Origin of the sequence: Sphingomonas sp. H160509 (assembly GCF_024124765.2) — a bacterium.
Lineage (GTDB): Bacteria > Pseudomonadota > Alphaproteobacteria > Sphingomonadales > Sphingomonadaceae > Sphingomonas.
The window spans coordinates 1,177,455-1,232,221 of the sequence record NZ_JAMXSR020000002.1; the positions used below are offsets into that span (position 1 = coordinate 1,177,455).

63 protein-coding genes and 8 pseudogenes (1 of these 71 only partly in view) are annotated in these 54,767 nt (G+C 63.6%); 23 read left to right on the forward strand and 48 right to left on the reverse strand.

Translation table 11 applies throughout. The features are described from left to right. From NHF48_RS07340 to NHF48_RS07445, 23 genes and pseudogenes are all read right to left on the reverse strand, one after another. Window positions 1–2,187, reverse strand: partial view of a hypothetical protein gene (locus NHF48_RS07340; RefSeq protein WP_253070704.1) — the 5' portion only. The gene continues 1,449 nt to the left of window position 1, outside the view; 2,187 of the gene's 3,636 nt are visible here — the first part of the coding sequence; its start codon is at window positions 2,185–2,187; the stop codon falls past the left edge of the window. 1 nt (window position 2,188) lies between these two features. Next, complete coding sequence (locus NHF48_RS07345) at window positions 2,189–2,878, reverse strand: DUF6441 family protein (protein ID WP_253070705.1); 690 nt, start codon at window positions 2,876–2,878, stop codon at window positions 2,189–2,191. Window positions 2,879–2,971: 93 nt separating this feature from the next. Beyond that, complete coding sequence (locus tag NHF48_RS07350; RefSeq protein ID WP_253070706.1) at window positions 2,972–3,730, reverse strand: hypothetical protein; 759 nt, start codon at window positions 3,728–3,730, stop codon at window positions 2,972–2,974. Window positions 3,731–3,740: 10 nt separating this feature from the next. Continuing rightward, window positions 3,741–4,319 (reverse strand): hypothetical protein, encoded by a 579-nt coding sequence (locus NHF48_RS07355; RefSeq protein WP_253070707.1) that lies wholly within the window; start codon window positions 4,317–4,319, stop codon window positions 3,741–3,743. 47 nt (window positions 4,320–4,366) lie between these two features. After that, window positions 4,367–4,555, reverse strand: coding sequence for a hypothetical protein (locus NHF48_RS07360; RefSeq protein WP_253070708.1), 189 nt, complete (start codon window positions 4,553–4,555; stop codon window positions 4,367–4,369). 44 nt (window positions 4,556–4,599) lie between these two features. Further along, window positions 4,600–4,977 carry a hypothetical protein gene (locus NHF48_RS07365; protein WP_253070709.1) on the reverse strand — a complete coding sequence of 126 codons (378 nt, stop codon included), beginning with the start codon at window positions 4,975–4,977 and terminating at the stop codon, window positions 4,600–4,602. Window positions 4,978–4,989: 12 nt separating this feature from the next. Beyond that, the gene (locus NHF48_RS07370) at window positions 4,990–5,412 is read right to left on the reverse strand and encodes a hypothetical protein (protein WP_253070710.1); all 423 of its coding nucleotides are present in this window, start codon (window positions 5,410–5,412) and stop codon (window positions 4,990–4,992) included. After that, window positions 5,409–5,735, reverse strand: a complete 327-nt coding sequence (locus NHF48_RS07375) for a head-tail joining protein (protein ID WP_253070711.1) — start codon at window positions 5,733–5,735, stop codon at window positions 5,409–5,411. The genes NHF48_RS07370 and NHF48_RS07375 overlap by 4 nt, the downstream gene beginning before the upstream one ends. Continuing rightward, window positions 5,735–6,052 (reverse strand): hypothetical protein, encoded by a 318-nt coding sequence (locus tag NHF48_RS07380; RefSeq protein ID WP_253070712.1) that lies wholly within the window; start codon window positions 6,050–6,052, stop codon window positions 5,735–5,737. The genes NHF48_RS07375 and NHF48_RS07380 overlap by 1 nt, the downstream gene beginning before the upstream one ends. Before the next feature lie 53 nt (window positions 6,053–6,105). Further along, window positions 6,106–6,432, reverse strand: coding sequence for a DUF2190 family protein (locus NHF48_RS07385; RefSeq protein WP_253070713.1), 327 nt, complete (start codon window positions 6,430–6,432; stop codon window positions 6,106–6,108). Between the two features lie 86 nt (window positions 6,433–6,518). Beyond that, entirely contained in the window at window positions 6,519–7,112 is a 594-nt protein-coding gene (locus NHF48_RS07390) for a phage major capsid protein (protein ID WP_446741205.1), read from the reverse strand. Then, window positions 6,994–8,514 carry a head maturation protease, ClpP-related gene (locus NHF48_RS07395; protein ID WP_253070715.1) on the reverse strand — a complete coding sequence of 507 codons (1,521 nt, stop codon included), beginning with the start codon at window positions 8,512–8,514 and terminating at the stop codon, window positions 6,994–6,996. The genes NHF48_RS07390 and NHF48_RS07395 overlap by 119 nt, the downstream gene beginning before the upstream one ends. Further along, window positions 8,480–10,033 carry a phage portal protein gene (locus NHF48_RS07400; RefSeq protein WP_253070716.1) on the reverse strand — a complete coding sequence of 518 codons (1,554 nt, stop codon included), beginning with the start codon at window positions 10,031–10,033 and terminating at the stop codon, window positions 8,480–8,482. The genes NHF48_RS07395 and NHF48_RS07400 overlap by 35 nt, the downstream gene beginning before the upstream one ends. After that, complete coding sequence (locus NHF48_RS07405; protein ID WP_253070717.1) at window positions 10,033–10,239, reverse strand: phage head-tail joining protein; 207 nt, start codon at window positions 10,237–10,239, stop codon at window positions 10,033–10,035. The genes NHF48_RS07400 and NHF48_RS07405 overlap by 1 nt, the downstream gene beginning before the upstream one ends. After that, window positions 10,239–10,562 carry a Gp49 family protein gene (locus NHF48_RS07410; protein WP_253070718.1) on the reverse strand — a complete coding sequence of 108 codons (324 nt, stop codon included), beginning with the start codon at window positions 10,560–10,562 and terminating at the stop codon, window positions 10,239–10,241. Before NHF48_RS07410 ends, NHF48_RS07405 begins: the two co-directional genes overlap by 1 nt. Next, window positions 10,562–11,686 carry a terminase gpA endonuclease subunit gene (locus tag NHF48_RS24820; protein ID WP_342454728.1) on the reverse strand — a complete coding sequence of 375 codons (1,125 nt, stop codon included), beginning with the start codon at window positions 11,684–11,686 and terminating at the stop codon, window positions 10,562–10,564. The genes NHF48_RS07410 and NHF48_RS24820 overlap by 1 nt, the downstream gene beginning before the upstream one ends. A 42-nt stretch (window positions 11,687–11,728) precedes the next feature. Continuing rightward, window positions 11,729–12,364, reverse strand: a pseudogene (locus tag NHF48_RS24825) (phage terminase large subunit family protein); the annotation flags it as partial. A 16-nt stretch (window positions 12,365–12,380) separates the two neighbouring features. Further along, window positions 12,381–12,965, reverse strand: a complete 585-nt coding sequence (locus tag NHF48_RS07420) for a hypothetical protein (RefSeq protein ID WP_263816812.1) — start codon at window positions 12,963–12,965, stop codon at window positions 12,381–12,383. 249 nt (window positions 12,966–13,214) lie between these two features. Further along, window positions 13,215–13,424, reverse strand: a complete 210-nt coding sequence (locus NHF48_RS07425; RefSeq protein ID WP_253070720.1) for a hypothetical protein — start codon at window positions 13,422–13,424, stop codon at window positions 13,215–13,217. A 308-nt stretch (window positions 13,425–13,732) separates the two neighbouring features. Continuing rightward, window positions 13,733–14,452 (reverse strand): hypothetical protein, encoded by a 720-nt coding sequence (locus tag NHF48_RS07430; RefSeq protein WP_253070721.1) that lies wholly within the window; start codon window positions 14,450–14,452, stop codon window positions 13,733–13,735. Then, the gene (locus NHF48_RS07435) at window positions 14,449–15,087 is read right to left on the reverse strand and encodes a DUF3164 family protein (RefSeq protein ID WP_253070722.1); all 639 of its coding nucleotides are present in this window, start codon (window positions 15,085–15,087) and stop codon (window positions 14,449–14,451) included. Before NHF48_RS07435 ends, NHF48_RS07430 begins: the two co-directional genes overlap by 4 nt. Continuing rightward, the gene (locus NHF48_RS07440; protein WP_253070723.1) at window positions 15,084–15,269 is read right to left on the reverse strand and encodes a hypothetical protein; all 186 of its coding nucleotides are present in this window, start codon (window positions 15,267–15,269) and stop codon (window positions 15,084–15,086) included. Before NHF48_RS07440 ends, NHF48_RS07435 begins: the two co-directional genes overlap by 4 nt. An 11-nt stretch (window positions 15,270–15,280) precedes the next feature. Continuing rightward, a complete protein-coding gene (locus NHF48_RS07445) occupies window positions 15,281–15,670 on the reverse strand; it encodes a LexA family protein (protein WP_253070724.1) in 390 nt (129 codons plus the stop codon). A gap of 84 nt (window positions 15,671–15,754) precedes the next feature. Here NHF48_RS07445 and NHF48_RS07450 point away from each other — a divergent pair, with 84 nt between their 5' ends. Next, window positions 15,755–16,027, forward strand: coding sequence for a hypothetical protein (locus tag NHF48_RS07450; RefSeq protein ID WP_253070725.1), 273 nt, complete (start codon window positions 15,755–15,757; stop codon window positions 16,025–16,027). Between the two features lie 33 nt (window positions 16,028–16,060). Here NHF48_RS07450 and NHF48_RS07455 read toward each other — a convergent pair whose 3' ends face one another. The 7 genes from NHF48_RS07455 to NHF48_RS07485 form a co-directional block, all read right to left on the reverse strand. Then, window positions 16,061–16,879, reverse strand: coding sequence for a class I SAM-dependent methyltransferase (locus NHF48_RS07455; RefSeq protein WP_253070726.1), 819 nt, complete (start codon window positions 16,877–16,879; stop codon window positions 16,061–16,063). A 265-nt stretch (window positions 16,880–17,144) separates the two neighbouring features. Then, window positions 17,145–17,330 carry a hypothetical protein gene (locus tag NHF48_RS07460; protein ID WP_253070727.1) on the reverse strand — a complete coding sequence of 62 codons (186 nt, stop codon included), beginning with the start codon at window positions 17,328–17,330 and terminating at the stop codon, window positions 17,145–17,147. 41 nt (window positions 17,331–17,371) lie between these two features. Beyond that, window positions 17,372–17,668 (reverse strand): hypothetical protein, encoded by a 297-nt coding sequence (locus NHF48_RS07465; protein WP_263816813.1) that lies wholly within the window; start codon window positions 17,666–17,668, stop codon window positions 17,372–17,374. Window positions 17,669–17,727: 59 nt separating this feature from the next. Then, window positions 17,728–18,009, reverse strand: coding sequence for an HU family DNA-binding protein (locus NHF48_RS07470; protein ID WP_253070729.1), 282 nt, complete (start codon window positions 18,007–18,009; stop codon window positions 17,728–17,730). A 486-nt stretch (window positions 18,010–18,495) separates the two neighbouring features. Continuing rightward, window positions 18,496–19,230, reverse strand: a complete 735-nt coding sequence (locus NHF48_RS07475) for a hypothetical protein (RefSeq protein WP_253070730.1) — start codon at window positions 19,228–19,230, stop codon at window positions 18,496–18,498. An 830-nt stretch (window positions 19,231–20,060) separates the two neighbouring features. Further along, complete coding sequence (locus tag NHF48_RS07480; RefSeq protein WP_263816814.1) at window positions 20,061–20,261, reverse strand: hypothetical protein; 201 nt, start codon at window positions 20,259–20,261, stop codon at window positions 20,061–20,063. Between the two features lie 60 nt (window positions 20,262–20,321). After that, window positions 20,322–20,696, reverse strand: a complete 375-nt coding sequence (locus tag NHF48_RS07485; protein ID WP_253070732.1) for a helix-turn-helix domain-containing protein — start codon at window positions 20,694–20,696, stop codon at window positions 20,322–20,324. Between the two features lie 67 nt (window positions 20,697–20,763). Between NHF48_RS07485 and NHF48_RS25830 the strand changes: the two genes are divergently transcribed. The 10 genes and pseudogenes from NHF48_RS25830 to NHF48_RS07530 form a co-directional block, all read left to right on the forward strand. After that, window positions 20,764–21,060 carry a hypothetical protein gene (locus NHF48_RS25830; RefSeq protein WP_446741119.1) on the forward strand — a complete coding sequence of 99 codons (297 nt, stop codon included), beginning with the start codon at window positions 20,764–20,766 and terminating at the stop codon, window positions 21,058–21,060. A gap of 250 nt (window positions 21,061–21,310) precedes the next feature. Continuing rightward, window positions 21,311–21,814, forward strand: coding sequence for a hypothetical protein (locus tag NHF48_RS07490; protein WP_253070733.1), 504 nt, complete (start codon window positions 21,311–21,313; stop codon window positions 21,812–21,814). Between the two features lie 74 nt (window positions 21,815–21,888). After that, entirely contained in the window at window positions 21,889–22,074 is a 186-nt protein-coding gene (locus tag NHF48_RS07495; protein WP_253070734.1) for a hypothetical protein, read from the forward strand. 138 nt (window positions 22,075–22,212) lie between these two features. Further along, window positions 22,213–22,491, forward strand: a complete 279-nt coding sequence (locus tag NHF48_RS07500) for a hypothetical protein (protein ID WP_253070735.1) — start codon at window positions 22,213–22,215, stop codon at window positions 22,489–22,491. After that, window positions 22,488–22,670: a hypothetical protein gene (locus NHF48_RS07505; protein ID WP_253070736.1), complete on the forward strand. Its 183-nt coding sequence runs from the start codon at window positions 22,488–22,490 to the stop codon at window positions 22,668–22,670. Before NHF48_RS07500 ends, NHF48_RS07505 begins: the two co-directional genes overlap by 4 nt. Beyond that, window positions 22,667–22,921: a hypothetical protein gene (locus NHF48_RS07510; protein ID WP_253070737.1), complete on the forward strand. Its 255-nt coding sequence runs from the start codon at window positions 22,667–22,669 to the stop codon at window positions 22,919–22,921. The genes NHF48_RS07505 and NHF48_RS07510 overlap by 4 nt, the downstream gene beginning before the upstream one ends. Continuing rightward, the gene (locus NHF48_RS07515) at window positions 22,918–23,157 is read left to right on the forward strand and encodes an acyl carrier protein (protein WP_253070738.1); all 240 of its coding nucleotides are present in this window, start codon (window positions 22,918–22,920) and stop codon (window positions 23,155–23,157) included. The genes NHF48_RS07510 and NHF48_RS07515 overlap by 4 nt, the downstream gene beginning before the upstream one ends. 456 nt (window positions 23,158–23,613) lie before the next feature. Further along, on the forward strand, window positions 23,614–24,720 hold the full coding sequence (locus NHF48_RS07520) for a tyrosine-type recombinase/integrase (RefSeq protein WP_263816815.1): 1,107 nt from the start codon (window positions 23,614–23,616) through the stop codon (window positions 24,718–24,720). Between the two features lie 1,085 nt (window positions 24,721–25,805). Further along, a protein-coding gene (locus NHF48_RS07525; protein WP_253070741.1) for an IS3 family transposase occupies window positions 25,806–26,926 on the forward strand; the annotation gives its coding sequence in 2 pieces (ribosomal slippage) (window positions 25,806–26,055 and window positions 26,055–26,926; 1,122 coding nt in all). Window positions 26,927–27,000: 74 nt separating this feature from the next. After that, window positions 27,001–27,207 (forward strand): annotated as a pseudogene (locus NHF48_RS07530) (transposase); the annotation flags it as partial. A gap of 24 nt (window positions 27,208–27,231) precedes the next feature. On the opposite strand, the gene NHF48_RS07535 reads toward NHF48_RS07530, so the two are convergent. Then, a protein-coding gene (locus tag NHF48_RS07535; RefSeq protein WP_253070742.1) for an IS3 family transposase occupies window positions 27,232–28,472 on the reverse strand; the annotation gives its coding sequence in 2 pieces (ribosomal slippage) (window positions 27,232–28,125 and window positions 28,128–28,472; 1,239 coding nt in all). Between the two features lie 177 nt (window positions 28,473–28,649). Here NHF48_RS07535 and NHF48_RS07540 point away from each other — a divergent pair. The 3 genes from NHF48_RS07540 (at window position 28,650) to NHF48_RS07550 (ending at window position 31,163) form a co-directional block, all read left to right on the forward strand. Continuing rightward, window positions 28,650–29,759: a hypothetical protein gene (locus NHF48_RS07540; protein WP_253070743.1), complete on the forward strand. Its 1,110-nt coding sequence runs from the start codon at window positions 28,650–28,652 to the stop codon at window positions 29,757–29,759. Between the two features lie 131 nt (window positions 29,760–29,890). Further along, entirely contained in the window at window positions 29,891–30,232 is a 342-nt protein-coding gene (locus tag NHF48_RS07545; protein ID WP_253070744.1) for a hypothetical protein, read from the forward strand. A gap of 223 nt (window positions 30,233–30,455) precedes the next feature. After that, window positions 30,456–31,163, forward strand: coding sequence for a hypothetical protein (locus tag NHF48_RS07550; protein WP_253070745.1), 708 nt, complete (start codon window positions 30,456–30,458; stop codon window positions 31,161–31,163). 150 nt (window positions 31,164–31,313) lie between these two features. Here the strand turns inward: NHF48_RS07550 and tnpC are convergent, their stop codons facing one another. The 4 genes from tnpC to NHF48_RS25835 all read right to left on the reverse strand — a co-directional run bounded on the left by tnpC (window position 31,314) and on the right by NHF48_RS25835 (window position 34,818). Further along, a complete protein-coding gene (tnpC, locus tag NHF48_RS07555; RefSeq protein WP_253070056.1) occupies window positions 31,314–32,867 on the reverse strand; it encodes an IS66 family transposase in 1,554 nt (517 codons plus the stop codon). A gap of 61 nt (window positions 32,868–32,928) precedes the next feature. Beyond that, window positions 32,929–33,276 carry an IS66 family insertion sequence element accessory protein TnpB gene (tnpB, locus tag NHF48_RS07560; protein ID WP_253070055.1) on the reverse strand — a complete coding sequence of 116 codons (348 nt, stop codon included), beginning with the start codon at window positions 33,274–33,276 and terminating at the stop codon, window positions 32,929–32,931. Further along, the gene (gene tnpA, locus NHF48_RS07565; RefSeq protein ID WP_253070054.1) at window positions 33,273–33,671 is read right to left on the reverse strand and encodes an IS66-like element accessory protein TnpA; all 399 of its coding nucleotides are present in this window, start codon (window positions 33,669–33,671) and stop codon (window positions 33,273–33,275) included. The genes tnpB and tnpA overlap by 4 nt, the downstream gene beginning before the upstream one ends. A gap of 466 nt (window positions 33,672–34,137) precedes the next feature. Continuing rightward, a complete protein-coding gene (locus tag NHF48_RS25835) occupies window positions 34,138–34,818 on the reverse strand; it encodes a UPF0149 family protein (RefSeq protein ID WP_446741120.1) in 681 nt (226 codons plus the stop codon). A gap of 249 nt (window positions 34,819–35,067) precedes the next feature. On the opposite strand from NHF48_RS25835, the gene treF reads away from it, so the two are divergent. From treF to NHF48_RS07600, 5 genes and pseudogenes are all read left to right on the forward strand, one after another. Continuing rightward, complete coding sequence (gene treF, locus NHF48_RS07580; RefSeq protein WP_446741121.1) at window positions 35,068–36,645, forward strand: alpha,alpha-trehalase TreF; 1,578 nt, start codon at window positions 35,068–35,070, stop codon at window positions 36,643–36,645. 69 nt (window positions 36,646–36,714) lie between these two features. Further along, window positions 36,715–37,068: an exonuclease domain-containing protein gene (locus tag NHF48_RS07585; RefSeq protein WP_253070746.1), complete on the forward strand. Its 354-nt coding sequence runs from the start codon at window positions 36,715–36,717 to the stop codon at window positions 37,066–37,068. 40 nt (window positions 37,069–37,108) lie between these two features. Further along, entirely contained in the window at window positions 37,109–37,600 is a 492-nt protein-coding gene (locus tag NHF48_RS07590; protein WP_253070747.1) for a hypothetical protein, read from the forward strand. 123 nt (window positions 37,601–37,723) lie between these two features. Further along, window positions 37,724–38,242, forward strand: a pseudogene (locus NHF48_RS25840) (carboxylesterase family protein); the annotation flags it as partial. Between the two features lie 109 nt (window positions 38,243–38,351). Next, the gene (locus NHF48_RS07600) at window positions 38,352–39,275 is read left to right on the forward strand and encodes a carboxylesterase family protein (RefSeq protein WP_253070749.1); all 924 of its coding nucleotides are present in this window, start codon (window positions 38,352–38,354) and stop codon (window positions 39,273–39,275) included. A 15-nt stretch (window positions 39,276–39,290) separates the two neighbouring features. Here NHF48_RS07600 and NHF48_RS07605 read toward each other — a convergent pair whose 3' ends face one another. The 3 genes and pseudogenes from NHF48_RS07605 to NHF48_RS07615 form a co-directional block, all read right to left on the reverse strand. Continuing rightward, window positions 39,291–39,530, reverse strand: coding sequence for a beta-propeller fold lactonase family protein (locus NHF48_RS07605; RefSeq protein ID WP_253070750.1), 240 nt, complete (start codon window positions 39,528–39,530; stop codon window positions 39,291–39,293). Beyond that, a pseudogene (locus NHF48_RS07610) lies at window positions 39,523–40,438 on the reverse strand (lactonase family protein); the annotation flags it as partial. The gene NHF48_RS07605 and the pseudogene NHF48_RS07610, both read right to left, overlap by 8 nt. Window positions 40,439–40,472: 34 nt before the next feature. After that, a pseudogene (locus NHF48_RS07615) lies at window positions 40,473–43,461 on the reverse strand (glycosyl hydrolase family 28-related protein). 219 nt (window positions 43,462–43,680) lie between these two features. Between NHF48_RS07615 and NHF48_RS07620 the strand changes: the two are divergent. From NHF48_RS07620 to NHF48_RS07635, 4 genes and pseudogenes are all read left to right on the forward strand, one after another. Further along, a complete protein-coding gene (locus NHF48_RS07620) occupies window positions 43,681–44,268 on the forward strand; it encodes a gluconokinase (RefSeq protein WP_446741122.1) in 588 nt (195 codons plus the stop codon). Window positions 44,269–44,365: 97 nt separating this feature from the next. After that, a pseudogene (locus tag NHF48_RS24835) lies at window positions 44,366–44,863 on the forward strand (alpha/beta hydrolase); the annotation flags it as partial. A gap of 360 nt (window positions 44,864–45,223) precedes the next feature. After that, window positions 45,224–46,321: a Gfo/Idh/MocA family protein gene (locus NHF48_RS07630; RefSeq protein WP_253072362.1), complete on the forward strand. Its 1,098-nt coding sequence runs from the start codon at window positions 45,224–45,226 to the stop codon at window positions 46,319–46,321. Then, the gene (locus tag NHF48_RS07635) at window positions 46,321–46,812 is read left to right on the forward strand and encodes a cupin domain-containing protein (RefSeq protein ID WP_253070752.1); all 492 of its coding nucleotides are present in this window, start codon (window positions 46,321–46,323) and stop codon (window positions 46,810–46,812) included. Before NHF48_RS07630 ends, NHF48_RS07635 begins: the two co-directional genes overlap by 1 nt. Here NHF48_RS07635 and NHF48_RS07640 read toward each other — a convergent pair. From NHF48_RS07640 to NHF48_RS07685, 10 genes and pseudogenes are all read right to left on the reverse strand, one after another. Further along, window positions 46,791–47,732, reverse strand: coding sequence for a DUF979 domain-containing protein (locus NHF48_RS07640; RefSeq protein WP_253072363.1), 942 nt, complete (start codon window positions 47,730–47,732; stop codon window positions 46,791–46,793). The two genes, NHF48_RS07635 and NHF48_RS07640, sit on opposite strands and share 22 nt — an antisense overlap. Before the next feature lie 5 nt (window positions 47,733–47,737). Further along, window positions 47,738–48,391: a DUF969 domain-containing protein gene (locus NHF48_RS07645; RefSeq protein ID WP_253070753.1), complete on the reverse strand. Its 654-nt coding sequence runs from the start codon at window positions 48,389–48,391 to the stop codon at window positions 47,738–47,740. Window positions 48,392–48,396: 5 nt separating this feature from the next. Next, window positions 48,397–49,323 (reverse strand): subclass B3 metallo-beta-lactamase, encoded by a 927-nt coding sequence (gene bla, locus NHF48_RS07650; protein WP_253070754.1) that lies wholly within the window; start codon window positions 49,321–49,323, stop codon window positions 48,397–48,399. 68 nt (window positions 49,324–49,391) lie between these two features. Beyond that, window positions 49,392–50,950: pseudogene (gene guaA, locus NHF48_RS07655) on the reverse strand (glutamine-hydrolyzing GMP synthase). A gap of 94 nt (window positions 50,951–51,044) precedes the next feature. Then, window positions 51,045–51,467, reverse strand: a complete 423-nt coding sequence (gene rplQ / locus NHF48_RS07660; RefSeq protein WP_253070755.1) for a 50S ribosomal protein L17 — start codon at window positions 51,465–51,467, stop codon at window positions 51,045–51,047. A gap of 252 nt (window positions 51,468–51,719) precedes the next feature. Beyond that, window positions 51,720–52,792 (reverse strand): annotated as a pseudogene (locus tag NHF48_RS07665) (DNA-directed RNA polymerase subunit alpha). Window positions 52,793–52,889: 97 nt separating this feature from the next. Beyond that, complete coding sequence (gene rpsK / locus NHF48_RS07670; RefSeq protein ID WP_031395237.1) at window positions 52,890–53,279, reverse strand: 30S ribosomal protein S11; 390 nt, start codon at window positions 53,277–53,279, stop codon at window positions 52,890–52,892. 84 nt (window positions 53,280–53,363) lie between these two features. After that, window positions 53,364–53,732 (reverse strand): 30S ribosomal protein S13, encoded by a 369-nt coding sequence (rpsM, locus tag NHF48_RS07675; protein WP_056015521.1) that lies wholly within the window; start codon window positions 53,730–53,732, stop codon window positions 53,364–53,366. Window positions 53,733–53,886: 154 nt separating this feature from the next. Beyond that, window positions 53,887–54,132 carry a hypothetical protein gene (locus NHF48_RS07680; protein ID WP_253070756.1) on the reverse strand — a complete coding sequence of 82 codons (246 nt, stop codon included), beginning with the start codon at window positions 54,130–54,132 and terminating at the stop codon, window positions 53,887–53,889. A 161-nt stretch (window positions 54,133–54,293) separates the two neighbouring features. Next, a complete protein-coding gene (locus tag NHF48_RS07685) occupies window positions 54,294–54,611 on the reverse strand; it encodes a hypothetical protein (protein ID WP_056482681.1) in 318 nt (105 codons plus the stop codon). Window positions 54,612–54,767 lie beyond the last annotated feature (156 nt).

Consider the following 54,767-nt stretch of genomic DNA (forward strand, 5'->3'; position numbering starts at 1 on the left):
GCCTGGCTGAAGCAGGTTGCGCGCGGGGCCGTTGATGCGGATCCCGAGCAGATCGGCTGCGCCGGCGATGCCGTCACGCACCTGGTCGGTGAACGCGATGCCGGCAGCCTCGGCGTCGACCTGCATCTGCTCGCCGGCAGCGGCGATGCCGGCCTGCCAGGCGTTGATCGCGTCGTCGACTTCCTCGGGGCCCATGATGACCCGAAAATTGTTAGCGGCGTTCGCGGTCTGCGCGGCCGAGAAGTCGCGCTTGGCGTTGCCGACGTATGTGATCTGCTGGTCGGGCGTGATCTTGCCGGCCTTTGCCAGCTTGTCGATCTCCTCCAGCTCTTCGCGGTATTTGCGCGCGGCATCGGCTGCAGGGTCGAACTTGCCGAGGATCTGATCGAGCGTGGTGTCGAGCTTCTTCTGCTCGGCTGCCGCCTCGCGCTCCGCCTTCGCGGTTTCCTTTACAGACGCGCGGTAGTTGTCGACGGCGAGCTTGCCCTTCTCCCATGCGACATGGAAGTGATCGGAGTGGCCTTTATCGCCCGGGCCGAACAGCTGCTCGACGCCGCCAGCGTTGCGCCGGATCGAGACGCCGGCCTTTTCAAAGATGGCGCGGATATCGTCCTTCGTCATCGATGCCATGCCGCCCTTCGGCACGAAGTCGACCGCGGCACTGCGATAGTGATCGGAGTTCGAGACGTGCTTCCCGCCGGTCGTGCTGGTGATCTGCACGCCGGGGATCGCATCGCGCAGCAGCTTCGAGATCGACGCCGGCGTGGCAAGATCAGGATCGCGGGTCGGCTTGCGGTTGGCGGCCGACTGACGATCGCGCTCCGCCTTTACGTCGGCCTGGCGCTTCTTCTCGATTGCCGCCAGTTCGCGCGTCAGGGACGCATCGACCTGCTTCCCGCGTGCAGCCTCTGCCGATGCAGCACGCTGAGCCGCGGCCACCTGGTCGTCATAGAGCTTCTTGATCCGCTCCATGGGATCGGCCGACCGCTTGGCCGCTTCCGCTGCTAGATCGACGCGGGTGCGCTGCACGTTCAGTTCAGCGGCCGCAATCTTGTCCTGCTGCTCTTTCGCCTTCGCCTTCAGCTCGAGCACACGACTGGCGGCATTCGCCTGCGCCAGGTTGACCGGACCACCACCGCCAGTGATCGGCGATATCGTTGAATCAGCCTGCGCCTGTGCCTGCTCGATCATGGCAAGCGTCACGCGCCGAATGCTGACTTCCCGAGCGAGGTTCTGCTTGGCCTCAATGTTGGCCTGCTCGGCGCGGCTGCGCAGTGCCTTGTCGCCGTCGTCGAGTGCCTTGGTCTGGTCGCGGATCGCCTGCGACACGCCCTCGGCCGAACGGGCAAAGATGTCCTGCGCTTTCGCCGTCGCTTCCGACTCGATCGCGGTCTTCTTGAGCTTCGCCGTCGCGTCTTCGAGTGCGTTGTTATGATCGAGGATCTTGCCGACGAGCGGGGCAAGCACCGTCAGGCCGATCGTGGCAGCAATGCCCCACGGCGTCGTCAGGAACGCGGCGACGCCGGCAAGCTTGCCGCCCATGCCCTGCAGCGCGAACGATGCCTGGCCGATCTGCTGCGCAAACGCGGTGGCTACGCTTTGCCCGGATCCGACCTGGACCGAGAAGTCCTGCAGCTGCTGCCCGAGCATGATCGTCGACTGGCGCTGCTGCTCGGCCGAGACCTTGTTGTCGTTCGCCGCGCGGGTACCGAGCATCGTTGCCGATGCCGTCTTGTTGAGCTGGACCTGGACGGCCTCGAGCGCAAGGATCCGTTGGCGAATGGCGCCGGCGTCGGCCTCTTCACCCCGGGCGGCAACCATCGCGGCATCTGCTTCGAGGCGCATCGACTCGGTGACGGTGCGCGAGCTGGACGAGGCAGCAAGCATCGCCGCGCTCAACTCGCGCGCGACGGCCGCCTTCTGATCGGCCGCGGCTGCGGACTGGCGCAGCGACGAGATCTCGCCGGACAGATCGAGCGAGCCCGACGTCGTGCGCGGCAGCTTCAGCGACTGCTCGGCAAGCTTCTGCACCTCGGCAAAGCTCTGGCCGAAGCTGTCGCGGATCCCGGCTGCGGACGAGCGCGCCTTCGTCGCCAGGTCGGCGAACGATCGGCCGCCTTCGCTGCTGAACTGTTCGGCGCGCAGCTGCAGGCGGGCGACGATATCGAATTGCGATGAACCCGCCATGCTATCCCCTCCCTGCTGCTGTGCCGCGGATGGCGGCGAAGAACTCGCGGGCGATCTCGCCCTCGCTGGCGGTGATCATCGGCCCGATCGCAAAGGCGTTGCGGAACTGCACGACGGGCAGCAGCACGAAGATCGGGATGGTCGCCGAACCGCGGCCGGCAGCAATCCGCCGGCCGGTATTGGGTTTGGCGATTTGCTTACGTCCGGACAGGACAGCATCTTCGGCGACGAGCAACGCTGCACGACCAGGCCGCGCGACGAACGTCAGCTCCTGGTTGTGCATCGCTTCCCATTCGACCGGGGTCGGTCGTGCGTCACGGCCGCGGCCGGTACCGGGCTTGTTGCCAGCTGCCGGCAGCGGGATGGCAAGATACTGACCTTGCCGTCCCCGGATCGTGCCCGGCGTGGTCCAGAACGCGATGGCGGCACGCGTACGCGCGCCACCCTTGATCCAAATCGTGCCTGACGGATTGCGCGCTGGCCCGCTCTTCGGGAACGTCGTCGACTGCCACGCACGCCATAGGCGCCCGGGTACCGCTGACTGGGTTGCCGCCTCGAGCCGTTGCTCGAGGCGACGTGTGGTCGACGCAACGGCAGAGGTACCCGCTGCCAGATGACGGCGAACAAGCCGATCACCGTCGCGAGCAAGCGCCGCGGTATCGAGCGACAGATCTGCGCCATCAGTCGCCACTCGGCTTCTCCAGATCGTCGATGATCGCAAACGCGTCCATCAGCGCCGCTGGCTGCTCACCGGGACTTCCCGGGCAAGGCAGCACTTGCGGCATCAGGGGAGAGGCGAAGCGTCGGCAGTGGAACCAGAGGTCGACGACGGCCCAGATCCACGCCGGGAGCGCGAGACGCGGGTTTTGCGCCCAGCGCGTGCCGGCGATTTCCCACCCGCCTTCGACCGTGAGGCCGAACCGGAACGCTTCGGGCTGACGTCTGACGGCGACGGCCGCGGCGAGTTTCCCTCCAGCCCTCGCGGCTGCTGCAGCTCATACGCGCGGTTGCCGGCGACGCTGATCAGAAACGGCTCGAGCTGCGACATGGTCGCGTCACTGACCTGCCCGTCGCGGCCGAGCTCGAAGGTGACGCCTTCGATCTCCATGCCGACGCAGTAGCGCTTGAGCGCGACGATCGGCGCGATCGCGCGCCGGCGCTCGAGCTGCGCGACAAGGTCGCGGTAGTCCGGACAGCATTCACCCAACACCCCGCGGACGCCGGCGAGCAGCGCGCGATCGTCAGCGCTGAGCGTTTCTGTTTCGCCCTCACCTTCCGCCTCGATCAGACCAAGCAGTCGATCGAGATCCGGATCGTCCGCCAGCAGCGCGACGACGCCGGCGCGGATCGCCTGGCGAAGTTCGAAACCCCAGACCTGCCCGGAACGGTGCGGGCCCGACAGTTCTGCTTCCATCTGGCCGCGCTCGATGACGTCACCGGCGCGGAGGAAGAGGACTGGCGCACCTGGCTTCGAGTTGCCGGCGTCGTCACACATCCAGGGCGGCGTATAGCGCGTCGTCGCGCCCTTGCTGGTCAGGATCATCTAGCGGCCCTCAGTAGAAGACGAGGTAGCCGTCGGAATCGCGGACGTAGCCGTCCTTACCGATCGAGCGGACCTGCAGAGTGACGTCATCCGAGCGCAGCTTTCCGCGCATGGCGTTGTCGAGCATGACGGGCTGCGTTGACGGCATCACAAGTGCCCAACGGTTGCCCGTCTGGCTGCCGTGACGCAGTACGCCGGGCATCTGCACACCGTTGCCAATATCAGCGATCGTGTCGCGGTTGGCGACCAGCGTTGCCAATGGATCGATCTTCAGCATCTTCTTGCGGTCGACGATCTGCCCCGAACCGAAGCCATACGGCGTGTTCGGATCGTCAATATTCTCGATCTGGCTGCCCGGATCCACCGACCAGGTCGAGATCGTGGTGGCCTTACGGTTCAGGCTTGCCGACGGGGACACGCCTGCGCCCTGGACCAGCACTGGTGCCGAATGGCCGGCGATCACGAGGTTGGCAGGGATCGGTGCGTCAACGCGGCCGGCGTAGATGCCGGTCATGTTGAACGTCCCGTAACCAGGCCGAGCGCTCTTGCCGTCCGGCGTGAACGTGCCGCGGCAGCCGACGAACCTCATCAGGCGACCGTCTTCGAAGATGTAGCACGTGCCCGACGGCTGGTCGGTCAGGCGCGAGGCCGTGTCGCTTGGCGACGTCTGAGCATAGCCCACCAATTCGCCGGCATCGAGACCTGCGTCGTCGCGTCGAGCGGTGGCGTGAACGTGTCGGCAAGCGTGGCGACGCGGCCGGCGGTGTATTCGACGACGGCCGGCTGCGCGCCGGCACCGGCACCGCCGGTCAGCAGCAGGATCATACCGAGTACGGCGCGCGAGACGGCGGGAAAACCCGCCGGCAGCGTCAGGCTGGTGGCGGTACCGGCAGTAGCGGCCGCGGCAGCGATCGCCGCGGTGAACTGGCCGCGCCAGCCGCATGCCTGCAGGGGGCTGATGCAGCGGGGGGCTTTACGGTTGGCGAGTAGACCGCACCCGGGCCGGCGCCCTTGATACGCGACTTGAAGCTGATCGGGGTCACCTGGCCGATGATCAGCGGTGCGCCGGCGACGAGCGAACCGGTCGCCTCGTTCGCGTCTTCCATCGTCCAGGGCGTGCCATAGGTGACGCTGTCGGCTTCAACCGGCAGCGCGTCGACCGTGGCATCGGGGTTGGCGTCGACGCCTTCGACGCCTTCGAGCTTGAACAGCACGGCGACGTTCGCCGGGCGAATGGTCTGGTCCATGTGGGGCCTCCTTCAGGCGGGTAGAGCGGGGTCGGCCCGCGAAGTGGAAAACTGGATCTCGAAATCCTGGGCGAACCCGAGGCGGCGCACGCTCGCGAGCGTGGCGGTGAACAGGCGGAGGTCGCCGTCCTCGATCAGCTCGACAGTATTGCCGAGGGTCTCATCGACCATCAGCGCGGCTACGACAGAGGCCAGCAGCGCGTTGCGCGCGGCCGTCGGTGCCTTGCCGCCGGCGCCGTCGACGAAACCGTCGATCGTCACCGTCATCGAGCGGCGAGTCAGGCTGACTTCATGCTCGAGCACGGAATGCCCGGCGTCGGTGATGCCAAGGGCGGGAAACTCGCTAGGGTCGCCGGCGGGCTCGACTTCGACCTCGACAGCCAGGTCGACGATCGCCGCCTCGATCGCGGCAAGGATCTGGTCGCGCACGGTCATACTGCCGCTCCCGCGTCGACGACGACCAACCACCAGGCGCCGATATCGTCACGCTGGGTCACGTCGGAGATCTCCCAGCGCCGGCCCTTGTGCATGAAGCTGTCCCGCGTCTTTGACGGACGCTTCGGCAGGTCGCTCTGCTGGATCTCGTAGGTCAGTTTGCGCAGCGTGCTGCCGGCGCCGGGGAAACCGGCTGCGGCGTCGTCGGTCCAGATCGCGCGGATCGGCTCGAGGACGACACCGTCTTGCGTGTAGATGATCCGTTCAAGGTCGGCGAACGCCTTGAAGAACACGGGCGCTGCCGCCTTGAACGGATCGACCATCAGCCGCGGGGTGCGCGAATGGCGGCCAGGATGTCGGCCTTGGTCGTCGCGGTACCGAGATCGATGTTCTCGTCGGTAGCGTACTTCTTCAGCTCTTTGACGGTGAACGCGCCGAAGCCGTCGCTGTCATCGTCACCGTCGGTATCGTCTGCATCTTCGACTTCCGAAATCTCGCCGCGCAGGCCCTTCTCGATGTCGACGGCACGCTCTTCGGTGATCTCGTGCTTGTCGGTGCCGATGCCGACGGTTGCGCCGGCGTCGACGAATGCGTTGCCGTTCAGATAGGCTGCACTGAGCAGCAGAATGACTTTCTTCATGTAGTGCGTTCCTTACAAGCCGGCCGGGCGAAGCCGCGTCGGCGCAGGGTGCGTCAGAACGACGCGTTGAGGCGGACGTGGACGGTCGTGATGGCCGCCAGCGCTGCGAGGGTGGCGGCACCAATCAGGGTGTTGCCGTTGGCCGTGGCCGTCACGACCTTGTTCGTGTTGTCCCAGTAGACGCGCGAACCTTCGGCGATCGCGTTGGTATCCTTGGGCATCTCGAACTTGCCGGTGAGGCAGAACGGTCCGCGCGCGCCCTGGGCGATGTTGGTCTTGGCGACGCCGAAGATGGCGCCGACCAGGGCACCGCCACCGGATGCGACGGCAACCGGCGCAGTGAGCATCTGGTCATTCGAATGACCGAGGAAATTCTTCATGAAAGGTCTCCGCAAAACGGGCTCCGGGCGACCTCACGGCCGCCCGATACGCGCTTCGATGATGGTTGTCGGGTTGGCGGACGCGCTTACGCGCCCGGGTTCTTGTCCATGCCGCGCCAGTCGATGGCCTTGGCGCCGAACACGAGGCGACCCTTGATCTCGACACCGTCGGTGACGAAGCCCTGGCGCTGCTCGGTCTGCAGACCTTCATGGCCGGCAAGGTGCGCTGCCTCGATCGTGTCGATCGACTGCGCATTCGGATCGGCCGACAGGAACCAGCTGTTGTCGACGATGCGGCCTTCGATGATCGGCGTCAGCGTCCGGTTATATTCCGGGTTGATGTCGCCGTTCTTCGTCGCGACGTAATTCGACGAAGTGAACTGGTTTGCCTTCTGCTCCTTCAGCGGCCCTGCGATCAGGAAGCTTGGCGCGTTATTGAGGAAGCGGCCGTTCGCAGTCTTCTGCGTACGCATGCGGGTGCGGCCGGCCTGAAGCGAGTCGATTGTCATGTCGGCAGCAGCACCGAGGTTGCCGTGATCTGCATGGAACAGCGTCTTGCCGTCATTCATGAGCGGGTTGCTGAGCATGATCGCCCAAACGACGTCGCTCTCGACCTGGGCGGCTTCCTGGCCCATCGCCATGGGGATACGATCGAACGCGTTCAGATCGTCGTTGATGATCGTCTCCCATGTGATGGAGATGATCTGGCCCCACTTGCCGACGACGTACTGCTCGGACGAGATCACCGACCGTTGCGTACTGGTACTCGGCTCCCTCGGCGACAGCCTGCATCTTGGAGATGTCGGACAGTGCGACGCGGCTGACCGGGCGGAAGTCGGGGACGGTCGCGGGGCGGACGAACGGCTTGAACGTCTGCGGCGCCAGCTCATAGGCCTTGCGCAGGGTGCGACCGACGGTGTTGCCCATCAGCGCCGGGAAGTCGGCGGTGGTGTGCTGGCTGGCGTTCTGCGGTTGCTGGTAGCGGAACACCGCCTGTGCGACCTGGACGTCGCCCATGTTTCGCGTGCTGACGCCGGTCGACTCGAGGAAGTCGCGCGCGAGCACAACCAGGCGGCGACCGGCGAACGCATCCGCGCCTTCAATCAGCTGGTTGCGCGGGTTGGCGCGGTGCGCGATCGCCGAACTCATGGCGTCGGCGCGTGCCTGGAACTGCGCGAGCGGGATCGTCGCCGGCGAGTAGTTCGTGATCGTCGGCGCAGCGGTCGCAATGTGATCGATAATGCGCTGGCGCGCGGTGTCGACGGTCACGCCTTCGTCGACGAGGGTGTCGCCGAACGAACGCTCGAGGCGAGCGCGGCTCACTTCGTTGCGGATGGTCGAGGCGCGCGCGCGCTCGGCAGCGATGCCGGCATTCACTTGGTCGGCGATGTTCACCGGTGCAGGCGGTGCGGGCGGCGTCGGATTGAGGACGGGAGCTGGCGCGGGGTTCAGCGCCGGCGCGATCGGATCGGGCATGGGATTCTCCGGGTTGATGGCGGCTGGCGCCGGGGGTCTCACCTGGTTGGTGATGAGCGGATGCGCGGGGACCTTGCGGAACCCGAACTTCGAGGGATCGAGCATGTTCGTCGCGGTCGATGCGCCGGCGATGCTGTCGATGAACTTGAGATCGAGCGCCTCGGCCGCGGTCAGCCACGTCTCGGCGTCGAGGAGCGGATTAAGCTCGTCGGCCGACATGCCGGTCCGCTGGGCGTAGATGTTGACCAGCTGCGCCTGCAGCATGTCGAGGCGATCGGCGGTCGACCGCAGCTCGGTCGCGACGCCGTACGTGCCGTCGGACGGCTTGTGGATCATCATCACCGCGTTCTCGGCCATGATGATCTCGTCGCCGGCCATTGCGATGATGCTCGCGATCGAGCCGGCGACGCCGTCGATGTGGACAGTAACGCGGCGGGCCGACTGCTTCAGCGCGTTGTAGATCGCAAAGCCATCGAAAACGAGGCCGCCAAGGCTGTTGATCCGGACGCTGATATCATCGGGCGCGTGGCTGATGCGCTCAACAAGCCACGACGCTTCAAGGCCGTCGCAGCTATCGCCGACGACGCCATAAACCAGAATTTCCATGATTTAGCCCTTCTTGGGAGGTGGCGCTGGCGACGTCGCGGGGGGCTGTCGCGCCGTTCTGGGTCGCATTGCCGACCTGCGTGACGTGGCGCGGATCGCAGTCGAAGATGAGGCCCGCGTCGTCGACCTTCTTGGCCCACCGCGCCCAAGCGGCGATCACGGTGTCGGGGTTTTCGCCGCGCTCGCGGATCGCCGTCTCCGGATCCATGAGGCCCGAGCGTACCATGTCCCGGATTGCTGGGCCTTCGGTCGCGAGATCGAGCATCTCGCGGCGCGGCGGGGTCCAGACGAACTTACAACCGGTGACGTCCTTGCCGGTCAGCGCTGCGGCGCGCAGAAACCAGAGACCGGCCGGCTCGCAGAACTGCGGAATAAGCATATTCCACGTCCAGCTATCGAGCTGGCGGTTGTAGGCGATGCGACCGATGCGGCCGCTGGAGAAGTTGACCGCCTCGAGATCGCCGAAGATGTCATACGGGAGGTTCATGCCGGTCGCGAAGGTACGGATCGAGATCTTGGCGAAGTCGACATAGCCATCGACGCCGGGCGGGTCTGCGAACTTGACGTCGGCACCGAACGGCAACGTCTCGATCATGCCCGGTTCGATGAAGTCGGCATAATCGACGTCGGGATCGACGTCGCCGTCTTCGCCTTCCATGCCGGTCCGGAATATCGCGTAACTGGCGGCGATCTTTTGGCGCAGCAGCTGCGCATCCTGGTAATCGGCGAACTCACGCATCGCCAAAATGACTGGTGCGAACCAGCTGGCACCATGCATCTGGCCGGGCCGATCCTGACGGAACACGTGCAGCACGTCGATGGCTGGTACCGGCGTCGGCTGCAGCGACCGGGCGTTCATTGCCCCGGGATGCTCTGGATACAGCCAGTAGCTCTGCCGGTTGCCGAGCATGTCGAGCTGGATGCCCGAAATGTACGCGCCACCCGTGAAAATGCCGTTGCGGTTGGCGTCGAGATGATCCGGCTCGAGCAGCTGCAGCTGGAAAGGTACGACGTATCCATCACGAGCGAACCGCGGGCGGTTCCGAGCCAGGACGGATCCGCTTTCGACAACGGTCCGGGCAGCGAGCAGCTGTAGGCCGTAAAGGTTGCTGCGGCCGTCGGCATCGCAGGCGGTGGTCTCGAAGTGCGCTTTCGCCAGAGCGGTCATCTCCGCGTCGGGCTCGCCGTTGCGCTGGACCTCGAAAGTGATGCCGGTACCGACCAGGTCGCTGGAGATCGCTGAGACAGCGCGCTCGGCGTACGGGTTGTTGCGCACCATATCGCGCGCGGTCTGCGCAAGGATATGCGCGGCGCCGGCGAGTTCCGAGTTTGCGTCCCGGCCGGTGCGGCGCCAGCCCTGCGATCGGCGCGAGTGCGTCGCGCCGTCATACTGCGCACGGATGCCGCGAAGGGACGCGCGCTGCGTCTCGACCTGTTCGAAGCGGAGGCGAGCCTGGGCACGTGCGGTGGCGTAGCTAGGCGCAACGGACGCCAGTGCGCGGGAGAGGAAGCTCGACATCAGCAGCCGTTCCGATAGCCGGGATAGCTCCGGCGGTTGCGACGGCCGGGCACAACGGCAAGCGCGCCGAGGATCCGTTTCTCCGCCTTCAGCAGATCGTCGAGCGACTGATATGTGACCTCGCGGCCGTCGGCGTAGCGGACGCGCAGGACGCCGCTGCCGATCGCCGTCTGGATCGCCTCGAGATCAGTCTGTCCGAAGGCCATCAGGCGCGCTCGGTCGCCGCAATGGTCTTGTTGAGCTGATACTGGCGCTCACGGAGAAGGTAGCCTTCTAGAAGCCAGATCTTGTCGCGCGCATTGTCGAATGCGATGCGCTCGCCGATCGCCTGAACATAGTTTGCGGGCGAGGCACATGCGCTCTCGCCGGTCACGGTGAAGCCATTGCGCAAAGTCAAAACGCAGATGAGCAACGTCGCTGTCAGGCGGCGAAACATGCGATCGACGATGACGCTATCGATGTGGTCGTCGGTGACGCGGGGGGCTGGCGTAGCGGCGATCGCGGCGTCGAGCTGGTTGTCGTTGAGCATCAACGTCTCCCTTTCAAATGGCTGCCGCGGGGTTTCCCGGTCAGCGGGTTGATCTTGGGTGGCTTCGGCTTCGCCGGTGCGGCCGGTCGCGCCGGTCGCGCCGATCGCGGCGTCGAGGTACCTGAAGGCGTCGGCGCCGGGGCACGTTCAGGTACCGTGGCGCCGATTGCCCGGGCCCATTTGACCGATGACCAGCGATCGAGGCCTAGCGCATAGGCAGCGGCGCGAGCGTACACCCGGCAGTCAATCGCTTCGTTGCGCGGTCGGGTCTTTTCCCAAACCTGTCGGGAGAAGCCCGTCCTCTTGTTCTTCACGGTGACGAGCTGCTCGGCGACGAGCTGCTGCAACCACTCCTCATCGACGCCCATCGGCAGGAAGATGTAGCCGTTGGGGAACGGCTGACCGTCGAGCGGCTGATCGAGGCGCAACCAGCCGTATGTCTCCGACTTAAAGACCGAGACGGCGATCGTATAAAGCTGGACGCCACGCTGAACCTTTCGGCCGCGAACGGTGACGTCGACCCAGGTGGGGCCGATGACGGGCTGCGACGCATCGAACTTCCCGACGCCCTTGATCGCCATGACTTCGCGCGGATGCTTACGGGCCCAGTTATAAACCTGCGTGGTCGAGTGACCGTCGCCGGTGTCGATCGCCAGCTTCGTCATGCGCAGCCGGCGACCGCTGGGCGTTTCCCATTCTTCGCGCAGGAAGGCCGTCAGCTCGTCCCAGACTTCTTCCGCGGCCGGGTCGCCCATGAACACCCGGTGATCGATCAGGACGCTGCGCATCCCCTCGCCCCAGCCCCAAATGCTGGCTTCGATGCGGTTGCGCTGTACGTCAGTCCCGACGGTGATGCGGGCAACCCATTCGGGAGCTTCGCCTAGCCGGAGATCCTGCGATCGCCGTTCGTAGAGACGCTGCCAGTCGGGCGCTTCGCCCTTCTCGACCCATGTCAGGCCGAGCGCGGTGTTCGTCCAGACCTTGTACGTCTCGGGTGTCTTCTTCGCGAGCAGGAAGGCCGCGACCGTCGCCGACAGCTTCACCCAGGACGAATAGGCCTCCCAGATATGGAAGCCGGCGATGCCGTTGAACGGCTCGGTCGCGCGCCATTCGCCCTTGAGCACCGCGGCCCAGCGATCGGCGTCGTCCCATCGGCACCCGTTATGCTCGCAGACGTAGTACGCGGTGTCGGCGCGGTGCGCTCCTGACTTCGTCTTGTCCCAGCGAACCTGCTCCCACTTGAGCACCTGAAACTCGTCGCACTGCCCGCACGGCACGAAGAAGAAGCGCTTGTCGGACTCCTCGAACTTGGCCTCGATGCGGCTGGAGCCGGCGATCGTCGGCGTAGATCCTGCGAGCTTGCGCCGGTTCCAGAAATTGTTCGTCCGCTTGTACGCCAGCGTCAGCGGGTCGCCCTCGACGCCGGCGCTGGCCGGATAGCGGTCGACCTCGTCCGCCAGAATCACGCGCATAGGGCGCGAGGCGAGCGATGCCGGGCTGTTCGCACCGACAATCACCAGCTAGCCGCCAGCGAAGCGCTTCTGCAGCAGCTTGTTGCCGCTGTCGCGCGACTTGGCGTCGGAGATCTTCGCCCGGAGCGACGGGGTGTCGCGCACCATCGGTGCGAGGCGATCGGTCGACCAGCCCTCTGCCATCTCAAGGGTCGGCTGCATCACCATGATCGGGCACGGGTCGTGCACGATGAAGTAGGCGGCGATGTTGTTGATGATCTCCGTCCACCCGACCTGGGCAGACTTCATCACCACGACTTCCTCGATCAGCGGGTCGCTGACCGCGTCCATGATGCCGCGCTGGAATTCAGCCCGGCTCGTGTCCCACTGTCCGGGCTCGGCGCTTGCTTCGGGGCTTAGCTGGCGGCCGATCTTCGGATCGTCCGCCCACTGGCTCACCGTCAGCCGCGGCGGTGGTGCGAACACCGGCCACCACGTTTTCGCCGTCTCCGCGATCTCCTGACTCGCCACCATGTGCGGCGTCGCCATCGCTGTCGCCACCATGTGCGACACCGTCAGCGCTGACGTGCTCGCTCCCGACGACAGTGCTCGCGAGCTCGGCAAGCGCTTCATGCACAAGCTCCGTCAGCTTCTCCTGAATGGCGACCGGCGACTTCATCGCGGAGATCGCCGGCGCGCACTTGCTCGGTAGTGCGAGGAGCTTCGCCCTCACCCGGGCGAATGCGCCCTGGACGGCGTCGATGACGCCATCGCGGGGCAGGAACGCGCCCTTCAGCGCTGCCGTCTTGATCTCGTCCTGGTCTGCTCTCGCATTCGCGCTACGCGCTTTCGCCAGGTCGATAGGTTTGCCCTTGATACCGCCACCGCCCGCAGCGGAGAGGCTGCCCCAAGCGGCCAGGAATTCACCGAGCGTTGCACCGTCGGGCGGCATCTCGCCTTTAGCGCGAAGGTCCGAAATCCACCGGCTCGATTTGCCAAATAACGCTGCGACTTCACCCAGCGTGGGCCTGTAACCCGCCAAATCCATGGGTTTTCACTCCAATGATGATGAAGTGACGATTTTGCCTGTACCTAGGAAACTCATGCGCCATTGGCCCCCCGCATACCGTCCTGGTCCGGGAGGACCCAAAGGTTGGGGGGGTGGCGACCGATCGATGCGTCGTCGCGCAACAATCGTACGTCAGGGGCGGAAATCGAGAGGTCGAGGCCGGAAACCGATGGGATCGTGCGCCGTGGCGCAACATTCGTGCGCCATTCTGACGGGTCCGCGAGGGGGCAGGGATGCCTGCGTCTGCGCCGTAACGCTGAGAGCCTGTCGCTCCATGACGCCCACCAGCAGCGGCTGAAGCCGGCGGAAGTTGGTGGTCATGACGCCGTTGATGCGGATCATGCCCACCGCAGGGTCAGCGGAAGCCGCGGCCGCGGACGATCGACCGGACGTCGCCGGCGACGGTCTCGATCTCGTCACGAAGGCGGTCAGTAGCTGAGTGAGCGCTTCGCGGCGTCTCTGCTAGGTCTGCCAAGCGGAAGAGCTGGTCGCCGGCATCCGCGCAGCTGCTCGGCTACGGATCGGGTTGGTGCGGCCATAGCCACCTCCGGGAGTTTGACATGCTTACGACTTCCTCCGCGACGCATCGCGGGGAAGTAATGGCGGGCGCGCAAGGGCCGGAGCCCCAGATCGTCTGTCCCGAGAGCCGCTTAAGCGGCGAGGCCCAATGCGGCCGATGTGGTTGAGTCGGACGGAGATACCCGCCAACCCTCAATTTTCCATGAACACGAACCAAAGCGTACCCAAGCGTGGACGCCATCGCTGGCCTCCACCACGCCGGCCACCCCTACCATCGCGTCCATCTCGGCTACCGCCACGACGGTGCCGGGTTCGAACGTGATGCGCTGAGACCGAAGTATCGCGCGTTGCGTGGCCTCTGCTTCCTTGATGGCAGCACGCTGCTGCCGCTCGAGTTCCTTCGTGGCCCTACGTCGCGCTGCCTCGGACTGCATCGCAGCGATGCGGATAGCCTCCGCCTCGGCATAGGTCTCGGCATCACGGATAGCCTGAAGAACGGCGATCGTCCGTGCTTCCTCCTCGCGGAGCCCCTTCACCTCTGCATCGCCAATGATCGGGATGCGGCCACCATATCGGAAGATCGAGAAGGCGGGATGCAGGCACCCGCGGCCGCTCATCATATCCTCGACGATGTCGCCCAGCTTGGGAAGGTCGACCTCACTAGCGAACACGAACGTGGGCAGGATCGGCACCTCGGTGTCGATCAGCCTGGTCCCGGACGGCGTCTTCGCCTTGATCACGCGGCGGATAGGCTTCGCCGGTGACCAGACGTCGAACCCAGCGTCACGCAAGGATCGCATCAGCGGTAGTGTCTGGCCACCGCTGGTACGCAGGATCACCCACCGGGTCATGCCGAGGCGAGGTCCATCGAGACAGGCGTCCAAGCGGCATCCGGCGTCGGCCGGCCGTAGAAGCGTACGTACGTCTTCGAGCCAATGATCCGGATGCTGTCGCGGATTGCCGCCATCCCGCGCAACCAGCGCTCGTCGGTGATGCCGACGCGCAGCAGCATGAACAGGCCGGCATGGCTGATCTGGCCTTCCTTATCGACGGCAAAGACGCGGTCGACCAGCGCGCGGATCTCGTCACGGCTGTCGGCCGACCATTCCCGGAGGCACTCGTCGATCAGCGACTTGGCGATCTGAAGTTCAGGCCCCAGCTCGACCAAGTCCGACACCGCAACCTGGATCTTCTTACAGCCGTCGTACGACGTCAGGGTGACGTTGCCCTTCTTGCCGCCGAGCTTGGCGTCGTACTGTTGGGCTAGGAGCGCTTGAAGCTCGCCCACGCTTTCGAAGGCGTGAAGCTTGAACGCTGTCAGCGCGGCCGAAAGCTCGTTGGCTTTGCCGACAACCGAACGGACCAGCTCGTCCATGAGCAGATCCTCGGCCTTCACCATGGCGATCGGGACCAAGCTGGCCTTGGCGTCGCTCAGATACCAGGCGCCGGCGACGTCGATCGCGGCGGGATGCGGCTTGTCGCTCATGCTGCGAGTGCCAGGACAGACGACGACATCGCGGCGATCGTATGGATACGGCGCAGCGTGCGCTTCGCGATCTGCCCGTTCTCGAGTTCGGTGAGCAGCTCGTTGATCTGCGACCGCGGAATGATCAGGCTATCGCCCGGGATCGCCGCTATTTCTGCCTTGTACTGCGCAACGTCGATCATGCTCGCCCCGACTATTCGATGTCGGGCAAATGCCTAAAAGGAGGCGAGATCGGCAGTGGGTAAAATGTGGGTGTGGTCGAACTAGGCTTAGTCTCCATCACGATCACGCCGGCCTCACGAAGTCGCTCGATCATCTCTGCAGCTTCGTTTGGGCAAAGCCGCGCCGGCGTGTCGGATGCCCGCGCAACTCCCTTACGAGATCCCGGCTCACGATAGAGCATGCCGTCCTTGACCGCACGTCTTACGGCATCGCGAGCAGTGGACGAATGGATACCCATCGCCCCACCGATTTCGCCGTAGCTGGGCCATTGTCCCCAGCGGCTGATGTATTGCTTCACGAAGCTGACAACCTGCAGCTTTCGTGACGTCATTCCTGGCGTCAGCCGGTATTCGTCCTGCACTATGTGACCCCTACCCCCGGGAGGCAGAACATAGCCTGAACTCGAATCTGTAGGAAAGTATTCTACGCCGCTACACAGGCCGTCATGAGTGACTACGAACGCTACATCGTCGACCTGGTGGTGACCGTGCTGCGCGAGGTGGCTGAAGCGCCGGAGAAAGAGCAACAGCCGTCCACCGCGATCCGGCTCGCGCTACGTGTGCTCCTGCCCCATTGTCCGGAGCGATGGCCGCTGACGCAATTCTGGGATGGCATCAACGGCACGCACGAGATCGGCCGCGCGCAGACCGTGACCGCGTCATTCAACGGGATAGTTCATCAGCTGCACCGCTCCGGTGCGCGCCAGGTGAAGCGATAGCGGCGGAGAACTGCTCCGCCGCACCACTTGAGCCTATGCCGGCATGCCGAACTGACGTTGCCGGTACATCTTCCGCAATGATCCGATCGCCTTCGGAAACCGCTCTCCGAGACGCCAAATCACGTCGCTACGCCACTGTTTGAAGTGGTCGCGCGAAGCGTGCTGGAAGATCATATCGCGGTAGACGTCAAGCACCGGCGACGGACTGAGGACTGCGTTCGGATCACCAAGCCAAGCGCCGAAATAGGTGTCTTTGATTTGGTGACCTGTCGAGATTACGTTTGCGCGCTGCAGGAATCCAACCAACAGAAACGACAGCCGCATCTTGCTATCAACGAAGTAACGCGCGCCGCTGCCGCGAACCCGGACCTGATCGTCCACGTCGTCGATGATTAGTTGGCAATCAGCAGACAGGCGATCCTTTAGGAGGATCAGATCGCGATCGATGCGCCCGTCAGCATCGATCATGAGAACGTTTACCTCTTGGTCCGTTGGCAAGAGGGCGATCCCGTCGGTCAGGGCTCGAGGGATGATAGTGACACGGTCGAGCACGCCGTAGTGAGCGAGGCTGTCCTGGATATGCGCAACGCGATCATCGGCGGCAGAGATTTGCCGTCGTGGCCCGCCTAACATAGGGTCGAAAGTGTAAACGTGACCGGGAAGCCCCGAGTCTTTCAGGCCGAGCGCTAAAGCGACTGTACCTGCGCCGAGCGCAGTTCCGATTTCGACGATCATTCCGCCTCGTTGGCCGACCTCATAGATTTTCTGATACACAGTTGGCGGCAGCATGCCGGAGCATCGTTCGATGACGCTCGAAAAATCCGCCAGTCGGTTCTGTGTTGTGGACTTCATTATACCCCCCCCGGGATTATGCTTTACTCGCCATTTTTGGCAGGGACGCGTTTCGCCCAAGCCGTTTGGAAACTGCTTGTACGCAGCGCTCCTTGTCGAGGCGATTCGCGATCTAGTCTCCCGAAACTCTTGCAGGGCCGGCTGACAATTGTCTAACTAATCTATAACCAATTGTAGAAATCTACTGCCTAAAAGGGTTCATTATGGAGCAATCTAACGGACATCAGCGCTCGTTATTCGGCAGTCCGTGCGGCGGAAGTACCCGCTAATTCAACGGCCTATGACTCTCATCATCTGAAATCAGGCCGACCAAAGCGCGAATCATACCCGTCACCAAGATCGCCTGCGCACGCGACAGTTCGATCGTGTCGGTAGACATGTCGCTGAGTTTGTCTTCCAAGGTGGCCTGTATTCCCATCGCTCCAGCGATAAGGATTTCGTCGTGGATCATGTCACCTCCGTCTTAGCGGCGGAGAACCCCCTCCCCCGCGATCATGGCTTGCTCCGACGCGTGCTGTCGGTGACGGCTTGTTGATAGAGGAGGCAATCCGTCGCAAGCCTCACCCGGCTGTAACTGGAAAGCCCATTACGATCGGCGAAAGACCGAATGTATTTGTCTTGGTCGCCGCTCTGAAGCGCGGTGCGACAGATCCGCGCGATTACTGGCACCTGCTTACGCGCGCGCGTTTCTGCCGCACGCACATCCTCACTGCGGGGCGGCCTGATCCCGAGGTCGAGGAACGACGGCTCGAGAGCTTGGATCGCGATGAGCATTGAAACGAACGTCATGTAGATCTCCCAACGTCCTTATGCGGCGGATACACCCTCCGCCGCACGCAGTTGCGAAGCTAGGTACTATTAATCAACGCCACGAGCGATCTGCCCGTCCGAAACCTTACACTGAAAATATCGCTCTTGCCGGTAGTTGCACCTGTCCGTGGATTACGAACAATTCGCTCATGATAGCGCTTAATAGCAAAACTACCGAAACCGCGTAATTCTATAGTCCCATCCTGCGACAGTTGGTCAATCATCGCGTTAAAAAACGCGTCAATAAGCCTCCGACAGTCTGCTTCTTTAAGGTCTGGATGTTGTTGAGCGATGCGTTGGATAAGATCGGTTTTTGTCACCTCGTCTCTCCTGTCCACATATCAGTCGACCCCTTTGAAATCGTTTCAGTGCGGCGGATATACCCTCCGCCGCAGGCGATCACGCCCCGCCTGAAACCGCGGTTTGTGAGAAGGCAACTGAGCGTTGTACCCCCAGCGATACCCCAACCCCACAGCGTTATCGACGGTCTCGATCGAAAAGGGATCATGTCTCCACGCCCGCCTGCTCTCGCCCACAATCGGACATTACGCAGAACTCGCCGGATTCCAATAGCGCACGTTCGTTACCTTTGGCTTAGCAGACTTTAACGTTAGGCACGAATATCGCTTATGCTCAATGTACATATCAGAGATGACACAGACTACCGTTTCCCTCGATAAATTAAATCCGCCTCAAGAGCGGATACTGCTAAATTCAGTACCTTGTTCGATGCTTCGAGAAGATTACCCCGTCCCCGTCCATCATGAACCAATTTGCTCCGCTTTTGGTACAACTCATCAAAAGCCCTAGCGTCGCTTTCGGAAAGCAAATGTCGAAATTTCGACATATAAGATTGCCGCAGTGACTGCTTCTTTTTGGAACGAAAGCGACCGATTAATTGTCGTTTTCACGTCGCTTGGAAAATCTTGCTTCTCGACAAAAGCCTCGATTTTTGAAATTGCCGACTGGTACTCACTCCCCACGTCGTTCTGATCGCAGAGCGCCTCAACAGCCGAAACACGAAGAACAAATTGCCCTTCTGTTTGCGGAACGAAGAACGAGTCGTTCAGAAGCGCGGCGCAATTGCGTTGACGGTCCGTCATGCCAGTCACCAAAGATGCCGACATTTCGAGACGTCGCTCCAAAGCGTCTGAAGCGATTAATGCGCTGCCTCGCGCATCGATACCGACAATCTTTACAGTGTTCTCCTTATAGACTATCAATCCATGCGTTTCCGCACGAAGAATTTTACCATCAACCGCCTTTACCGCATCGTGAATATCTTGGCTGAATTGGAGCGTAGTTTGGCTAAAGCCGATATCAATCCCAGTCATGGTCACTGCGCCGGCAACTAAGAGGATATCGCCCAATCGCTCGCCTGCCACTCGTGCTTCTTTCTCTGTCGCAAAATCTGACATCTTTAGGATAGCCCATTGTCCAAACGGATATGCATTTGCGCCGATTTCAAGGTTAGCTACGGGCAGGCCTGGAATAGATATTGCAATATCGCCGCTTACGTCGACCGTCAGAGGTGATAACAATTTGAAGCGATACCTAGCTCGGTAGGGCATAGTTTAAATTATTCCTCACAAACCGGTCCGCCGCATCTAACCGTTCACTGTATCGCTCACATACCGTAGCGGTCGAATGACATCAGTGTCGTCGCCTAAACAACCTGCCGCCGTTCCAACACAAATCTTCCTGTTCCGGACATTCATCCGGCGGAGGGTACCCCATCCGCCGTGGCCTCTCCAAACTCGCAGAAACCGGCGGTTTTCTACTTCGCCGATTAATGATGTACCCCGGCGATACCCCAAGGCCGACCGTGCTTATCGTTTCCGCCATTCTCTCGAGGGGCCAGACCAGTTGTCGAGAATGCTCTGACAGTACGCGTCGATGCGAACGAAATACTCGAATTTTTGGACAGCTCGTCCAAGACCGTCTGGCGAAGCTCCAGAACTGAACCGGCGGTTCAGCATTGCGACGACTCCTTCAGCCATTCCTCTTCTGCGCGATATGAAAGACGCCACAGCCTCGATCGGCACGCGAGCTTCGGAGTATCGGAGGGTAGGTCCGTGTTGCATGACGACAGCCCGGGCAAAATCTCTGTAGCTTAAAAGGACGTGGGCCTGCTGCTCGGTTAGTCCCTCTAGGTTCGAACTGGCATACGCAGCGAAGCACGATTCCATCATCGATACCGAGGCAGCAACGTCGTCCGGATACGTGGGTGGCAGATGAAGACTTTCAGTCGCTGCCATCAGTTACCTCGGTTGATTTTCGGATGCATTTTGCTGCTTACAGACTCGCGTCTCGACCGACGTCCTGATATGGAACAAAAATAGAACAGGAGGCACGAGTTAGAGCGCAGGGTTCAGTTTTCCGAGGTACGTCGGGGTGCATCCAAGGGTGTTCGCCATGTGTCATCAAATGCGCTGCCCTGGCTGAGCTGCGCGACGATCGCCATCGCGACCTGCTCGACGCTCGACGAGATCATCGCGCGATACAGACTGAGACGTCGCGATCTCATCTTCTGCAGCTCGAAGAATTGTGGGTAGCCGCGTGGCGAGCTCACGAGCGAGCGCGTCCCCGGCCAAACCCGGAGACCCTTCAAGCAAGCCACAGAAAGCATCAGTCAACGCGGCTGTGCTCGGAAGGCTAAGAGCGGCGGAAGGTGCCGCCAGCCCCCCAATGTACAAGCCAGCCGAAGCATGGCGGCCTGGTCGACTGGACCCATCGCAGCAAAAGCTCGCAAGAGATGCGCAGACCTCTCGTCATGGCTCGGAGCCTGGCGCTTCCCGGTCAGAATGAAATAACCGTCGACGCCCACCTCGGTCAGTCTGAGGAGGTACTGAATGTCGAATGGGCGCTTTCCCGATTCGTATTCTAGCTGGCTGCCGCGCTTAACGCCGCCAACTACACCAAAATCAGACTGATTCATGCCGCTACGTTCGCGCTCTTGCTTCAGGCGCGCCCCAATCTCGACAAGAGTGGACGAAGAATCGATCAAATCTACTTGACCCTGTTCGAATAATCGTCCAACTGTGGACGGTATTGACCAATAGAGCGGGCATAGCATGGTTTCGGCAGTCGCCAAGGATGAGGAACGTCGAGGCCGCCCGGTCGCGCCGCGTCCGGACCCGGCGCGGATCGAAGCACTGCGCGCTAGCATGTTAGCTAGGGGCCAAACGGTTGCCGCACTCGCTGCCGAAATTGGCGAAGAGGCGTCGAGCGTGTACAAAGTTCTGAGCGGTAAACGCGCAGCCTCTTCTGGCGTAGGACACCGGGTCGCAATCAAGCTGGGCCTGAAAGATTTCCCGGCGCCTGTTACGTCGCATGCCGTGTCGCCCGCCAACCTCGAGCCAACGCGATGACGTCGGTCGGAACAGTTTCCCTTGACCGCCAGCCTGGCGGCGAGCGTCGACGCCTTTCATTGTCTCCCTGTATGTCGTCGACGTCACCATTCCACCCTTTCGGCCGCTGGCAGACCGGTCGGAACCCTCGCGCCGGATCTCCCGAGCTCGGCGTGAGTGCCCCCCTCAGTCTGCTGCCACCCAAGGCGCATGAGGGAGCTGGCGGCGATCGTCTGCAACGATCGTCGCCAGTTCTTCGGGCAGCCGTCGCATGACAAAGCTCCGCGAAGCCGTGACGATCGAGAACACCCTCTACCGGGTGCTCGGGACGCTGACGATCGAGCGCGCGGCCGAAGTGACGGGCCGCGCCGAAAGCTACCTTCGTGCGCTATCGGATCCCGATAAGCGCGAGCGGCTTACGATCGACGACGCGATCGCGCTCGATCTTGAGTACCGAGCTGGCGGCCGTGAGGGCTATCCGCTGCTCGACACCTATACCCGCATCGTCGAGTCGGCTGCGGAAGCAAAGTTCGCCGAGGAGCATGCGACCGGTCGCCTGACGTTGGATTTCGTCAAAGAGACCGGAGAGGCATCCTGCGCGCTGATCGCCGCACAACTCCCCGGTGCCTCGCTCAAGACCCTGCGGACAGCCCTTCGTGAAGTCGAGCAGGCGGACAACGCCTCGGCAACCGTGATCGCACACTTGCAGGCGCGGATTCGCCGCGCGCGCGACGGCCCCAACCCCGCCCGACGGCTGACGCCGCCAACCGATTGACATCGCCGCCAACCGCGCCCGCCCGCTGATCAACGCGATCAACGGGGCGGGAAACTGCTGCCTGGACGATTTGCATGCCCGACCAACGCGAAGCCCTGAAAAATAGCGCAGCCGCCCTACGCGGAGAGGCATTGAAGCTGCAGGCGTTTAACCTGCCCAGCGACCATGACATTCCGGAGGGCATGCGACGGTTGCTCGATGCGATCGATCGCGTCGACGTCGTGACGTTGGCGAACTTCGACGTGCAGCCAAGCGCATGACGCCGGGCACTTACCTCCAGCGTCGCCGCATGGCTGCGGGCCTCGCGATCACTGACGTTGCCGCCGTGCTCTCCACCGAACCGCACCTAGCCGAGGCACGCGCGAGGCGAGTGGATCGAGCTGATCGAGGCGGACATCATGCCGGCGTCGTTCAACACGATCGTCGCGCTCCGCCGAGCATACAGCTTCGACCTAGCAGTGTTGACGGAGCTGGCCGCGTTCGCCCTCGCCGCTCCAATCACGCTTCCGCGGCTGTGCAGCGTTTGCGCGTGCAGCGACTTCAATGCCTGCATGGGGCACACCGGCCCTTGCAGCTGGGTCAACGACAACCTCTGCAGCAGATGCTTCGTCCTCGAGCCCGACGACCGCATTGCGATCATCGCCGATGCCGCGGCCGAGCAGGGCGGTGCGGCATGAGTGGCCTGCGCACCATTCACGCGATCGCCGTCATCTTGAGCGGCATAGCGCTCGCCTTGGTCCTGTTCGGATCGATCCGAAGCGGCATCGCTGTGCTGGCGATCGTCACCATCCTGCTGACGTGGAGCCTCGAGCAGCTCCGCGTCGCCCACCAGTCCCGTCCGGAGAACAGGTCATGACTCGTCAGCCTAAGATCGAGCGCGCCTACCGTCTTAACGAGCCGCACGTACGCGTCTTCGAGATCCATGAGCTGGATTGCGACTGCGCCGCCTGCGCGCCGTACGTGCCCAGCGATCCCGACCGGCTGACCGCAACGGATATGGGCAAGCTCGCCTGCCTCGGTGCGGCTGTCGGGTCCGCGATCATGTTCGCGATCGATCCGACCGGTGCCGCAGCCGCCCTGCTCGCGACGATCGGCATCGTTTCGTGATCGCCCGTCAATGGCTCGAGGAATCGACGGTCAGCATTCTCGGCTGCGATCCGGCCAAGGTCACGGACAGCGCGGAGCTTGAGCGCGACCTTGGCGCCGACAGTCTCGACTTCCTCGAGATTTTCATGACAGCCGAAGACCACTTCAAGATCGAGATCGCCGACGACGAGCTGACCAGCGTTAAGTCGTTCGGGCAGGCCGTGGCACTGATCGAGAGCAAGGTCGCGCCGGAATGAAACCGCCGCTCGCTCACAATCGGAACGGCAAAACCGAGCGCGAATACCGTGCCGGCTGCTCCGTGTGTTGGGGCGAAAAGGTCCATTGGACGACGGCGAATGCCCAGGCCCTAGCGGTGCAGCACCACGATCGAACGGGTCATGAAACCTGGTGCGATATCGACGCAAGGAGTCGATACGGCAGAGCCGCGCCGGACGATCGTCAGATCGACATCGAGGACATGATTGCGTCCGCCAGTTCAGGAGACGCGCCGGGTTGCGCCTCCCTTAGCACAGCCTACGAGGCTGCAAAGGAAGCACGTCCATGAGCGCGCACGCTCCAGAGCGCGTCGGTATCGCGGGCGCGGTATTGATCACCGGAATATCCCGCCGCACGCTGCAGGAGCTCGCGCCATCGATTCCCGGCGCGAGCAAGCCGGCAGGGCGCTGGCTCTTCGCCGTCGCCGAACTCCGCGCTTGGGTCACTCGAACAACGAAGAGGCCTTCATGCCGAAAAACATATACATCCGCGCGGGCATCTACTGGGCGCGCTTCAAGGTCGGGGGCGTCGAATACCGCGAAAGCCTACGAACGCGTTCTGAGCGGGTCGCGGTGAAGAGGTGTGCACTCTTGCGCGAGCAGGTCGAAGACGAGTCAGTCTTCGGCGTTGCAGGCCCCGTTAGTTGGGCAGACGCAGTGGTGAGCTGGAGCGAGCGCATATCCACAGCAGTCGGCGCGCAGACCTATACCCGCTATCTTTGTAGCTTGCGCCAGGTCCGCGGCCATTTCGACCAGCTGTCCGTGCAGCAGATCTCTGCGGAGGTTCTGAAGGACTTGATCAAGGCCCGCCGTCGCGCCGGGGTGAAGAATGCCACGATCCGTCGCGATCTTACGGCGGTCTCAAGTGTCCTCGACAATGCAGCGGACGAGGGGTGGATCGCTGACAATCCTGCAGTTGGTCTGAATCGACGCCGCATTGTGCCGGAGCGCACCGAGCGTATCGTCCTGCCTCAAGAGGCTTCGATCGCGATGGTCTTTCCTCGCCTCGTCCCTCGCGTAAGGGATCTGTGCGAATTCACGCGCGAGACTGGCCTGCGTCTAGATGAAGTAACCGGTCTGGGTCACGCGGCGATCGACCGCAAAGAGCGCACGATCACCGTCGAGAAGGGCAAGGGCGACAAGCTACGCGTCGTTCCACTGACGAAGGCTGCGGAAGCGATCATTGATCGGCAGCCGCGATATATCGGCAAGCCCTGGGTGTTCTGGAAGGACAAGGGGCAGCGCCTGATGGACGTGTCTTCGCGGCTCGGCGATCTGACGCGCCGGGTGGCACAGAAAGCGGCACGCGAGGGACTGGAGTTTCATCGCTTCAGCCACCACGACTTTCGTCACCTGTTCGCCGTCGAATACCTGCGTTCTGGACGTGGCTCGATCTACGACCTGCAAGGCGAATTGGGGCACAGCACGATTACTGTCACCGAGCGCTATCTGGCGTTCCTGACGCCCGACCAGGTGAAGAGCGCAAAATCGACGACGGCACAACGCGGGGCACACTCCCCACGGTTCGAGGCCGCGATCGCCTAATGAAACTGCGCGTTTCTGCCCTTTTTGCACCGCTTCCCAAGATGCCACGCCACGTCTTCCCTAAACCGTAGGCCGCGTGTTCAAATCTCGCCGGGGGCACCATAAGTCATTGATTTTCTTAGTTTTTATTCCGCGACCCGGAAAACACTTTATCGTGCCGGGGTACACCTGGGGTACGTTTCGGGGTACATTTTCCCTAACACACTGAACGAATGGGGTTTGGGAACATTTCAGCGAAGACGACTGCGCAGTCAAAAATTGACGGTGCGGCGTAAATCCATTGAACTCGGCCACTTTTCGATAGGAAGCGTGTTCGCGTACCCTTGGCCAACGGCTGAGATAACCGTAGGCCATCAGCACCGATCTGAACACTATAAAGAAGCTGATGGGCCAACGGTTCATAAAACCGTAGGCCGCGTATTCAAATCTCGCTGAAACGCGCAGGCGCACGTCATCCCGCTTGGTCCGTGGGGGCGCGACGTATTTAAGCAGGCCACGGGAGTATGGTAGACACCAGACGGCGGCGGCGGACTGGTAGATCCGCGCAACTGGTATCGGGTCCGAGATCGCGTCCATGCCCGGATGGAAGGATTGCAGGGCGTCCAATAGATCGCTGGGGGTTCCACGACCTACGGCGCACGCTCCAATCCGATACCGTTCGGCTTTGCATCACATTCGAAGTGGCGGAAGCCATGCTCAACCACGCGCGCCAAAGGTTGGAACGGCGCTACGATGTGGGCGACCTATTAGGCTTCACGCGCGATGGCTTTGCCCGACGGGAAGCGTATGTCACCGCTATCGCGCGCCAAGAAAGCTTAATCGATCCTAAGGTGCCGGTCGTTGCGGTTTAGGCCAACTACATCGCTTAGGGGAAACTCAGCGGGGCCATACGGGTACAGTCGGCAAATGATTGGGTCAACGAACTTAGGGAAGCTACCTACCGAGCCGATGGTGCCACGAGCCTAACAGCCATAGCCGCCCACCTCAACGCTCAGGGCATCACAACCAGCCAAGGGGGACAATGGCTGACCTGCTCCCCAGAATTCATGCCATTGGTAAGTTAGCTCGTCAGATGGAGACGAGTGATGCGGCGAGGCCGATTTACCGAGGATCAGATCATTGGCGTGCTGCGCGAGCATGAGGTTGGCGTGAAGACCGCCGAGCTGTGCCGGAAGCATGGAATCAGTGACGCGACGTTCTACAACTGGAAGGCGAAGTACGGCGGGATGACCGTGTCGGAGGCGGCGCGGTTGCGAGCGCTCGAGGACGAGAACCGCCGGCTGAAGAAGCTGCTGGCGGAGTCGATGCTCGACGTGTCGGCGCTGAAGGATCTGCTGGGAAAAAACTGACCCGGTCTGGAGATCGCTACGCTGCGGTGGAGAAGCTGATGGCCGACCACAGCTTCTCCGAGCGTCGCGCCTGCAGGCTGATCGGGGTCAACCGGTCGGCGTGGCAATATGAGCCGCTTCGCGGGAAGGACGATGCTGTCCGCGAGCGGATGCGCGAGATCGCGAACGAACGTCGTCGCTTCGGCTATCGACGGCTGGCGATCCTGCTCAAGCGAGAGGGCAAGGGCATGAACCTGAAGAAGGTGTATCGGCTGTATCGCGAGGAGCGACTGACGGTGCGCAAACGTGGCGGTCGCAAGCGCGCGCTGGGCACGCGGGCGCCGATGGCGATCCCGCAAGAACCCAACCAGCGCTGGTCGCTCGACTTCGTATCGGACTCGTTGGCCTGCGGCCGGCGGTTCCGCATGCTCAACGTCATCGACGACTACAGCCGGGAATGCCTGGGATGCATCGTCGACACCTCGCTGTCGGGTCGGCGGGTCGTTCGCGAGCTGAGCGCCATCGCCGAGCGTCGCGGGCTGCCGTGCATGGTGGTCAGCGACAACGGCACCGAGCTGACCAGTCATGCCGTCCTCGCCTGGTGTCAGGACACCGGGGTCGAGTGGCACTACATCGCCCCGGGGAAGCCGCAGCAGAATGGCTTTGTGGAATCGTTCAATGGTCGCTTGCGCGACGAGTGTCTGAACGAACACCTGTTCCCCTCGCTGGCTGCGGCGAGACGGATCATCGAGGCATGGCGGACGGACTACAACACCGTGCGTCCGCACAGCAGTCTTGGCGGGATGGCTCCCGCCGAGTTTACGAACCGCCCCCGCCAGGGGCATATGGAAACCGAAGCTAAGTTATCAGCGGCCTGAAAACGGGGAGCAGGTCATGGCACCCTCAGTACGTCGAGCTGATCGACCGTCGCATCCACAGCATCACGGTCTAGGGGTATTTCAGCATCTTCAAGCGCGGCATAAAGGGCGTTTATCAGCATTGCGGCGAGCAGCACCTGCATCGCTACTTAGCCGTATATGAGTTCCGCTATAATTACCGCATCGCGAACGGCGTTGACGATAAGGCGCGCACGGTCGAAGGTCTGAAAGGTATCATCGGCAAGCGACTGACCTATAAGGGGCCTGACGTCGCGATTTAAGTAGGAACGCTGTGTTGTTGCCCCCTAAAGGCCTGACAGGGCCTCGCAGGTTTGCGCGATGAACTCGCGGGGTGATCGATAGCGCAAAGCGCGGTGCGGATGCACCTCGTTATAGTGGGCGAACCAGCCAGGCAGTTGGTCAATGACGCTTTGCGCATTTGGCCTGGGGTTCACACGGACATAATCGCGCTTGAGGGTGCGAACGAACGCCTCAGCCATGCCATTCGATTGAGGGCTGCTGACCGGGGTCGTGCGCGGTATCAGCCCAATGCCCCGGGCGAACGCACGTGTGTTGCGAGCGGTGTAGCAGCTGCCGTTATCGGTGAGCCACTCGATCGGTTCGGGCACGCGGTTCACCTGGCCGTAGCGATGCTCGACCGTGGCGACCATCAGGTCCTGGACGTCCTCGGCGGTGATGCCGCCCGTCGTCGCCACGTGTCCCATGGCTTCACGGTCGCAGCAGTCGAGCGCGAATGCGACACGCACCTTCTCGCCATTGTCGCAGGTGATCTCCAACCCGTCGGAACACCAGCGGGTGTTGCGGAGGTCGACGGCGACCCGGCCGTCGTGACGACGTTCCTCACGGCGTTCGCCACCTCGCTGTAGGAGCAGCCCGTGCACCTTCATGACGCGGTAGACGCGTTTCGGATTGGGCGCTTCGCGCCCGGTCTTCTCGGCCTTCCGGCGCAGCAGAGCATGAACGCGGCGATAGCCATAGGTTGGCAGATCGGCGACGAGCGCGCGGATGTCGTGGACCAGCTCAGCATCCGGCAGTGGTGGTCGTCCGCGTGGCCGGGGCGCTGGGCGATGGCGCATTGCGGACAGGTGTGGGCGAGCAATGCCGACCGCCTCGGCGACCGCGCTCACCGTCCATCCCGTGGCAACGAGGTCGAGCGCAACAGCAGTTTTTTTGGGCCTGCGGCCCGGGACACGGCCTCGCGGAGTAGCTCGTTCTCCATGGCCTTCTTGCCGAGCAGCCGGTGTAGTTCGCGCACCTGCGCCTCGAGCGCACGGTACTCGGACGCCGGCACCACTTCCTCGCCAGCTGCTGCGGCGGTCAGCGCACCCTGGGCCATCAGGCGCCGCCAGGTGAAGATCTGATTGCCGCCGATGCCGTGCCGGCGGGCGACGAGCGACACGCTCATCCCCGGTAGATACGTCTCCTCGACGATCCGGACCTTTTCCTCCGGTGTCCACCGCCTCCGGCGCTGAACACCGGAGAGAACCTCGCCATCGTTGTAACGCCTGGTCGTACCGTCAGTCATATGCCTCACTCTTATCTAAGAGCGGGGCCCTGTCAGGTCATTTAGGGGGCCACCTCACGCTGTCTGACCGACCACGAGTTCGCGCGCTACGTCAATGACGTGCTTCGTACTCCGAAGGTCATTACCGATTCCATCAGCTGAATTGATAAAAACAACCCCGACTACGTCACATGCCGGTTGCCGGTTTTTTCACCCGAAAAACCACATTTCCGGCTGCGCCTCGACCTGCTCGTTCACGTTCGCAAACTGCCGATGAAATCGACGTTTACCTTGATATTTGGGGAAAGAATTTTCTCTCTGGACGTGAACCCTGGGTTGACTCATACCAACCGCGTAAACGGCAAAAGAGAGGTCATTCGAGGGACGCATTGGACCCGATGGCCGTGCCATACAGCGGAGCGTGACAAGCGCGAGTTAGGGCATCAACAATGGTTCAATCACTTCCTCTTAGAGGCGAATATCTCGTTCCGAGGCAGGTATGACCATCCGCCATATCTCCCTGAGCAGATTGGGCTAGGGGGTATGATCGTTTCTCTTTCCGAGCGATTCTTGAAGGCCGCGATTTGCGAGCAGACCGAGGTCATAGCCACTTCGCAAGGCTATGAGGTGACGCTGCCGCAAGTTTACGCCAGCGGTAACGTGGTGGCCGTCACCGTAGCTGCGGAAGCTGGCGGCTTCGTGGTTCACGACAACTCGTATGCTGCGATGCTCCTAGAGCGTAGCGGCACCGTAAGGGCTGCATCTTTGACGCGTGAGGTTGCGGCAGGAGTAGAGGCGTATGGCTGCGAGGTTGTGAACATGCGTGTGGTGCGGCGCTGCTCCACACTCGATGAAGTGGCTATTTCCCTAACATTGGTGGGCTGCGCTTCGCGCCTTATTGCTGATCAGGCGTTGGCGGTAGATCGTGCACCCCTGTTCGACTTCAAGGCAAAGCTGCTGGGCAAAGTGACGGGCCTTATTGGTGCCGACCGGATTGAACCTAACCGCGATGTTACTGGCCACTTAGGCAGCCGTTATAAAATTGCGTTTGCCGTACTAAGTCAATCAAACGGTCGCCCAATTGCCTTCGTAGAACCTATTGCCGACCCATCGGCTTTGCCGAGAAAGTTCAAGGAGTTTTACGACATAAGCTTGAACGAGAGCTATGCAGGGATTGAGCGTGTCGCTGTATTAGACGACAGCAAGACATTCCCACCCGGCGACGCACTTCTTATGCAGGAGGTCGGCTCTTTGGTGCGATTCTCAGATGCAGCAAATATGGTTTCACAGTGGGCGACAGTCCAATGAACACAACCCCTCGTTCCCAGCTAGACAAGTTCAAGGAAGCCGCGCGCGATCTTGGAAACCGACGACGACCCCGAGCGCTTCAAGGATAGGCTAGGGAAGCTGGTGAAGTATAAACCGGTGGAGAAGCCGGAGTGATCGGGCTCGCGCTGGCGTTTGCGTTGCAGGTGAGCGTTCAGCCGAAGCCTTGGATGGCCTACGGTCCCGGTGTCCAATCCTGCGGTCACTGGACACAGGTGCGTCGCGACGGCGGCATCGATAACGCGACAATGCAGACTTGGCTGGCCGGGTTTATCTCCGGACAGAACGCCGTGCTGTCGGCAACCAATTCCATAACGAATATTCTTGAGGGCTCCGACATTCCCGGCGCCAACGCGTGGGTTGATAATTACTGCGCTGCCCACCCGCTCGCTCCGTTGTCCGAAGCGGCGCTGAAACTATCAGTTGTCCTGTTTCAGCGCCGAGCTGCTCGTTAGGTTTGTAAAGTACATAATCGCCATATGTTTACCAGCAAATCGCGCGGCCCCTACAATCGACGAGCACGCGGCCCAAGCGTATCGAACGACACCCTTTTCGCCATAATCACGGCGACCGTCATCACAGGTTTGTTTGCGTTAGTGGGCTTTTTGGTCGACACCCTACTCGTGACCAAGCTCAGGCTTCACACCCCTGATCTATTCGAAAGCCGACCTCGAAGCCGTGCCTGCCGCTGAGCGCACCTTTTTCCTCATGGCTACCAGCGTGGCGAACGATACTCAGGCGCTTAACAAGACACTCGCCATCATCCTCCAAACCGCTGAGGGCAATCACCGGATCATCAACCAAGGCAACTCAGCTTACGGCTTCCTGATATTACGGCTGATAGCGGGGCGGCTCAACGAGGCTTGGAAGGTAGTCCGCAAGAATAAGGACATGATCGAGAAGCACTACGAAGGCGATCTCTCCAGCGAGGCACGCGAGGGGCTCAAGGCGCTATTTGCTTATTTCGACCACCCCAAGCCCGGAAGCCTCATTTGGCGGGTGCGTGACGTGGCCGCGTTCCATCACGATGAACGGCATGTCGCTGCGGCGTTTGCGTCCCTCGATGTCGATGACGATCTCGGCGACTACCTCCACGAGCGCGTGGGCAACACACTTTTCTACACCACCGAAGTGCTTCAATACGAAACCCTCAGAAACTTAGCTGGCACCGCTGACACTGCCGAAGCGATCAAGCAGTTGATCGACGACACGCGCGACCAGACGACGAACTTCAACTCATTCATCTACGGATTCACGCTCGTTTTTGCCGAACGTTACCTGAGCCGCTCGCTCGCCCGGTTGCCAGATGAGTTTGACGAGCTTGACGTTCCAGTCCTTACCAACCTTCAGCTTCCATATTTCTCAATCCTGCCACGCAAAGGGTAATGCTCGAAAGGATCTACACTTTCGCTTCCTACCTGCGTGATGAGCTCAAATTATTGAAACGGAACGTCGTCATCGATCTCACCCTGGCCGAGGCCAACTTTAGGTTGCGCTTCGGCGGGTAGCGGGTAAGCGTGGCCGGCAGACCGCAGATTACGCGGCTTGCGCCACTGGCTCTGCGGTTTGCGCGGACCAGTTCCAGGGCATGAGTTCGTCCCATCGCGCGGCCGGCCAATCCGCTGCGATCTTCCCAGTGACGTCGGCGATGTAGGCCTGCGGGTCGACGCCGTTGGCCTTGCAGGTCTGGATGACGGTGTAGATCGCCGCGGCGCGCTCGCCGCCCGTTTTCGAACCAGCGAACAGCCAGTTTCGCCGTCCGACGGCAACGCCGCGCAACGCGCGTTCGGCGATGTTGTTGTCGATCTCCAGGCGCCCGTCATCGAGGAAGCGACACAGTGCGAGCCATCGCTTCGTGCCATAGGCGATAGCCTTGGCCATGTCGGACTTTGGCGACAGGCGGCGCAGTGCTGCGTCCAGTGCCTCGCGCAGCGCATCGACTAGCGGCTTCGTCCGGTTCTGCCGCGCCGCCAGCCGCACGTCAGGCGGCCTGCCGCGGACCTCGGCCTCTATGCTGTACAAGGCACCGATGCGTTCAAGAATCTCGGTGGTCAGCGGCGTGGCAACCCGCTCGTGCAGGTCGAACACCTTGCGCCTGAAATGGGCCCAGCACGCGACTTCTGTGACGCCGCTTCGATAGAGCCCGTCGTAACCGGCATAGGCGTCGGCCTGGAGGAAGCCTCGAAATCCGGCGAGATGGGCTTGCGGATGTGCACCGGTACGGTCGGTCGTGAAGCGATACCATGTCGCTGGCGGAGCCGTGTTACCGGAGGCGCGGTCATCGACTGCATAGACCCATAGTCGCCCGGTCGCGGTGCGTCCGCGGCCTGGGTCGAGCACCGGGACTGGCGTGTCGTCCGCGTGGATCTTGTCGCCTTTCAGCACTTCCTCGCGGATGCGACTGACGATGGGGTCAAGCAGCGCGGCTGCATGACCGACCCAGCCCGCCAGCGTCGAGCGGTCGATGTCCAAGCCTTGGGCCGCCATCATCTCGGACTGCCGATAAAGCGGCAGGTGATGTTCGAACTTCGAGACGACGACATGGGCCAGCGTTGCGAATGTCGCCTTTCCGCGTGCGACTGCCTTCACCGGGGCAGCCGCCTGGACGATCTTCTCACACGTCCGGCAGCTGTATTTCGGTCGGACGTTCCGCACCACGCGCCAGTGCACCGGCAGGACGTCGAGCATCTCATGGGCGTCCTGCCCGAGACGGCGTAGCGTACCGCCGCAGTCCGGGCATGTGCAGGCGCCGGAGGCGGGTTCGTGGACGACCTCCTCGCGTGGCAGGTGGTCGGGCAACGCACGGACTGATGCCGGTCGCCCGGGCGTGTCTGACAAGGCTGCGCCGGTCTCCGGGACTGCGCTCTCGGTTTCCAGTTCCTCGAGCGCAAGTTCGAGCTGAGCAATCTCGCGCGTCAGCTTCTCGGAGGATGCGCCGAACTGCATCCGCCGCAGCCGGGCGATCTGACCACGCAGTGTCTCGATGAGCAGGTCGCGAGCGGCAAGTGCTGCATTGGCCCGGGCGAGCGACGCCTCCAGCACGGCAATCCGGGCCTCGGCATCAGATGGGGCAAGAGGGGCTTGCGACACCTCATTTTCATAGCAGTTCGCCCACTCTCACACGAGCAAAAATGGCAGAAAAGCTATGTTTTTAGCCTGCCAATGTTGGTGACCAAGTCCGCTCGGGGCGGCGCCAGTCGATGCCCTCCAGAAGCATCGAGACCTGCGCCGATGTCAGCGCCACTGTGCCGGTCGCGGTCACCGGCCAGACAAAACGGCCCCGGTCCATCCGCTTCGAAAACAGGCAAAGTCCCTGACCGTCGAACCATAGCAACTTGATCAGGTCGCCGCGCCTGCCGCGGAACGCGAACAGCGCACCGGAATGTGGTTTCTCCCGGAGCACCTGCTGCACCAATACCGCCAGGCCATCGAAGCCCTTGCGCATGTCGGTGACGCCGCACGCCAGGAATATCCGCGTCGATGTCGGCTGCGGGATCATCGCGCCAGCACGCTGATCACGCGCGACAGCGCCTCGGCGTCGACCGTGCCGTCGACGGTCAGTCGGACACCCGAAGGCAGCTCGATGCCGATCTGCCCCGTGGTCCGGGCGTCCGCTGCCACCTCGACGGGCGGCGCCGACAGCATCACGGGCGGCTCGCTGATCCGGACTTCAGCAAATGCGGTCTGGGGCCGGGCCGGCACTCCACTCAGTGCACCCGACATAGCTTGACGCCGCCACGTGTAGATCGCGCCGCTGCCGACCTCGTGACGCTCGACCGCCGCCCGGACCGACCCATCCGGCCCAAACGCATCGCGTAGGATCGCCAGCTTCTGCTCGACCGTCCAGCGGCGTCGACCCGACACCCGACCGACAATCTCGATACGACCACTCATACGACCGGTCGTATGACTACTCGCTACATCTGCGGCTGGTTCGATAGTCTCGTCTGACATCACGGCCCCGTTCAAAGAGCCGCCATCAACCCGTCGAACGCTCCGCCTACAAGGCGACCTTCAGACCACGCTTACGGTAGCGGCGTGCCGCTTGTAGGTGCAATTTCACGCTGCGGACTAGGCCTGCGCTATGCCAGCGAATAGCCCCCCTTCAGTGTCGCACGTGGCTACAAGAGCCACGGTTCAAAAAGCAGTAGGCCACGGTGCTACCCCACCTAGGGCCGTATATACCACGTCTGGGGTACAGCTGGGGTACGGTAGCTCGTTACTTGGAGTCACAACGTAACGTCTAAATTAGCTTAAAATGCGGTTTTTCAGCAATCGAGCGAAGGGAAACGTAACACACTGTACCATCCGAGTTCATTGTGACTGATTTCAGCATATTCCTAAACCGTAGGCCGCGTGTTCAAATCTCGCCGGGGGCACCAACTTTTCCGCAGTAGGCCGCTGCCGCTTTGGTGGCATCCAGACGCCGGAAGGCCGGCACGTTTATCCGCAGCAGCGTTTGGATTTCTTTCCCGAACCGCATGGGCATGGATCGTTTCGGCCGATCTTCGTCGGCGTGGTAACCACCGGTGTGCCTGATGATGCACCCGCGCTTTGGGAATGCGCTGCATGGAGTTTCAGGGACCGCGGCGACGATCTGCGCGGGGGCGTGCTCGTCGAGAGCATTGACCTCGACGCTGTCGAGTTCGGTCTCGTTGGTGACGACGGCGATCAGGGACATGATCTGCGCCACGGCGTTGGCGGTATCGGGATCGGTGCCGTCACCCAACGCGGTCCAGCTTTCCGGCCTGAGCGCCACCGCTTCGGCGAAACCGTCGATCCAGGCTTCCCAGAGGACCTCGCCATTGCGGTCGTCAGTGTCGAAGATCGGCTGGGGCTTGCCGCGGGTCAGGTCGCGAACGATCTCGGCGTAGCGTGCCATCACCGCATCGACGAACCACTGGACGTCGCCGGGATCGTCGAACGGCGGGTCGACGCTATCGTCCGAGCCCCAGATGCTCTGGAGCCACTCGCTCTGCGGGATCGTATCGGGGCCTACCACCAAGCCTGTCAGAAAGCCGTCGAGTTCGGTGAGCAGCATCGGCTCCTCGAGTGGAAGGTCGGCGAGCGCGCCGTCGAGACGTCGGAAACGGGAGGGGAGGTTTTTCATGGGTTCGGGTCGGCTGCCTTGGAGAATGCAGTGCGTCTTAGCCTGCTGATGATGTGCGCTGCCAGCGACGAGTGGTACAAAGCCCTGCGCCAACCGGAATGGACGGGGCGCGTGACACTTGCCTCGTGCAGGCGATCCTTCCATTGCATTCGAGTCGCCCACCGGATCGGGAATTCGTACGTGATCAGAACACTTTGCCGTTTCGCCGTGCTGGCCTCGGTCGCCACGATGGCATCCGCGCAGACGGCCCCCTCCCCCATAGCGGTCCAGTCTCCGGCCGACGTTTACGGGCCACTGTTTCGGGCTGTGCAGCAACGCCATGTTTTCGCGGACGGGAAGACGTTCGTCGACGCGGTGCCGAAGCGTGCGGCCGAGGCGATCATGGCCGACTATGTGCGGACCAAACCTGCCGGCCCGGCCCTCAAGGCGTTCGTGCTCGCCAATTTCGTGGTGCCGGGGGAGAATGATCGGGGCTCGGGCGATCTCAGGACGCACGTCCGCACGCTCTGGCCGCAACTCGTGCGCCAGCCGGTCGCGCCGGTCGCGGGCAGTTCCGCGCTGCCGCTCCCTGCCCCCTATGTCGTGCCGGGCGGGCGCTTCCGCGAGATCTATTACTGGGACAGCTATTTCACGATGCTCGGGCTGAAGGTCGATGGCCAGCAGCCGCTGGTGGAGTCGATGCTCGAGGATTTCACCAGTTTGATCGAGCGGTATGGGCATATCCCGAACGGGACGCGGACCTATTATCTCAGCCGGTCGCAGCCGCCTTATTATGCGCTGATGCTCGACCTTTCGACCGACACCGATCCGGCGGTAGCCAAGCGGCGGCTGGCGGCGCTGCGGGCGGAATATGCGTTCTGGATGAAGGGCACCGCGTGCGTCGACGGCAAGCCCGCCTGTCTACGCGTGGTGCGGATGCCCGACGGGAGCGTGCTGAACCGCTATTACGACGACCGCGGTACGCCGCGTGACGAATCCTATGTCGAGGACGTCGCCACCGCGGCGAAGGCGGCGCCCCGACCCGTTGCCGACACGCAGCGCAACCTGCGGGCGGGTGCGGAAAGCGGGTGGGATTTCAGTTCACGCTGGCTGCGTGATCCGCAGTCGCTCGCGACGGTCCACACCACCGACATCGTGCCGGTCGATCTCAACAGTCTTTCGTGGGCGATGGAACGCCGCATCGCCGAGCGCTGCCAAACTGTGGGCGACGCGCCGTGCGCGACTGCGTTCACGACGCTCGCGGCGAAGCGTAAGGCCGCGATAGACCGCTATCTCTGGCAAGCGACGACCGCGCGCTATGCCGACTGGGACCTGTCGACGCGCAAGCCCACCGCGAGCATCAATGCGGCGATGCTGCACCCGCTGTTCGTCGGTCTCGCCTCGCAAGCGCAGGCAAAGGCCATTGCCGCGACGGTGCGTAGATCACTGGTGGCCGAGGGCGGCTTGCGGACGACGACGCTAAACACGGGGCAGCAATGGGACGAACCCAATGGCTGGGCGCCGCTGCAATGGGTGGCGATCGCCGGGCTGGCGCGGAACGGCGAACCGGCGCTTGCGAAGGACATCGCCACGCGCTGGCTCGGGACGGTCGGCGCGGCCTATGCCGAAACGGGCAAGATGCTGGAGAAATACAATATCGAGCAGCGTACGCCGGGTGGTGGCGGCGAATATCCGGTGCAGGACGGCTTCGGCTGGACCAACGGCGTGACCAGCGCGATCCTCGACCGCTATCCCGACCTGGCGCAGCAGGCGAAGTAAGGCAGGCGCTAGCGAACGTTCCGGCGGCAATGGTTGCTTACGGCACCCGGCGCCACATATGGACGTGCAATGCTCGACCCAGCGCCCGCCAGCCAGACCGACGTCGCCGATATGCTCACACCGGATTTCGTCGTCATCGACGTCGAGACGGCATGCTCGCGCGTCAGCAGCATCTGCCAGGTCGGAATCGTCGGGTTTCGCGACGGCCGCGAGATCTTCGAATACGAGACGCTGGTCGATCCGCGCGACGAGTTCAACATGTTCAATACCCGGATCCACGGGATCACCGAACAGCACGTCACCGGCAAACCGTGCTTCGGCGACATCCACGGCATCGTCGATGGCCATTTGTCGGGCCGGACGACGGTGGCGCATTCCTATTTCGACAAGGGGCGCACTCGCCGCGGCGTGCCGTATCCATGACCGTCCCCCGATCGAGACGGTCTGGCTCGACAGCGTCCGCGTGGCGCAGCGCGCCTGGCCCGATCTGGCGAGCCACCGGCTGGGCGGCCTCGCGCAATATCTCGGGATCGCGCACAAGCATCACGACGCGCTGAGCGATGCGCGCGCCGCCGGCTGGGTGATCGTCAAGGCGATAGACCATACCGGCATCGCGCTCGACGAGTGGCTGAAACCGCCGCGCAAGCCCGGCCCTGCGCCGCGCCCTGCACCAACCGGACCGCTCAGCGGCGAACGTATCGCGATCCTCGGTGAGCCTCGCGACGGCCGGCTTGCGTGCGCGATTGCCGCGCTTGGCGGGCGGATCGTGTCAGCGGTCGGCAACACGACGACGATGCTGGTCATCACCGGGCGTGCGCCGTTCTGCTATTCGGTGCGCAACAGCGGCGGGTATCGCCGGGCAGAGCAGTATCGGCGGCTCGGCGGAACGATCCGCGTGGTCTCCGAGGTCGAGCTCGATCTGCCGGCTATCGCGGCCAGCTTTACGGCAGCCTGAGCAGGCGCGTGCTGCCGGCAAGGTGAAGGCTTAGCGACCGTCCGCCTTGGCAAACGCCAGATGGGGTGCGACCATTGTTCCAAAGCGATAGCGGAGGGCGATATGCGGTTGGCGACTTGGGGAATGGCGGTCGGCTTGCTGGCCGCACCGGCGACGGCGCAACGCGCGCAGGTCGCGAGCGGCGCGATTGAGGGCACGCACGTTTCGACCGCCGCGACGCCGATCGATGCGTATCTCGGCATCCCCTATGCGGAAGCACCGATCGGCCCGTTGCGGTGGCAGCCACCGCGACCCGCTGCGCAGTGGATCGGTGTACGCAAAGCCGACCGCTTCGGTGCGCGCTGCATGCAGCAGCCGCTGTTCGCCGACATGAAGTTCCGTTCGCCCGGTATCAGCGAGGATTGCCTGACGCTCAACGTCTGGACGCCGGCGGGCACGAAACCGGGCGCGCGGCTGCCCGTGCTGTTCTACATCCACGGTGGCGGCGCGATCGCAGGTGACGGGTCGGAACTGCGCTATGACGGCGCGGCGATGGCGCAGAAGGGAATCGTCGTCGTGACGATCAATTACCGGCTCGGTGCGTTCGGGTTCCTCGCGACCAGCGCGTTGGCAGCGGAGTCGCCGACGCATTCCGCAGGAAATTACGGCCTGCTGGATCAAGCTGCGGCGCTGGCGTGGGTCCGGCGCAACGCCGCCGCGTTCGGGGGGCGATCCGGCGCGGATCACGATCGGCGGCGAGAGCGCGGGATCGATGTCGGTCAGCGTGCTGATGACCTCGCCACTCACCCGCACGCAGTTCGTAGGAGCAATCGGCGAGAGCGGTGGCGTGCTGCCGCCGACCTTCCGCCCCAAGCCTCTCGCGGTGGCGACGAAGGACGGCGATGCGTTCGCGGTCGCGGCGGGTGCGTCGTCGCTCGACGTACTTCGGGCGATACCGGCCGAGGCTTTGCTTGCTGCGCAGGGTACGCAGCGGTTCCGCGCGGACTTCATCGTCGACGGGCAGTTCCTGACGGAGCCGCCGATCGATACCTACACGGCGGGGCGCGTGGCGCGCGTGCCGTTATTGGTCGGTGCGAACTCGCAGGAGGGAAGCTGGACGAGCATTCTTGCCGGGCAACCGCCGACGGTGGCGAATTATCGCGCGGGCGTCGCGAAGCTCTGTACCGATCCGGATGCGCTGCTCGCCTTATACCCGGCGAAGTCGGATGCCGACGTGCCCGTCGCGGCGACCGCGCTGGCAAGCGATGCGTTTCTCGGCGCCTCGACGTGGCAGTGGTTCGACCTGCACCGCCGGACGCGACAGCCGACCTATTATTATCATTTCGCGCATCCCCGCCCGGCTGCGCTGCCGCCGCTGACCAACCCCGACGTACCGCCGATCGGGGCGGTGCACAGCGCGGAGATCGAATACGCGCTGGGCAACCTCGACACGAACCCGGCTTATGCCTGGACCGCGGACGATCGCCGGATCTCGACGGTGTTCCAGGGGTATTTCGCCGCGTTCATCAAGACCGGCAACCCGAACGCTGCCGGGCTGCCGAACTGGTCGCCTGCACCGTCCGCGGGGGGCGTCATTCCGCGCCAGATCGTCGACGTGCAGACGCGCTCGGAACCGTTCGTCGAGCAGGCTCGCTATGTCGCGGCGACACCGTTGCTCGAACGGCGGGTGCCCTGAACTAGCGGACCCGTGCTAGATCTGGCCGACGAAGACCACGCCGGGCACCGGCAGCGTCTGTCCGGTTGCGGTCAGTCGGCCATCGGGTTCGATCCTGAAGATCGCCAGCGTGCCTGATCGCTCGTTGCCGACGAGGACACTGCGCTGCGCTTCGAGAACCAGCAGGAAACGCGGCCACGTGCCGCCGCTGGGGGATATGCTGGAGCAGGCTCGGCACGCCTGACGCATCGAGCGCGAAGACGGCGACGCTGTCATGGCCGCGGTTCGAGACGTAGAGCCGCCGCCCGGCCTGGTCGATCGCGATATGCGCGGCCTGCGACGCGCCCCTCGTACCCGCTCGGCAGCGTCGAGACCGTGTGGCGGGTCGCGAAACTGCCACCTGCGCGCGCGTCGAGCATGATGACCGTATTGGACAGTTCGCATACCACGTAGGCGAGCGGGCGGCGGGGATGGTGGACGAGATGGCGCGGCCCCGCGCCCGGCGGCGCACGCCATGCCGCGACTGGCTCGGCCAGTGAACGCGCACGTGAGCCGAAGCGATAGGCGAAGATAGTGTCCGTCCCCAGGTCGACCGAATGCAGCCAGCGGCGATCCGGGCTGAAGCCGACCCAGTGCGCATGCGATGCCTCCTGCCGGGCCGTGTTCGGGCCATGCCCCGTATGGCGAAACACGACTGGCTCGCCTGGCACGCCGGTGCGCGGGTCGAGGCGGTGGAACGCCACGCTGCCGCTCGAATAATTGGCGACCGCGAGGCAGGCACTGGCGCGGTCGATCGCGACGTAACACGGATCGGCGCCTGCCGTGGGGGCGTTGCCGCGGTGCGACCAGTCCGGCGCGTAGGCAGCGATCTTGCCCGCCGCCTTCTCGCGGACGAAGTAATACGCACCGCCCGGGCCGCCGCCGACGCCGAACGAGGCGTCGTCGATCACCGATATTGGCGCACCGACTTGCCATGTGTCGCGATCCGGGTCGAACGAGATCGGATACACGCCCTTGCCGCCTTCGCGCGCGTAGGTGCCGGCGATCAACCGTACCCGCCGCTTGCCGCCACCGGCCGCGGCCGCCGGGAAGGCGATCGTGGCCGCCATCGCGGTCAGGGCCGACCGTCGTGTCGTGGTCCAGTCGGTCATGCCCGTTCCTTTGCAGCTATCGGCGGGTGTCATGCGTCAGCGGTGCCGCCGAGGCAACGAACGCCGCTCAGGTTTCGACAGCGTAGAGCGCGTGGTGCGTCAGGATGAACAGCGTCCGCCCATTCGCACCGCCGAAGATCAGTTGCAACGGCCGCTCGGGCACGTCGATCCGTCCGGACTCGCGTCCATCCGCGTCGTGGACGAACACCTGGCCGTTGGCGAGATAGACGCGGCCGTCCGGCCCGACCGCGACGCTCTCACCGCCGCGATTGGCGAACGGCTTCAGATCGGTGACACTGCCGCCGGCGCCGACCAGCCCGCTATAGGTCCTGGCTTCGGATCCGTTGCTGACGAACACGCGTTCGCCGAGCTTGGCCTTCACGAAGCCGTAGGTGTCGAGTGCGTCCGAGAAGCGCCAGCCGAGGTGGTTGGGCGGCCCCTGCTGGACAGTGCGATACGCGGGCAGGACCAGCGAGCCGTCGGGCGAGACATATTCGCGGGGTTTGGGCACGGCCATGTCGCGCGCGAACATCTCGCCGAGCGTCGTGAACTGGTAGGTCGTCGGATTGATCTGATCCTTGAACTCGCCGTTCACCCAGAAATTGCCGGGTAGCGCGACGCGCGCATCGCGGTGCGGAGTGACCGGCGTCGGGGGGATCACAGCGATGCTATCGGGATCACCGGGCTTGATGCTGTAGACCGTCCCTGCCGCGCCATCGGACGACAGCACCATGAGGTTACCCGAACGATCGACCGCGAGATTGACCGGATCAACGGGCGCGTCGGCGGCGACCGACAGCCCCTCGCTCGCCGTCCAGCCATAGATGCGGTGTGTATTATGCTCGACGAAGTAGAGCTTGCCCTTCGCATCCACCGCCGCGCCGGCGATCGAGTAGAACCCGTCTTCCAGCTTGCGAACGGCCGGACCAGTGGTCGTCGCGACCGGCGTGGCACCGCGCTTCACGTCCAGCACCGCGAACTCGCGTTCGCGCACCTCCAGCCCAGAGGTCATGTCCTGGATCGCGTTCTCGTACGGGAACTTGCTCGCACGCAGGTCCGTGCCGCAGCCCTCCGCATCGCAGAACGCCAGCCCGCTCTCGCCGTTCACATGCACGTTGCGGAAGCGGATATCGTCAGAATTGTAGATCCGTACCGCCGATGGCGCCGGTTGGAGCGACCGCGTCACGCGATAGGCGTGATAGTTCGCGAACAGGATGTTGCTCGAATTGCGGACATCGAGAGACAGCGAGTTGCGGCTCTCGCCCGCCTCTTCCTCGGTTTGCGGTGCGAGGAACTCCCAGTTCTTGACGCCGTCGAGGACGATCTCGGCGCGCGCGTGATGCTCGGCGGACATCTCGTACACATGGCCCGGCGTGCTGGTGTTCGAGACATGGAGGCCGGCGGCGGCGAAGGTGTTGGGCGTCCACAGATTGTTGAACGTGCCGCCGCCGCCATCGGTTACCGAGAGGCTCGCATATTGCCCGTCCCAGCGCTTGCGCGGGATCGGCGTCGCCGGTGTGGTCGGCGTTGTACGGATCGATCCGACTGCCATCGGCGCGGCTGGTACCATGACCGCCGTGGAAGCGGACGTCGTCGACCAGCGAGTCCGCGCCCGCCTTCCACAGCAACGCGGTCGCCCGCGGGTTGATGCCGCCGGTGGTCAGGCCGATGCCGGAGACGATCGCGGTGCCACCCTTCGCGCTTTCGATCAGGCCCTTGGCCGGGCCGATGCCGCGAAAGGCAGGCGTGTCGTCGGCGAGCACGATCTGGGTCATGTCCGGGTGCAGGCCGATCAGCACCGTGTCGGGTCGAAGCTGGAGCGTACCCGACACGCGGTAGAAGCCGGTCGGGAAGAAGACCACGCGGTGCGTATCGATCGCGCGCTGGATCGCCGCGGTATCGTCAGTCGCGTCGTCGCCCTTTGCGCCCGCGCTCCGCACGTCGAACCACTGCGCGACAGGCGGCAGCGAGCGGATCGCGGGCGGTATCCGCTTCGGCATTGTCGGGATCGTCGCGGCATCGACGCGCGTCTCGTACTTGCCCGTCGCGCCGAGCCCCGGCAGCGTCAGGCCATAGGTGAACGCTTTTATGCGGTATCGCGCGCCCTGCCCGGCCACGGTCTTCCCGCTGTCACGGAACCGCGCGAAGATCGGCACGGCGCTGGCCGTGGCGTCCTGGAAGCCTATCTGCGTGTAGACATTGTCCTCGTTGCTGATGACGACGGCGGCGTCCGAGACGTTCTCGAACCGCACGTCGCGGCCCCATAGCCAGTCGCCATAGCCGCGGTCGATCTCGATCCCGACGGGGACGTTGCGGATGCTGGTGTTGACGAGTGTCAGCCCCGCCTCGTGCTCGCGGATCGCGGCGTCGCGCTGGCCCTCGAACGACGAATCCAGCAGCGTGTACTGCCATGCGGGCGAGGTCTTTTCGCTGAGGATGCCGTAGCGTCCGCCGAAGAAGCGCAGGTCCTGCCCGACATTGCCGACCTGGTAGATACCGGCCAACCCGGAGCCGATGTGGAAGTCGACATGGCTGAGATACGCGTGCTGCGCCAGGTGGAACCGCACCGCGGTCGCCGCGGGATTGCCGTCGCCGATCTCGAAATCGACGTTGCTGAGCGCGGAGTAGAACGTCCCCGAATTGGCGTCGGCGATGGTGGCGTCGAACGGTACGCTGGTCGGCGGTGGCACCGGCACCTTTGGCGGTGCGGCGCGAGTGTCGGCGCGCGAACCGGTGAAGAACAGCATGTTCGCCACGCCGGTTTGGAACCCAGGGGTTGCCGCGCCGAGCGTGATGACTGGGCGCGTCTTGCCCGTGCCGAACACGCGCACGCCGGGCCAAACGAAGATCGTCCGCGAGATACGATAGCGGCCGGCGGGCAGGAAGACGATGCCCTCGCCGCCTTTCGCGCTCGCCGCGCTGTCGATCGCGGCCTGGATCGCGGCGGTATCGTCGGTCCGGCCGTCACCACGGCCCCGAACCGTCACCGCGCGTGGATCTGCCGGTGCGGTGAGAAATGCCGATTGAGACGGAGAGGCCGAACGGGGGGGCTGCAAACGCTGGAACGGTCGTCCCGAGAAGCGCGATCGCTAGTGTCAGTTTCACAGGCTCACCCGAGATTGTTGTGGGACGCGCCGGACGATGTCCGCCAGTCTGCACCGCAGGTAGTGGCGCATGCGACCATAGGCGATCACGACCAAGGTCGTAGTAGCCGATCCCGCACGCACGGACGATAGACGGTGACGAACCGACCGCGCGCAGCTTATGGAGAGCCAGTGCCTCCTTCCTCCGAAACGATCCCCAATCCGGCCGACGCGCTACCCTATGCCATCATCGTGATGGGCGTCAGCGGCAGCGGCAAGTCCACGCTGGGTGCCGAACTTGCGCGCCGTCTGCGCTGCGATTTCCTCGAAGGCGATGCCTTTCACAGTGCCGACAGCATCGCGAAGATGCGATCGGGGCAGCCGCTCGACGACCAGGATCGCTGGCCCTGGCTCGACCGGATCGCAGCCGGATTGCAAGATGCCGCCCGGACGGATGGTACTGCGGTCGCGGCGTGTTCGGCGTTGAAGCGGGCTTATCGCGATCGACTAGCCCACGCCGTCGGCATGCCGTTGCTGTTCGTGTTCCTCGATACGAAAGACAGCGGCGAACTCGCTCGACGGCTGGTCCACCGTGCGGACCATTACATGCCCGCCAGCCTGCTCGCGAGCCAGCTCGATACGTTGGAAGCACTCGGTCTCGACGAGCGCGCCGTCACGCTCGATGCGGAGGACGCGCCCGATCGGCTTTGCGCCGAAGCGCTTGCGTGGATCGGACGCGAGATGTCCGGCGCGGCTGAGAACGCACGACGAAGGTCGTAATAGCCAAGCCGGCCGACAAGGCCGACACTCGATAGCAGTACTCGCGCAGGAGTGCGGTCGAGGGTCGTTGATGTCGCTACGCGTTGCTTTCGCCCTCATGCTAGTTGCAGCGCCCGCCGCTGCACAGCAGGCCCCCGTCGTGGCGCTCTGGCCGAACGGCGCGCCCGGATCGGAAGCGCGCCGGACCGAGGCCGAGACGGTCAAGGACAGCTATGTCAGCAACGTCCACAACCCGACACTGACGATCCACCGCCCCGCCCCGAGCCATGCCAACGGTGCCGCGGTGATCATCGCGCCCGGTGGCGGCCACCGCATGCTGGTGTGGATCAACGAGGGCGAGGTGCCCGCGAAGGCGCTTAACCGCTACGGCGTCACGACGTTCGTCCTGAAATACCGCCTCGCGCGCGATGTCGGCTCATCGTACGATATCGAACGCGACGCGGCAGCCGATCTGCGGCGTGCGGTCCGGTGGGTCCGCGCGCATGCGAGCGACTACGCGATCGATCCTGCCCGGATCGGCGTGATGGGCTTTTCGGCAGGCGGCGAACTCGTATCACTCGTCGCCGACAACCCTGCGCCGGCACAAACGCCGACGGACTCGGTCGACCGGGTGAGTGCGCGGCCGGACTTCCAGGTGCTCGTCTATCCGGGGCCGCTTGGCACGCCGGCCAAGGCCGTCGTAAACGCGCCGCCGGCATTCCTTGTCGCGGGGTCGCTCGACCAGTGCTGCGCGACATCGGCGATGACGCTGTATTCCGCAGCTCCGCGCGGCGGGCGTTTCGGCGGAGTTGCATCTGTACGCGGACACCGATCATGCGTTCAATCTCGGCACGCGGTCGGAGCGCATCTCGATCCAGCACTGGCCCGATCGACTGGCGGACTGGCTCGCCGATGGCGGCTGGCTCATTCCGCGCGGATCGGCAAAGATGCTTCCAGTTTCTCGAAAGGAACCCTGATGGAATTCGGCAGGCGTGATCTCCTGGTCGCCGCGGCAACGCTGGCCGCCACATCGAGCGGCATGGCGCGTGCGGCCCCCGATCGGAAGCTTGGCTATGCGATCGTCGGACTCGGATATTACGGGTTGCAGACGATCATGCCGCAGTTCGTCAATTGCGAGCATTCGCGCGTAACTGCGCTGGTTAGCGGAGACCGGACCAAGGCGCTCGCGACCGCGGCGAAATACGGCGTGCCCGAGCGGTCGATCTATACCTACGCCGATTTCGACCGCATCCGCGACAATCCGGACGTCGACATCGTCTATGTCTGCCTGCCCAATTCGATGCATGCCGAATACACCATTCGCGCGGCGAAGGCCGGCAAGCACGTCATGTGCGAGAAGCCGATGGCGATCTCGGTCGACGAATGCGAGGCGATGATCCGGGCGTGCAAGACCGCGGGCAAGAAGCTGATGATCGGCTATCGCTGCCATTTCGAGCCGTTCAACCTGGAAGCGATGCGGCTCGCCAAATCGGGTGCGGCGGGCAAAATCCGCTACGTCCGTTCGGAGCATGGTTTCGTCCAGGGCGACCCGAACAAGTGGCGACTGAAGCGCGCACTGTCGGGCGGCGGGTCGCTGATGGACATGGGCATCTACAGCCTGCAGGCGGCGCGCTACATGACCGGCGAGGAGCCGATCGCGGTCACCGCGCGCGAATCCACCGATCGCCGCGATCCGCGTTTTCGCGAGGTCGAGGACATGATCGAATGGACGCTCGAATTCCCGTCGGGTGCGATCGCCGGGTGCCAGTCGATGTACAGCGCCAACCAGAACCACGTCCTGCTGATGGGCGACAAGGGCCGCATCGAGCTGGAGCCGGCGACGCGCTACGACGGCAACAAGATGTGGACCGGCCGTGATGGTCGCGAGAATGCGATCACCAGCCCTCCGCCCGGCCCTGGCAAGACGCAGTTCGCGGGGCAGCTCGATCATCTGGCGGAATGTATTCTGGACGGGCGCGAACCGATCGTCTCGGGCGAAGAGGGCTTGCGCGACATGCGGATCGTCGAGGCAATCTATCGGTCCGTGCGCGAAGGTCGGACGGTGAAGCTGTGATGCGGCCGTTGATTGCGGTCGTGCTAGCTATTGGCGCGACCTCATCCCTGCCCGCACAGACTGCAGGGGATCCGACGAGCTTTGCCGGATCGGCCGACGTGCGCGCGCGGATCGTTGCGCTCGAGAAGACGATGAAGGCGGGCCAGGGGTTCGCCATGGCGCCGCTGGTGCAGGCGGACGGGACGAGCGCCTCGCTCGAATATTGGAAGGCGCCGGGCAAGCCCGCGGTGCATCCCGACGAGGCCGAATACGCGACCGTGATGGCGGGATCGGGGACGCTCGTCTCGGGCGGTACGCTGGTCGCGCCGAAGCTGCGCTTTCCGGGGCTGGTCGAAGGCGATCGGATCGAGGGTGGGACGACGCGGAAGCTTGCGGTCGGCGACGTGTTCCTGATCCCGGCAGGCACGCCGCATTGGTTCGGCATCGATGGCAAGCTGGTGATGCTTGGGACGAAGATCAGGACGTCAGGTCAGCGGAAACCGAGCCAGTAAAGCAAGCCGATATTGACCGCGAGCAACGGTAGCGCGGTCGGTATCTGCGCGCGGATGACGGCGTTCTTGTCCTTGAGGTCGAGCAACGCGGCGGGGACGAGATTGAAGTTCGCCGCCATCGGCGTCATCAGCGTGCCGCAGAACCCGCTTAGCATACCGATCGCCGCGACTACCGCGGGGTCGCCGCCATAGTGGCGCACGAGCAACGGGATGCCGATCGCGGCCGCCATTACCGGGAACGCCGCGAACGCGTTGCCCATGATCATCGTGAACAGCGCCATGCCGAGCGTATAGGCGAGCACGGCGCCGATCAGGCTGCCCTCGGGGATCGCGTGACCGGCCAGACCGCCGACGACGTCGCCGACGCCAGCAAGTGCGAAGACTGCGCCGAGGCTCGCCAGCATCTGCGGGAGCACGGCGGCCCAGCCGATCGCGTCCATCAGCCTGACACCCTCGGCGAGCGGCGTGGCGATGCGGGGGCGGAACCATAGGTGCATCGCGATCAGTGCGATTAGAACGCCGCAGGTTAGGGCTACGAGGGTTGCCTGCTTGGGGTCGACGAGGCTGGGGACGGCGCGGAACAGAACGGTTCCGCCGAGTGCTGCGGCCGGGATGATCAGCGCGGGAAGGAATATCCGGTTGCCGAGCCGGGTGGCTTCGGTGCGACGCTCGTAGAGCGCAGTCGTAGCACGCCCGCCGCGGCCCATCGCGCCCGAGCCGGCGATCGTGACGAGCGCCAAGACGAGAACGCCGTTGCCGACATCACCGAGCTTTCCACCCAGCAGGAAGCTGATCGCCAGCACCGCGTAGAAGGCCGCGTTGCCGAAGCGCTTCGGGTTGGTGCGGTCAGTTGCGCTCAGGATCGCGAATGCCGCGAACATCAGGCCGGCGATGCCGTAGATGAAGCCGGTGCCGATCATGCCGATCATCGGCCGCGCGCCAGTCGGCGGTCGAGCAGCCAGAGGCGGAAGCCGTGAATCAGGAACGCCGCGATCGCGGTCGGGATCGCCCACATCGAGAGGTGGAGCGGCTGGATGACGATGCCGTAGCCTTCGAGCACCCCCTTCATCAGCAGGATCGAGCCGATCGCGATGAAGATGTCCTCGCCGAAGAAGAGCCCGATATTGTCGGTTGCAGCGGCCATTGCGGGGATGCGGTCGCCGCCGGGTGGAAGACCCTGTGCTTCGGCGGCGGCTTCAGCCATCGGTGCTACCAGGGGGCGGACGCTTTGTGCGGGGCCGGCGATCGAGGTCAGGCCGAGGGCTGCGGAGAGCTGGCGGAACAGCAAATAGCCGATCAGTAGCCGCCCCACCGTCGCACCGCGGAGCTTGCCGATCGCGAGCCGGGCGCGTTCCTGGAGACCGTGGCGTTCGAGCATCCCGATCACCGGCAACACGATGTAGATCACGGTAACGTAGCGGTTCTCGTTGAATGCCTTCCCGAACGCGGCGAGGATCGCGAGCGGGGCTATCCCGGCGGCAAGGCCGGTAATGAGTGCGGAGACCGCGACGACGAGCAGCGGATTGAACCGGAGCAGGAAGCCCGCGACGATCACCGCGATGCCGCAAAGGACCAGCATGCCGTCTAGCGTGCCTGCTTGGCGAGATCGGCGTCGAACGCGACCTTGGCCTTCGCGACGATCTTCGGGAACAACGTCGGATCGACGAAGGCGGTCGTGTCGCCGGCTTGGCGACGTTTGCCCTTGGCGATGACGTCGGCGAGTTCGGGGTGCGATGGCAGGACGATGTCGGCGTTCAACGTGCCGAGCATGGCGATGCTGCGGCGGTAGTCGGCGACGATGCCGGGATAGGCGCGGTTGCCGATCAGGCGGTTGCCCGCGACGCTTACGCTGCACGGGAACACGACGTCGAGCGGGCGCGGCTTGGCAGGGATTTGCATCGTCCAGGTCGTGCAGCCGGGCGTGTGGCCTGGTGTCGCGCGGGCCGTCAGCGTGACGTTGCCGAGCGTTACCTTGTCGCCGTCACGTACGCCGCGGTCGACATGGACCGGCGGGAAACGGATGACGCCGTAGCTGGTCTCGCCCGGTGGCACGCCGGTTTCAAGCGCGCGGACATCGCGAGCGCCGGCGACTACGCGAGCGCCGGTCGCACGCTTCAGCGCGGCAACGCCGGCGGCGTGATCGAAGTGTGCGTGCGTGACGAGGATAAGCTTTACGTCGCGGGGACGGACTCCGGCGTTGGCGATGTTGCGTTCGATCATGCCCGCATTCTCTGCGAGCGTACCGTCGATCAGGATCGCGCCGGCGCTGGTCTTGATGAGGTAGGCGGCGATACCTCCGCTGCCGACATAGGTGATCGGGCCGGCGATCGGGAAAGGCGCTTGCGGGCGAGTCCATGCGGGCGGATCAGCCGCGCCCAGCAGGAGCGGAGCGGTAGCCGCGATCGCCACTGCGCTGACCAGTGGTTTGGTGCGACGTAGCGATCCTCCCCCGCAAGGGGGAGGTGGCAGGCGTAGCCTGACGGAGGGGGCGGTCAGCGGTAACCTCTGCATCTTATCCTCCCCCTCCGTCTGCGAGTGCCAGCCACCCCCCTTGCGGGGGGAGGATTACATGCTTCGACTTATTCCCACTCGATCGTGCCGGGTGGCTTCGAGGTGTAGTCGTAGGTCACGCGATTGATGCCCTTGACCTCGTTGATGATGCGGGTCGCGACGCGCGGCAGGAAGTCGCCGGGGAACTGGAACGCCTGTGCGGTCATGCCGTCGGTGGAAGTTACCGCGCGCAACGCCAGCACGTTGTCGTAGGTGCGGCCGTCGCCCATCACGCCGACGCTGCGGACCGGGAGCAGTACCGCGAACGCCTGCCAGATCGTGTCGTAGAGCCCCGCCGCGCGGATCTCCTCGAGATAGATCGCATCCGCTTTCCGCAGAATGTCGCAGCGTTCCTTGGTGACTTCGCCGGGGATGCGGATCGCCAGGCCGGGTCCGGGGAACGGGTGACGGCCGACGAAAATCTCGGGCAGCCCGAGTTCGCGACCGAGCACGCGGACTTCGTCCTTGAACAGCTCGCGCAACGGCTCGACGAGCTTCATGTTCATGCGCTCTGGCAGACCACCGACATTGTGGTGGCTCTTGATCGTCACCGACGGGCCGCCGGTGAAGCTGACGCTCTCGATCACGTCCGGGTACAGCGTGCCCTGTGCGAGGAACTCCGCGCCGCCGAGTTTCTTGGCCTCGGTGTCGAATACGTCGATGAAGGTCTTGCCGATGAACTTGCGCTTCAGCTCGGGGTCGGTGATCCCGGCGAGACCGCTGAGGAACAGCTCCTCGACTTTCACGTGGATCAGCGGGATGTTGTAGGCGCCGCGGAAGAGGCTGACGACCTGCTCGCTCTCGCCCGCGCGCATCAGGCCGTGGTCGACGTAGACGCAGGTGAGCTGCTCGCCGATCGCCTCGTGGATCAGAACGGCGGCGACTGCCGAGTCGACGCCACCCGACAGGCCACAGATGACGCGGCCCTTGCCGACCTGAGCGCGGATCTCGGCGATCTTGGTCTCGCGGAACTCGGCCATCGTCCAGTCGCCGCTCAGCCCGCAGACATGGCGCGCGAAGTTGGCGATCAGCTTGCCGCCATCGGGGGTGTGGACGACCTCGGGGTGGAACTGCACGCCGTAGAAGCGCCGCGCCTCGTCGGCGACGATCGCGTAGGGCGCGCCGGTCGAGGTGGCGACGGGGGGTGAAGCCGGGCGGGATCGCGTCGACCTTGTCGCCGTGGCTCATCCAGACCTGGTGGCGCTCGCCCTCCGCCCAAAGGCCGTCGAACAGCGCGCAGTTGGACTTGACCTCGATGAAGGCGCTGCCGAACTCGCCGCCATCACCCGAGACGATCACGTTGCCGCCGAGCTGTGCGGACATGACCTGCTGGCCGTAGCAGATGCCGAGGATCGGGATGCCCGCCTCGAAGAAGCGCTGCGGCACGCGCGGGGAGTTCTCGGTGGTGACTGAGGCAGGGCCGCCGGACAGGATGATGCCCTTGGGTTGCATCCGGTCGAACGCGGCCTCGGCGGACTGGAAGGGGGGCGATCTCGCTATAGACGCCAGCCTCGCGCACGCGGCGGGCGATCAGCTGGGTTACCTGGCTGCCGAAATCGACGATGAGAATGCTGTCTGGGTGCTCCATGTCGGGCGCATAGCCGGATGGGACCCGTAACGAAAGAGGCCGCGCCTCCCGGATGGGAAACGCGGCCTGCAATTCGAATAAGACTAGGCGGGGATTATGCCGCTTCGTTGTAATCCTCGTTGGACATCACCGGACCCGAATCCTGGCCCTTCGCCGAGACGTCGCGGTCGACGAACTCGATGACGGCCATCGGCGAGGCGTCCGACATGCGGATGCCGGCCTTGATGACGCGGGTGTAGCCGCCGTTGCGATCCGCGTAACGGGTCGCGAGCGTGTCGAACAGCTTGATCAGCTGCGCATCGTCGAGCAGCTTGCCGTGCGCGAGACGACGGTTGGACAGGCCACCCTTCTTCGCAAGCGTGATCAGCTTCTCGACGTAAGGACGCAGTTCCTTTGCCTTGGCGACGGTGGTGGTGATCTGCTCGTGCTTGATGAGCGCGGCGCTCATGTTGCGGAACAGAGCAAGACGGTGGGCCGAGGTCCGCTGAAGCTTACGGCCGCCTACGCGATGGCGCATGTTTAATACCTTTTCGTTCGTTCAGGGGCCGTGTGAGGTACCCGGGAGCTGGTGGCATTTAGGGCTGCCACCGATCGCCTTTCGTTCAAAGGTTGGGATAAGATCACGCCTAGGACGCCCACTTAGCCTTTCCCTTCGTCTCCAGCCGGGTGGCGACCCGGCGAAGCCGTGTCGTCGAACGGGTCGGTCGAAACCGACCCGCCGGCCGGGCTGTTTCGTCTCCGAGGCAAGCTTGCTTGCCCCGGTGCGAAATCAGCCCATTATCTCTTGCTCGAGCTTCTTGGCCATCTCTTCGATGTTCTCAGGTGGCCAGCCGGGGATTTCCATGCCCAGGCGAAGACCCATCGACGACAGCACTTCCTTGATCTCGTTCAAGGACTTGCGGCCGAAGTTAGGCGTACGCAGCATCTCGGCTTCGGTCTTGCCGACCAGATCGCCGATGTAGATGATGTTGTCGTTCTTGAGGCAGTTCGCAGACCGCACCGACAGTTCCAACTCGTCGACCTTCTTGAGAAGGTAACGGTTGATCTGCTGGGTGTCGCCTGCTGGCTCCGCACCACCGGCAGCGGGGGGCTGCCTGGCCGATCGGCGCCGACGAACGCGTGACCGACGAATCGTCGAAGTGGACGAACAGCGCGAGCTGGTCCTGGAGTATGCGACCGGCATAGCCGACTGCGTCTTCCGGGGTAATCGTGCCGTCGGTTTCGATCGTCAGCGTCAGCTTGTCGTAATCCAGGTCCTGACCGACGCGGGTCGGGTCGACCTTGTACGAAACCTGACGTACCGGCGAGTACAGCGCATCGACCGGGATCAGACCGATCGGCGCGTCGGCCGGGCGGTTTGCGGTCGCGGGCACGTAACCCTTACCGATGTCGGCGGTCAGCTCCATGTTGAGCGTCGCACCCTCATCGAGGTGGCAGATCACGAGATCCTTGTTCATGATCTCGATGTCGCCCGAGACGGCGATGTCGCCGGCCTTGACTTCGCCCGGACCCGTTGCCGAGAGCTGGAGGCGCTTGGGCCCCCTCGCCCTGCATGCGGATCGCGATCTGCTTCACGTTGAGGACGATGTCGGTCACGTCCTCGCGGACGCCGGCCAGAGACGAGAACTCATGCAGCACGTTCTCGATCTTGATCGAGGTGACGGCCGCGCCCTGCAGCGACGAGAGCAACACGCGACGCAGCGCGTTGCCGAGCGTCAGGCCGAAGCCACGCTCGAGCGGTTCGGCGATGAAGGTCGCCTTGCGCTTGGTGTCGCCACCGGCCTTTTTCTCCAGGCCGCTGGGCTTCTTGAGTTCCTGCCAGTTCTTTGCGTTGACAGACACATGCTTCCCCTAATTTGGGGGCCGGCGAACGGGTGTGTCCGCCGACCAATAAAATACACCCGTGCGGCGCGATCAACCGCGCACGGGAGGCGGAGAATCAGACGCGACGACGCTTCGAAGGGCGCACGCCGTTGTGCGGGATCGAGGTCACGTCGCGGATCGACGTGATCTGGAAACCGACTGCCTGAAGCGCGCGCAGTGCCGATTCGCGACCCGAGCCGGGGCCCTTGACCTCGACTTCGATCGTGCGGACGCCGTGCTCGGCGGCCTTCTTGCCGGCGTCTTCCGCTGCGACCTGGGCCGCGTACGGAGTCGACTTGCGCGAGCCCTTGAAGCCCATTGCGCCCGCCGACGACCACGAGATCGCGTTGCCCTGGGCATCGGTGATCGTGATCATGGTGTTGTTGAAACTGGCATTCACGTGAGCGACGCCAGAGGTGATGTTCTTGCGCTCGCGCCGCTTAATGCGCTGAGGTTCGCGTGCCATGGTGTATTTCCTGACCTGTATCTGCGTGACGCCGGGCGGCCCGTTGGGACCAGCGCCGGCGGAGTAATCCATTGAAAAAGTGGATTACTTCTTCTTGCCGGCGATCGGCTTGGCCTTGCCCTTGCGGGTGCGCGCATTGGTATGCGTGCGCTGGCCGCGGACCGGGAGGCCCTTGCGATGACGCAGGCCGCGATAGCAGGCGAGATCCATCAGGCGCTTGATGTTCATCGAGGTCTGGCGGCGCAGATCGCCCTCGACGGTGTGATCGGCGTCGATCGTCTCGCGGATGTGCAGGACTTCCTGGTCGGTCAGGTCCTGGACGCGAGCGGTGTCGGCGATGCCGAGCTTCGCGACGATTTCCTTGGCCTTGGTCGAACCGATGCCGTGAATATAGGTCAGCGCGATCACCACGCGCTTGTTGGTCGGGATATTAACACCCGCGATACGTGCCATGAACTTGGTTCTCCTGCTCCACGAGGTCCGGCATGGCTGCACAGACCTCATCTCTTAGCGATGAACCGAAACGCACGATAGCGACGAACGCAAACAAGCGCCGCCGGAACCGTCGTGTCGGGGAGAGTTCAACTAGGCGCGGGCGAACGCAGTGTCAAGCGAGCGGTTCCACGGCGGGCGGTACGGCTTGGCGCATCTTCAGCCAGCGACGGAACGAGACGACCGTCCAGATCAGCTCGACCACCCCGAAAGGCCACGCGCCCTGCAAGAAGCCGTAGATCGAGCCCAGCACGCACCCGAATGCGAAACCGAGCGTCCACCAGTGCGAGCCAGCTTCCTTGGCGTAGCATAGCAGGGTGAAGGATACCGCGGCTAGGCCGAATAGGGAGAGTGCGTCCATTTGCGACGCTGTGCCCCCATTAGGAAAAAAGCGCCATGCCCTCCCCCGCCATTCACCACGGGAAGTAGAGCGGCGCCACGCTATAGCGATCGAATTGACGCATCTACGAAAAAGGCCTCCGCCAACCGACAGAGGCCTCTTTGCATTACACGAGGCGCGATTTACTTCTCGCCATTGTCCTTCACGCCGATCGTCGGAACGTCGACGGTTTCCGTCTCGGTCTTGACCTTCGGGACTTCGACCTTGGTCTTCGATGTTCCGACGACGACTTCCTTCGAGTCCATGTCGACCTTGGGCAATGCCCCGCCCTTGACCGAGACCTCGGGAAGCGCGCCACTCTTGGTGACGTTGGCACTCCAGAAGCCGGTGGCGAACAGCAGACCGACGATCACGACGATGACGAGCAAGACGATGGCGATCGTCGTACCCGGGCCGCGGCGTTTCACGACGACGGTATCGGTGGTGCGGTAATCTGACATTATACTCTCCCTGTTACTGTCCGGAAAACACCCGGAAGAACAGGTTGTTCCGTCGGCGCAACGGTAGGAGCGAAAGCCTGCATTTGCTCGCCGAATTTGCCCTGAGCATCTTGCGCGCGCCGGGCGTTTACGGCCGGACAGCATTCCGATGTGGCC

Bases quoted from the DNA above. Each gene is read 5' to 3' on its own strand.
- NHF48_RS07350 (WP_253070706.1), bottom strand. From the start codon at position 3,730: ATGATCCTGACCAGCAAGGGCGCGACGACGCGCTATACGCCGCCCTGG.
- NHF48_RS07355 (WP_253070707.1), bottom strand. From the start codon at position 4,319: ATGAGGTTCGTCGGCTGCCGCGGCACGTTCACGCCGGACGGCAAGAGC.
- NHF48_RS07360 (WP_253070708.1), bottom strand. From the start codon at position 4,555: ATGATCCTGCTGCTGACCGGCGGTGCCGGTGCCGGCGCGCAGCCGGCC.
- NHF48_RS07365 (WP_253070709.1), bottom strand. From the start codon at position 4,977: ATGGACCAGACCATTCGCCCGGCGAACGTCGCCGTGCTGTTCAAGCTC.
- NHF48_RS07370 (WP_253070710.1), bottom strand. From the start codon at position 5,412: ATGACCGTGCGCGACCAGATCCTTGCCGCGATCGAGGCGGCGATCGTC.
- NHF48_RS07375 (WP_253070711.1), bottom strand. From the start codon at position 5,735: ATGGTCGATCCGTTCAAGGCGGCAGCGCCCGTGTTCTTCAAGGCGTTC.
- NHF48_RS07380 (WP_253070712.1), bottom strand. From the start codon at position 6,052: ATGAAGAAAGTCATTCTGCTGCTCAGTGCAGCCTATCTGAACGGCAAC.
- NHF48_RS07385 (WP_253070713.1), bottom strand. From the start codon at position 6,432: ATGAAGAATTTCCTCGGTCATTCGAATGACCAGATGCTCACTGCGCCG.
- NHF48_RS07395 (WP_253070715.1), bottom strand. From the start codon at position 8,514: ATGGAAATTCTGGTTTATGGCGTCGTCGGCGATAGCTGCGACGGCCTT.
- NHF48_RS07400 (WP_253070716.1), bottom strand. From the start codon at position 10,033: ATGTCGAGCTTCCTCTCCCGCGCACTGGCGTCCGTTGCGCCTAGCTAC.
- NHF48_RS07405 (WP_253070717.1), bottom strand. From the start codon at position 10,239: ATGGCCTTCGGACAGACTGATCTCGAGGCGATCCAGACGGCGATCGGC.
- NHF48_RS07410 (WP_253070718.1), bottom strand. From the start codon at position 10,562: ATGCTCAACGACAACCAGCTCGACGCCGCGATCGCCGCTACGCCAGCC.
- NHF48_RS07420 (WP_263816812.1), bottom strand. From the start codon at position 12,965: ATGCCGCCCGACGGTGCAACGCTCGGTGAATTCCTGGCCGCTTGGGGC.
- NHF48_RS07425 (WP_253070720.1), bottom strand. From the start codon at position 13,424: ATGATCCGCATCAACGGCGTCATGACCACCAACTTCCGCCGGCTTCAG.
- NHF48_RS07430 (WP_253070721.1), bottom strand. From the start codon at position 14,452: ATGACCCGGTGGGTGATCCTGCGTACCAGCGGTGGCCAGACACTACCG.
- NHF48_RS07435 (WP_253070722.1), bottom strand. From the start codon at position 15,087: ATGAGCGACAAGCCGCATCCCGCCGCGATCGACGTCGCCGGCGCCTGG.
- NHF48_RS07440 (WP_253070723.1), bottom strand. From the start codon at position 15,269: ATGATCGACGTTGCGCAGTACAAGGCAGAAATAGCGGCGATCCCGGGC.
- NHF48_RS07450 (WP_253070725.1), top strand. From the start codon at position 15,755: ATGAGTGACTACGAACGCTACATCGTCGACCTGGTGGTGACCGTGCTG.
- NHF48_RS07455 (WP_253070726.1), bottom strand. From the start codon at position 16,879: ATGAAGTCCACAACACAGAACCGACTGGCGGATTTTTCGAGCGTCATC.
- NHF48_RS07460 (WP_253070727.1), bottom strand. From the start codon at position 17,330: ATGATCCACGACGAAATCCTTATCGCTGGAGCGATGGGAATACAGGCC.
- NHF48_RS07465 (WP_263816813.1), bottom strand. From the start codon at position 17,668: ATGACGTTCGTTTCAATGCTCATCGCGATCCAAGCTCTCGAGCCGTCG.
- NHF48_RS25830 (WP_446741119.1), top strand. From the start codon at position 20,764: ATGGTTTCGGCAGTCGCCAAGGATGAGGAACGTCGAGGCCGCCCGGTC.
- NHF48_RS07490 (WP_253070733.1), top strand. From the start codon at position 21,311: ATGACAAAGCTCCGCGAAGCCGTGACGATCGAGAACACCCTCTACCGG.
- NHF48_RS07495 (WP_253070734.1), top strand. From the start codon at position 21,889: ATGCCCGACCAACGCGAAGCCCTGAAAAATAGCGCAGCCGCCCTACGC.
- NHF48_RS07500 (WP_253070735.1), top strand. From the start codon at position 22,213: ATGCCGGCGTCGTTCAACACGATCGTCGCGCTCCGCCGAGCATACAGC.
- NHF48_RS07505 (WP_253070736.1), top strand. From the start codon at position 22,488: ATGAGTGGCCTGCGCACCATTCACGCGATCGCCGTCATCTTGAGCGGC.
- NHF48_RS07510 (WP_253070737.1), top strand. From the start codon at position 22,667: ATGACTCGTCAGCCTAAGATCGAGCGCGCCTACCGTCTTAACGAGCCG.
- tnpB (WP_253070055.1), bottom strand. From the start codon at position 33,276: ATGATCCCGCAGCCGACATCGACGCGGATATTCCTGGCGTGCGGCGTC.
- tnpA (WP_253070054.1), bottom strand. From the start codon at position 33,671: ATGAGTGGTCGTATCGAGATTGTCGGTCGGGTGTCGGGTCGACGCCGC.
- NHF48_RS25835 (WP_446741120.1), bottom strand. From the start codon at position 34,818: ATGCTGCTCACCGAACTCGACGGCTTTCTGACAGGCTTGGTGGTAGGC.
- NHF48_RS07585 (WP_253070746.1), top strand. From the start codon at position 36,715: ATGCTCGACCCAGCGCCCGCCAGCCAGACCGACGTCGCCGATATGCTC.
- NHF48_RS07600 (WP_253070749.1), top strand. From the start codon at position 38,352: ATGTCGGTCAGCGTGCTGATGACCTCGCCACTCACCCGCACGCAGTTC.
- NHF48_RS07605 (WP_253070750.1), bottom strand. From the start codon at position 39,530: ATGACAGCGTCGCCGTCTTCGCGCTCGATGCGTCAGGCGTGCCGAGCC.
- NHF48_RS07630 (WP_253072362.1), top strand. From the start codon at position 45,224: ATGGAATTCGGCAGGCGTGATCTCCTGGTCGCCGCGGCAACGCTGGCC.
- NHF48_RS07635 (WP_253070752.1), top strand. From the start codon at position 46,321: ATGCGGCCGTTGATTGCGGTCGTGCTAGCTATTGGCGCGACCTCATCC.
- NHF48_RS07640 (WP_253072363.1), bottom strand. From the start codon at position 47,732: ATGATCGGCACCGGCTTCATCTACGGCATCGCCGGCCTGATGTTCGCG.
- NHF48_RS07645 (WP_253070753.1), bottom strand. From the start codon at position 48,391: ATGCTGGTCCTTTGCGGCATCGCGGTGATCGTCGCGGGCTTCCTGCTC.
- bla (WP_253070754.1), bottom strand. From the start codon at position 49,323: ATGCAGAGGTTACCGCTGACCGCCCCCTCCGTCAGGCTACGCCTGCCA.
- rplQ (WP_253070755.1), bottom strand. From the start codon at position 51,467: ATGCGCCATCGCGTAGGCGGCCGTAAGCTTCAGCGGACCTCGGCCCAC.
- rpsK (WP_031395237.1), bottom strand. From the start codon at position 53,279: ATGGCACGCGAACCTCAGCGCATTAAGCGGCGCGAGCGCAAGAACATC.
- rpsM (WP_056015521.1), bottom strand. From the start codon at position 53,732: ATGGCACGTATCGCGGGTGTTAATATCCCGACCAACAAGCGCGTGGTG.
- NHF48_RS07680 (WP_253070756.1), bottom strand. From the start codon at position 54,132: ATGGACGCACTCTCCCTATTCGGCCTAGCCGCGGTATCCTTCACCCTG.
- NHF48_RS07685 (WP_056482681.1), bottom strand. From the start codon at position 54,611: ATGTCAGATTACCGCACCACCGATACCGTCGTCGTGAAACGCCGCGGC.